Origin of the sequence: Streptomyces gobitricini, assembly GCF_039532985.1 — a bacterium.
Taxonomy (GTDB): Bacteria; Actinomycetota; Actinomycetes; order Streptomycetales; family Streptomycetaceae; genus Streptomyces; species Streptomyces gobitricini.
In genome coordinates this window covers 1-57,018 of record NZ_BAAASR010000006.1, presented here as the reverse complement: position 1 = coordinate 57,018, position 57,018 = coordinate 1, and the positions used below count along the sequence as shown (strand labels likewise).

Annotated in this window: 52 protein-coding genes and 1 tRNA gene (1 of these 53 only partly in view); 34 read left to right on the top strand and 19 right to left on the bottom strand. The window is 71.4% G+C overall.

Going from position 1 to position 57,018, the window contains the following annotated elements; all coding sequences use genetic code 11:
- The coding region annotated (locus ABD347_RS05905) for an outer membrane protein assembly factor BamB family protein (protein WP_344357267.1) crosses the window boundary (this coding region is incomplete at its 5' end): on the top strand, positions 1–1,170 show 1,170 of its 1,523 nt. 353 nt of the annotated region lie to the left of the window's left edge.
- Here the strand turns inward: ABD347_RS05905 and ABD347_RS05900 are convergent.
- From ABD347_RS05900 to afsR, 4 genes are all read right to left on the bottom strand, one after another.
- Positions 1,167–1,916 carry a hypothetical protein gene (locus ABD347_RS05900; protein WP_344357265.1) on the bottom strand — a complete coding sequence of 250 codons (750 nt, stop codon included), beginning with the start codon at positions 1,914–1,916 and terminating at the stop codon, positions 1,167–1,169. The two genes, ABD347_RS05905 and ABD347_RS05900, sit on opposite strands and share 4 nt — an antisense overlap.
- A 402-nt stretch (positions 1,917–2,318) precedes the next feature.
- Positions 2,319–2,507: a hypothetical protein gene (locus ABD347_RS05895; RefSeq protein ID WP_344357263.1), complete on the bottom strand. Its 189-nt coding sequence runs from the start codon at positions 2,505–2,507 to the stop codon at positions 2,319–2,321.
- A 92-nt stretch (positions 2,508–2,599) separates the two neighbouring features.
- Positions 2,600–2,821 carry a hypothetical protein gene (locus tag ABD347_RS05890; RefSeq protein WP_344357262.1) on the bottom strand — a complete coding sequence of 74 codons (222 nt, stop codon included), beginning with the start codon at positions 2,819–2,821 and terminating at the stop codon, positions 2,600–2,602.
- Between the two features lie 198 nt (positions 2,822–3,019).
- Positions 3,020–6,067, bottom strand: coding sequence for an SARP-family global regulator AfsR (gene afsR / locus ABD347_RS05885; protein WP_344357259.1), 3,048 nt, complete (start codon positions 6,065–6,067; stop codon positions 3,020–3,022).
- A 337-nt stretch (positions 6,068–6,404) separates the two neighbouring features.
- Between afsR and ABD347_RS05880 the strand changes: the two genes are divergently transcribed.
- From ABD347_RS05880 to ABD347_RS05860, 5 genes are all read left to right on the top strand, one after another.
- Entirely contained in the window at positions 6,405–6,998 is a 594-nt protein-coding gene (locus ABD347_RS05880; protein WP_344357256.1) for a pentapeptide repeat-containing protein, read from the top strand.
- 175 nt (positions 6,999–7,173) lie between these two features.
- Positions 7,174–7,587, top strand: a complete 414-nt coding sequence (locus ABD347_RS05875) for a PaaI family thioesterase (protein ID WP_344357254.1) — start codon at positions 7,174–7,176, stop codon at positions 7,585–7,587.
- Between the two features lie 666 nt (positions 7,588–8,253).
- The gene (locus ABD347_RS05870) at positions 8,254–9,807 is read left to right on the top strand and encodes an APC family permease (protein ID WP_344357253.1); all 1,554 of its coding nucleotides are present in this window, start codon (positions 8,254–8,256) and stop codon (positions 9,805–9,807) included.
- Between the two features lie 94 nt (positions 9,808–9,901).
- Positions 9,902–10,219, top strand: coding sequence for a cupin domain-containing protein (locus tag ABD347_RS05865; protein WP_344357881.1), 318 nt, complete (start codon positions 9,902–9,904; stop codon positions 10,217–10,219).
- A 486-nt stretch (positions 10,220–10,705) separates the two neighbouring features.
- Complete coding sequence (locus ABD347_RS05860) at positions 10,706–11,197, top strand: GNAT family N-acetyltransferase (protein ID WP_344357251.1); 492 nt, start codon at positions 10,706–10,708, stop codon at positions 11,195–11,197.
- Between the two features lie 85 nt (positions 11,198–11,282).
- Here ABD347_RS05860 and ABD347_RS05855 read toward each other — a convergent pair whose 3' ends face one another.
- The 3 genes from ABD347_RS05855 to ABD347_RS05845 form a co-directional block, all read right to left on the bottom strand.
- Positions 11,283–11,456 carry a hypothetical protein gene (locus ABD347_RS05855; RefSeq protein ID WP_425575584.1) on the bottom strand — a complete coding sequence of 58 codons (174 nt, stop codon included), beginning with the start codon at positions 11,454–11,456 and terminating at the stop codon, positions 11,283–11,285.
- A gap of 231 nt (positions 11,457–11,687) precedes the next feature.
- Positions 11,688–12,464, bottom strand: a complete 777-nt coding sequence (locus tag ABD347_RS05850; RefSeq protein WP_344357250.1) for a dienelactone hydrolase family protein — start codon at positions 12,462–12,464, stop codon at positions 11,688–11,690.
- 139 nt (positions 12,465–12,603) lie between these two features.
- Complete coding sequence (locus ABD347_RS05845; protein ID WP_344357248.1) at positions 12,604–13,473, bottom strand: alpha/beta fold hydrolase; 870 nt, start codon at positions 13,471–13,473, stop codon at positions 12,604–12,606.
- Positions 13,474–13,556: 83 nt separating this feature from the next.
- Between ABD347_RS05845 and ABD347_RS05840 the strand changes: the two genes are divergently transcribed.
- The 5 genes from ABD347_RS05840 to ABD347_RS05815 all read left to right on the top strand — a co-directional run bounded on the left by ABD347_RS05840 (position 13,557) and on the right by ABD347_RS05815 (position 22,984).
- Positions 13,557–14,189 (top strand): TetR/AcrR family transcriptional regulator, encoded by a 633-nt coding sequence (locus ABD347_RS05840; protein ID WP_344357246.1) that lies wholly within the window; start codon positions 13,557–13,559, stop codon positions 14,187–14,189.
- 472 nt (positions 14,190–14,661) lie between these two features.
- Positions 14,662–15,489 (top strand): LLM class F420-dependent oxidoreductase, encoded by an 828-nt coding sequence (locus ABD347_RS05830; protein ID WP_344357244.1) that lies wholly within the window; start codon positions 14,662–14,664, stop codon positions 15,487–15,489.
- A 26-nt stretch (positions 15,490–15,515) separates the two neighbouring features.
- Positions 15,516–18,098, top strand: coding sequence for a bifunctional FO biosynthesis protein CofGH (locus ABD347_RS05825; RefSeq protein ID WP_344357243.1), 2,583 nt, complete (start codon positions 15,516–15,518; stop codon positions 18,096–18,098).
- 4 nt (positions 18,099–18,102) lie between these two features.
- Entirely contained in the window at positions 18,103–21,720 is a 3,618-nt protein-coding gene (locus ABD347_RS05820) for a tetratricopeptide repeat protein (RefSeq protein WP_344357240.1), read from the top strand.
- Between the two features lie 142 nt (positions 21,721–21,862).
- Positions 21,863–22,984, top strand: a complete 1,122-nt coding sequence (locus ABD347_RS05815; protein ID WP_344357237.1) for an ADP-ribosylglycohydrolase family protein — start codon at positions 21,863–21,865, stop codon at positions 22,982–22,984.
- Here ABD347_RS05815 and ABD347_RS05810 read toward each other — a convergent pair.
- The 4 genes from ABD347_RS05810 to ABD347_RS05795 all read right to left on the bottom strand — a co-directional run bounded on the left by ABD347_RS05810 (position 22,969) and on the right by ABD347_RS05795 (position 27,833).
- Positions 22,969–24,528, bottom strand: coding sequence for a sodium:solute symporter family protein (locus ABD347_RS05810; RefSeq protein WP_344357235.1), 1,560 nt, complete (start codon positions 24,526–24,528; stop codon positions 22,969–22,971). The genes ABD347_RS05815 and ABD347_RS05810 overlap by 16 nt on opposite strands.
- Positions 24,529–25,474: 946 nt before the next feature.
- Positions 25,475–25,675 (bottom strand): DUF397 domain-containing protein, encoded by a 201-nt coding sequence (locus ABD347_RS05805; protein WP_064069186.1) that lies wholly within the window; start codon positions 25,673–25,675, stop codon positions 25,475–25,477.
- A 277-nt stretch (positions 25,676–25,952) separates the two neighbouring features.
- A complete protein-coding gene (locus tag ABD347_RS05800; RefSeq protein WP_344357230.1) occupies positions 25,953–26,819 on the bottom strand; it encodes a helix-turn-helix domain-containing protein in 867 nt (288 codons plus the stop codon).
- A 279-nt stretch (positions 26,820–27,098) separates the two neighbouring features.
- Entirely contained in the window at positions 27,099–27,833 is a 735-nt protein-coding gene (locus ABD347_RS05795) for a GOLPH3/VPS74 family protein (protein WP_344357228.1), read from the bottom strand.
- 180 nt (positions 27,834–28,013) lie between these two features.
- Here ABD347_RS05795 and ABD347_RS05790 point away from each other — a divergent pair, with 180 nt between their 5' ends.
- Both ABD347_RS05790 and ABD347_RS05785 read left to right on the top strand, forming a co-directional pair.
- Positions 28,014–30,389, top strand: coding sequence for a D-alanyl-D-alanine carboxypeptidase (locus tag ABD347_RS05790; RefSeq protein WP_344357226.1), 2,376 nt, complete (start codon positions 28,014–28,016; stop codon positions 30,387–30,389).
- A gap of 144 nt (positions 30,390–30,533) precedes the next feature.
- Entirely contained in the window at positions 30,534–32,618 is a 2,085-nt protein-coding gene (locus ABD347_RS05785; RefSeq protein ID WP_425575583.1) for an MFS transporter, read from the top strand.
- A gap of 336 nt (positions 32,619–32,954) precedes the next feature.
- Here the strand turns inward: ABD347_RS05785 and ABD347_RS05780 are convergent, their stop codons facing one another.
- From ABD347_RS05780 to ABD347_RS05765, 4 genes are all read right to left on the bottom strand, one after another.
- Positions 32,955–33,734: a hypothetical protein gene (locus ABD347_RS05780; protein ID WP_344357221.1), complete on the bottom strand. Its 780-nt coding sequence runs from the start codon at positions 33,732–33,734 to the stop codon at positions 32,955–32,957.
- A 243-nt stretch (positions 33,735–33,977) separates the two neighbouring features.
- Positions 33,978–34,379 (bottom strand): Uma2 family endonuclease, encoded by a 402-nt coding sequence (locus ABD347_RS05775; RefSeq protein ID WP_344357219.1) that lies wholly within the window; start codon positions 34,377–34,379, stop codon positions 33,978–33,980.
- Between the two features lie 120 nt (positions 34,380–34,499).
- The gene (locus ABD347_RS05770; protein WP_344357217.1) at positions 34,500–34,946 is read right to left on the bottom strand and encodes a hypothetical protein; all 447 of its coding nucleotides are present in this window, start codon (positions 34,944–34,946) and stop codon (positions 34,500–34,502) included.
- A complete protein-coding gene (locus tag ABD347_RS05765; protein WP_181662315.1) occupies positions 34,943–35,209 on the bottom strand; it encodes a ribbon-helix-helix domain-containing protein in 267 nt (88 codons plus the stop codon). The genes ABD347_RS05770 and ABD347_RS05765 overlap by 4 nt, the downstream gene beginning before the upstream one ends.
- 969 nt (positions 35,210–36,178) lie before the next feature.
- Here ABD347_RS05765 and ABD347_RS05760 point away from each other — a divergent pair.
- Positions 36,179–37,168 (top strand): HNH endonuclease signature motif containing protein, encoded by a 990-nt coding sequence (locus ABD347_RS05760; RefSeq protein WP_344357211.1) that lies wholly within the window; start codon positions 36,179–36,181, stop codon positions 37,166–37,168.
- A 347-nt stretch (positions 37,169–37,515) separates the two neighbouring features.
- On the opposite strand, the gene ABD347_RS05755 is transcribed toward ABD347_RS05760, so the two are convergent.
- Entirely contained in the window at positions 37,516–37,983 is a 468-nt protein-coding gene (locus ABD347_RS05755) for an NUDIX hydrolase (protein WP_344357208.1), read from the bottom strand.
- Positions 37,984–38,001: 18 nt separating this feature from the next.
- Here ABD347_RS05755 and ABD347_RS05750 point away from each other — a divergent pair, with 18 nt between their 5' ends.
- The 13 genes from ABD347_RS05750 to ABD347_RS05690 all read left to right on the top strand — a co-directional run bounded on the left by ABD347_RS05750 (position 38,002) and on the right by ABD347_RS05690 (position 45,794).
- Positions 38,002–38,781, top strand: a complete 780-nt coding sequence (locus tag ABD347_RS05750; protein WP_344357205.1) for a GntR family transcriptional regulator — start codon at positions 38,002–38,004, stop codon at positions 38,779–38,781.
- A gap of 138 nt (positions 38,782–38,919) precedes the next feature.
- Positions 38,920–39,252 (top strand): SCO3933 family regulatory protein, encoded by a 333-nt coding sequence (locus ABD347_RS05745; protein WP_344357203.1) that lies wholly within the window; start codon positions 38,920–38,922, stop codon positions 39,250–39,252.
- 3 nt (positions 39,253–39,255) lie between these two features.
- On the top strand, positions 39,256–40,602 hold the full coding sequence (locus ABD347_RS05740) for an FtsK/SpoIIIE domain-containing protein (protein ID WP_344357200.1): 1,347 nt from the start codon (positions 39,256–39,258) through the stop codon (positions 40,600–40,602).
- Positions 40,603–40,607: 5 nt separating this feature from the next.
- Positions 40,608–41,234 (top strand): DUF2637 domain-containing protein, encoded by a 627-nt coding sequence (locus ABD347_RS05735; RefSeq protein ID WP_344357197.1) that lies wholly within the window; start codon positions 40,608–40,610, stop codon positions 41,232–41,234.
- A gap of 14 nt (positions 41,235–41,248) precedes the next feature.
- Positions 41,249–41,437, top strand: a complete 189-nt coding sequence (locus ABD347_RS05730; RefSeq protein ID WP_344357194.1) for a mobile element transfer protein — start codon at positions 41,249–41,251, stop codon at positions 41,435–41,437.
- A 19-nt stretch (positions 41,438–41,456) separates the two neighbouring features.
- A complete protein-coding gene (locus ABD347_RS05725; RefSeq protein WP_344357192.1) occupies positions 41,457–41,612 on the top strand; it encodes a hypothetical protein in 156 nt (51 codons plus the stop codon).
- Positions 41,613–41,623: 11 nt separating this feature from the next.
- Complete coding sequence (locus tag ABD347_RS05720; protein ID WP_344357190.1) at positions 41,624–41,896, top strand: SpdD protein; 273 nt, start codon at positions 41,624–41,626, stop codon at positions 41,894–41,896.
- Between the two features lie 93 nt (positions 41,897–41,989).
- Positions 41,990–42,547, top strand: a complete 558-nt coding sequence (locus ABD347_RS05715) for a GGDEF domain-containing protein (protein ID WP_344357188.1) — start codon at positions 41,990–41,992, stop codon at positions 42,545–42,547.
- A gap of 107 nt (positions 42,548–42,654) precedes the next feature.
- On the top strand, positions 42,655–42,837 hold the full coding sequence (locus tag ABD347_RS05710; protein WP_344357185.1) for a hypothetical protein: 183 nt from the start codon (positions 42,655–42,657) through the stop codon (positions 42,835–42,837).
- Complete coding sequence (locus ABD347_RS05705) at positions 42,837–43,052, top strand: hypothetical protein (protein ID WP_344357183.1); 216 nt, start codon at positions 42,837–42,839, stop codon at positions 43,050–43,052. The genes ABD347_RS05710 and ABD347_RS05705 overlap by 1 nt, the downstream gene beginning before the upstream one ends.
- A gap of 23 nt (positions 43,053–43,075) precedes the next feature.
- A complete protein-coding gene (gene repSA / locus ABD347_RS05700; protein WP_344357878.1) occupies positions 43,076–44,458 on the top strand; it encodes a replication initiator protein RepSA in 1,383 nt (460 codons plus the stop codon).
- Positions 44,455–44,643, top strand: a complete 189-nt coding sequence (locus ABD347_RS05695) for a helix-turn-helix domain-containing protein (protein WP_156693621.1) — start codon at positions 44,455–44,457, stop codon at positions 44,641–44,643. The genes repSA and ABD347_RS05695 overlap by 4 nt, the downstream gene beginning before the upstream one ends.
- Positions 44,643–45,794, top strand: coding sequence for a tyrosine-type recombinase/integrase (locus tag ABD347_RS05690; protein WP_344357179.1), 1,152 nt, complete (start codon positions 44,643–44,645; stop codon positions 45,792–45,794). The genes ABD347_RS05695 and ABD347_RS05690 overlap by 1 nt, the downstream gene beginning before the upstream one ends.
- 76 nt (positions 45,795–45,870) lie before the next feature.
- On the opposite strand, the gene ABD347_RS05685 is transcribed toward ABD347_RS05690, so the two are convergent.
- A tRNA-Arg gene (locus tag ABD347_RS05685) sits at positions 45,871–45,946 on the bottom strand.
- A 1,420-nt stretch (positions 45,947–47,366) separates the two neighbouring features.
- On the opposite strand from ABD347_RS05685, the gene ABD347_RS05680 reads away from it, so the two are divergent.
- The gene (locus ABD347_RS05680) at positions 47,367–49,394 is read left to right on the top strand and encodes a HelD family protein (RefSeq protein WP_344357875.1); all 2,028 of its coding nucleotides are present in this window, start codon (positions 47,367–47,369) and stop codon (positions 49,392–49,394) included.
- Between the two features lie 551 nt (positions 49,395–49,945).
- On the opposite strand, the gene ABD347_RS05675 is transcribed toward ABD347_RS05680, so the two are convergent.
- Positions 49,946–50,866 (bottom strand): ScbA/BarX family gamma-butyrolactone biosynthesis protein, encoded by a 921-nt coding sequence (locus ABD347_RS05675; RefSeq protein WP_344357176.1) that lies wholly within the window; start codon positions 50,864–50,866, stop codon positions 49,946–49,948.
- A gap of 124 nt (positions 50,867–50,990) precedes the next feature.
- Between ABD347_RS05675 and ABD347_RS05670 the strand changes: the two genes are divergently transcribed.
- The 3 genes from ABD347_RS05670 (at position 50,991) to ABD347_RS05660 (ending at position 53,383) form a co-directional block, all read left to right on the top strand.
- Positions 50,991–51,629, top strand: a complete 639-nt coding sequence (locus tag ABD347_RS05670; RefSeq protein ID WP_344357173.1) for a ScbR family autoregulator-binding transcription factor — start codon at positions 50,991–50,993, stop codon at positions 51,627–51,629.
- Positions 51,626–52,540, top strand: coding sequence for an NAD(P)H-binding protein (locus ABD347_RS05665; protein WP_344357169.1), 915 nt, complete (start codon positions 51,626–51,628; stop codon positions 52,538–52,540). Before ABD347_RS05670 ends, ABD347_RS05665 begins: the two co-directional genes overlap by 4 nt.
- 69 nt (positions 52,541–52,609) lie before the next feature.
- The gene (locus tag ABD347_RS05660) at positions 52,610–53,383 is read left to right on the top strand and encodes an SDR family NAD(P)-dependent oxidoreductase (protein WP_344357166.1); all 774 of its coding nucleotides are present in this window, start codon (positions 52,610–52,612) and stop codon (positions 53,381–53,383) included.
- Between the two features lie 200 nt (positions 53,384–53,583).
- Here ABD347_RS05660 and ABD347_RS05655 read toward each other — a convergent pair whose 3' ends face one another.
- Entirely contained in the window at positions 53,584–54,168 is a 585-nt protein-coding gene (locus ABD347_RS05655; RefSeq protein WP_344357163.1) for a TetR family transcriptional regulator, read from the bottom strand.
- 241 nt (positions 54,169–54,409) lie between these two features.
- On the opposite strand from ABD347_RS05655, the gene ABD347_RS05650 reads away from it, so the two are divergent.
- From ABD347_RS05650 to ABD347_RS05640, 3 genes are all read left to right on the top strand, one after another.
- The gene (locus tag ABD347_RS05650) at positions 54,410–55,618 is read left to right on the top strand and encodes an IS701 family transposase (RefSeq protein ID WP_344357160.1); all 1,209 of its coding nucleotides are present in this window, start codon (positions 54,410–54,412) and stop codon (positions 55,616–55,618) included.
- On the top strand, positions 55,615–56,922 hold the full coding sequence (locus ABD347_RS05645) for a sensor histidine kinase (protein WP_344357157.1): 1,308 nt from the start codon (positions 55,615–55,617) through the stop codon (positions 56,920–56,922). Before ABD347_RS05650 ends, ABD347_RS05645 begins: the two co-directional genes overlap by 4 nt.
- A partial coding sequence (locus ABD347_RS05640; RefSeq protein WP_184742946.1) for a biotin carboxylase N-terminal domain-containing protein occupies positions 56,915–57,018 on the top strand: 104 nt, incomplete at its 3' end. The genes ABD347_RS05645 and ABD347_RS05640, both read left to right, overlap by 8 nt.

Below are 57,018 nucleotides of genomic sequence, written 5' to 3'. Positions count from 1 at the left end.
ACCGCCTCCCAGGAGCCCGAGGGCCCCGGGCACTGGCGGCCGTGGCGGTTCCGGATGTCCAACGACGTGTGGGGCACCCCGGCCGTCGCCGGCGACCTGCTGTACGTCACGTCCTTCGAGGTCCACGCGCTGGACGTCGGCACCGGGCGCCGCCAGTTCAAGACCCGGGACGTCGCCTGGTCCATGGTGGTGGCCGACGGGCGCATCCACGCCTCGGACGGGCCGTCCCTCTACGCCCTCGACGCGCTCGACGGCAGCGAGCGGTGGCGGCTGCGGACCGACGCCTGGGTGTACTGCCTCCGGGTCGACCGCGGCACCGTCGTCACCGGCACGCGCGGTGGCGGAGTGCAGGGCTGGGAGGCCGCCAACGGCGCCAGGCTGTGGGAGATCACGGGCGCCCAGACGGACTTCGAGACGCCCGAGGGCGGGCCGGTGATCCACGGCGACACCGTGTACGTGTGGCAGGACGCGCGGCTGCGCGCCCTCGACGCCCGTACGGGCACCGAGCGCTGGTCGTACCCGATCGGCGACGCCGCCTCCTGCGGCGGCGTTCCCGTGCGCGTCACGCCCGCCGAGGACGGTTACGTGTACGTGGCGGCCGGCACCCGGGTGCTGTCCGTCGACACCAGGTCCGGCCACGTCCGCTGGCACTTCGAGGCCCCGGCGGTCTTCCTCTCCCCACCCGCCTTCGCCCCCGGTCCGGCGGTCACCGGCGGCGGGGTCTACCTCGCCGACTACCTGGGCACGGTGTACGCGCTCGACGCCACGACCGGCAAGGACCGCTGGCGCATCGCCACCGAGTCCCGCCAGTCGACCGAACCGGTGCTCGTCGCGGACGGCAACGTCCACGTCGCCGGCGGCAGCGCGGTGTACACGCTCGACGCGGTGACCGGCACCCCGAAGTGGCGGTTCCCGGCCGGCGGGCCGATCATCGGCGCCCCGGTCGTGGCGGACGGCCGTCTGCACTTCGGCTCGGCCGACCACGTGCTGTACACGCTGGACGCGAGCGGCGGCCAGCTCCGCTGGAAGCTCACCACGGGCGGCGAGATCACCGGCTCGCTGGTCGCGCGCGCCGGGGTCGTCTACGCGTGCAGCAAGGACCGGTGCGTCTACGCGCTCGACGCGGTCAAGGGCACGGCGACGGGCCGGGGCGGCGCCGGCGGGCGCTAGTCGCGCCCGCGGCGCGGCCAGCGCGGCCGGTGGCCGGGTCCGTCCTGCCCGCGGCCCGGTTCGTCCGGCCCCGGGTCCGGCCCGCCCGGACGGTCGCCGTACCCCTCGTCGTGGCGGGGGTACTCGGCCGTCGGGGCGTCGCCCGCGTACGGCCGCTGTCCGTAGGCATGCCTGCCGGAGTCGTCGTACGGCTCACCGTGGGGCTCCCGGTACGGCTCCTCGTGGGGCTCCCGGTACGGCTCCTCGTGGCGCTCGGGTGCGCCCGTGCCGTGGCCGTGCCGGTGCCCGTGCAGCCGACCGTGCCCGCCCGCTTCGTGGGGTTCCCGCTCCACGTGCCTGCGGCCGGCCATCAGCGCGGCGGCCAGCAGCAGGAGTATGCCGCCGCCCGCCGCCAGGCCGGCGCCCTGGCCGAGGCCCGAGCCGTCGGACTCGACGCTCAGACCGCCGGCGGCCTGCCCCTGGCGGACCATCCACAGGATGGTGAAGCCCAGCACGATGAGCCCCGCGAGGGCGATCAGCCCCCGCGACCGCAGCATCAGGCCCACCAGCGTCACCAGCGCGGCGAAGGCGAACGGCAGGAGGAGCGAGGTCCAGAGATCGGCCTGCGAGCCGGTGATCCCGCCGAACAGGTCGGCGATGCGGTAATCACGGCCGTGACGGCCGTCGTACCAGGCACGGAAGGGGCTCCAGACGGCGGCCGTCGCTCCGACGAGAGCAAGGAGCGAGGCGATGACATTGCGGACCATCCTCAGCCTCCCTAAGAGGGTGCGGCTCTCGATCACGACGCTACGCCGCCCGGGGGAGGGGCGCCACACGGCGGGGCGGCGCCGGACCGCCGCCCCGGCTCGCTGAGGCGATGCCGTACAGCGGCACGGCACGGGCGACGGTGGCGAGTACGAGGAGCATCCCGCCGACCGCGCGACGAGGACCCCCTCTGACGGCCCCCGCCCGCCCTCACCGGACGCGCCGCCCCGCACCCCGGCACGGTCCCGGCCCGGCGAACGCCGAAGGGTGCCGAACGAGGTCGCTGCCCCGCCCCGCCCCACCCCACCGGACGCGGCGCCCCGTCCCGGCCTCGCCCCGGCACGGTCCCGGGGACGCCGAAAGGGTGCCGGACCGGCTCGGTCCGGCACCCTTTCAGCGGCTGCCTACTGGCGGGGGCCGATGGGCGCGTGGTTGTCGCTCAGCGTGGTGGGGCCGCCGGTGATGTACACGCTCTTCGTCGCGGTGGTGGGTCTGTCCCGGTCGCCGGCCGCCGCCGCGTGCGCGGACGTCACGACTCCGGTGACGGCGGCCACGACGAAGGCCATGGCCGGCAGGCGAGTGGTGCGGATCATGCCAACTCCTGTGCGGTTGCGTGACGCGCGTGCCGCGGCCGCGGCGGCTCCCCCTCCGCGCCGCCGCGGCCGCACCCCGTCGGACAGAGGACTCAGAGACCGGCAGGCGGGGCCGGCGTGTGGTTGTCGCCCATGGTGGTCACGAGGCCGTCCTTGGGCGGGACCGGAGTGTGGTTGTCGCCCAGGGTCACGAGGCCGTCCTTCGGCGGTGCCGGAGTGTGGTTGTCCCCCATCGTCACCATGCCGTCCTTGGGCGGGGCCGGCGTGTGGTTGTCCCCCATCGTGACGATCTCTTCGTTCCTCGTGTCGCTCATCGCAACTCCCCGTTGTCATGCGGTGCTGGGCTGCGCCCGTTCGGCCACTCCCCCGAGGATTTCCGAACGGGCGCATTGGGACCGCTCACCTTAGCGGTGAGTCCCAGGCGAACCGTCTGCCCCCCGACGCGACGGATCGTTGGATAAGAGAGTGCCGGGTGCGGATAAACGAACGCTGAACGTCCGCGTCGTGGCGGCTCAGGCGGCCGCGAGCGGCAGCAGCAGGCCCCGTACCCGCTCGGCCTCCGGGGCGTTCATCTGCTCGTAGAGAGCGAGCGCCTCGCACCAGCACGCCCGGGCTCGGTCCCGCTGGCCGAGGGCGTTGAGCGCCTGGCCCAGGGTGGTCAGCACATTGCCCCGCATGCGGTCCCCGCCGATGCAACCGTGCGCGAGAGCCTGCTCGGCGTGCTGCGCCGCGATGGCGGGACGACGGGCGGACAGGTGGGTCTCGGCGATACGGAAGTAGGTGGTCCCCTCCCAGAGTCGCTGGCGGTTCTTCCCGAAGCTGTACAGGGCCTCGTTGAACCGCTCCAGGGCCTCCGCGTGACGGCCGGCCCGGGCCAGCGCGACCCCCAGGGCGTAAAGGCCGTTGGCCAGCCGCAGTTCGCTGCCGATGTGCTCGTAGAGCTCGATGCCGTGGCGGGCGAGCGTGATGGCGCTGGCCGGGCGGCCGGTGATCAGATGAAGCCGGGAGAGGTTGCACAGGGCGCTCGCCTCCCCGGGCGGGTTCCCGTCCGCGCGCGAGCCCTCCCTCCCGCTGAGCAGGTGTTCCTCGGCCTCGGCGAACCGGCCCTGGTTGAGGGCGATGATCCCCCGGTCGTTGTCCGCCCAGTACACCGGCGCCACGTCGCCCACCTCGACGGCCAGCGCCCGTGCGGTGCGGGCCTCGTCGTCGGCCTCGTCGTAACGGCCCGCCACCAGGTGGACGTTGGTCAGGGTCGTACGGGCACGGGCCTCGGCGCGGGGGTCGCCGGCGGCGCGGGCCGCCTCGCGGGCGGCCACGGCAGCCGCTTCGTACTGCTTGGAGTTCGCGCCCGACTCCGCGAGGTCCTTCGCCGCCCACAGCAGGTCCACCGCGCGTCGCAGGCCCGCGCCGCCCGTGGCCTGCCGCGCACAGGCGAGGAGGCAGTTCGCCTCCGCGTAGAGCCAGTCGAGGGCCATGTGGCGATCGGTGAAGGTCAGACCGGCGTAGGTCGTCGGCTCCAGGTGGTCGACCAGACGGTCGCCGGGGCGCTCGATCGCGTAGACCCGGGCGGCCGTCGACAGGTAGAAGTCGAGGAGGCGGGAGAGGGCCAGGTCCCGCTCCGAGGGGGGCTGTTCGTCCCGGTCGGCGCACGCACGCGCGTAGAGGCGGACCAGGTCGTGGTAGCGGTAGCGGCCCGCGGCGGCCGACTCCAGGAGCGAGGTGTCGACCAGGGACTCCAGGAGGTCCTCCGCCTCGTGGAGGGGAAGGTCCAGCACGGCCGCCGCGGCCGCGAGGGAGATGTCGGGACCGTCGGCGAGGCCCAGGAGGCGGAACGCGCGGGCCTGGGCGGGCTCCAACTGGCCGTAGCCCAGCTCGAAGGTGGCCTTGACGGCGAGGTCGCCCGCCTGGAGCTCGTCCAGACGGCGGCGCTCGTCGGCGAGCTTGGCCGCGAGCACCGCGACCGTCCAGGTGCGCCGCGCCGCCAGGCGCGAGGCGGCGATACGGATCGCCAGGGGCAGGAAGCCGCACGCGGCGACCACGTCGAGCGCCGCCTCCCGTTCCGCCCGGACCCGCTCGGCGCCCACGATCTTGGTGAAGAGCTGGAGGGCCTCCTCCGGCGACATCACGTCCAGGTCCACCAGGTGCGCGCCCGCCAGGTCGACCATCCGGACCCGGCTGGTGACCAGGGCGGCGCACCCCTCCGTACCCGGCAGCAGCGGCCGCACCTGCGCGGCGTCCCGCGCGTTGTCCAGCAGGACCAGCACCCGCCGCCCGGCGAGCGCCGACCGGTACAGCGCGGCCCGCTCGTCGAGGGTGTCGGGGATGGCCGAGTCCTGGGTGCCCAGCGCCCGGAGGAAGGCGCCCAGCACCGTCTCGGGCTCCGCGGCGCGCGCGCCCGCGCCCTGGAGGTCCACGTACAGCTGCCCGTCCGGGAAGCGCGGGCGCGCCGCGTGGGCGACGTGCACGGCGAGCGTCGTCTTGCCGACCCCGCCGATGCCGGCGAGCGCCGACACGGCCATCACCGAGCCCTCGGCCGTGGCCAGCCGGTCGCTCAGCTCCCGTACGAACGCCGCCCGCCCGGTGAAGTCCGGCACCGTGGCGGGCAGCTGGGCCGGGCGCGAGACGGCGGGGGCGGGGGACGGCTCCTCCACCGGCCGGGCCAGCTCCGCGTCCGCCCGCAGGATGCGCTGCTGGAGCCGCGCCAGCTCGGGGCGCGGGTCGACGCCCAGCTCGTCGGCGAGGAGCCGGCGGGTGTCGGCGTACACGGCGAGTGCCTCCGCCTGCCGCCCGCTGCGGTACAGGGCCAGCATCAGCAGCTCCCGCAGCCGCTCGCGCAGCGGGTGCGCGGCGGTCAGCGCGGTCAGCTCCGACACCGCCTCGGCGTGGTGGCCGTACTCCAGGTCCAGGTCGAGCCGGGTCTCCTGCAGCTGGAGCCGCCACTCCTCCAGGCGGGCGCGCTGCGTCTCGGCGTAGGGGCCGGGGACGGACGCGAGGGGTTCGCCGTCCCAAAGGCCGAGCGACCGGTCGATCAACCCCCGGGCCCGGGCCCGGTCGCCGCCCACCCGCGCCTTCTCCGCCTCGGCGGCCAGCTCCTGCGCGACGTTCAGGTCGAGGGCGTCGGAGCGGCCCCGGATCGCGTACCCGCCCGACTCGCTGACCAGCACGCCCGGCGGGAGGACCTTGCGCAGCCGGGAGGCGTACGTCCGCACCGCGGCGAGGGCCTGCGAGGGCGGCTCCTCGCCCCAGATGGCGTCGATCAGTTCGGCGGCCGTCGCCGTGCGCCCGTCGCGCAGCAGCAGCGCGGCCAGCAGGGCCCGCTGCTGCGGGGATCCGGACGGCAGCGGTTCGCCACCGCGCCAGGCGCGTACCGGACCGAGCACGCCGAACCGCAGGTCGCCGCGCGGGCAGCCGTCGTACTCGCCGTGCCGTGCGTCGCGCGGGCCGTCGTGCTCGCCGTGCGGGCCGCCGCGCGGGTCGCCCGCGCCGGCGCCGCCGCCCGCCGCGGGACCCGGCTGTGGAGCGCGCTGCTCCGGCACTCGCGGCCCGTCTTCACGGTCCATAGCTCCCCCTGCCCGTACCGCTGGTCTCGCCCCCGACAGTCTGCCTTGTCGGTGGCGTTTGCGTCAGCAGTGGGTGACGCTCTGCACAAGGTCGTGACACGATCTCCCACCGGAGCGCCTGACAGCCCGTCAGGTGTGAGCCGCGGCGCTCGGCGGGGACACTGCCGTGTCCGTCGTCCTCGGGAGAGTCCTCGGGAGTCCGTCGCCCTCGGCCCGGCGGGCCCCTGCCTCCCGTGTTGGACGGTGAGGGCGTCCGGACCGATGGGAAGCCGCCTCCTCTCCACCCCCGCGCCGACGGCCCGGGCCGCTGTCAGTGGCGGCCGGTTCAATGGACCGCATGGTGAGCGAACGCGATCTCGTGGTCCGTGGTGAGGACTGGTACGGCCGGGAGCTGGGCTCCGGGACGACGTACACGGGCTGCACCTTCTACGACACGGACTGGACCGAGGTGGTGAACGAGGGGGCGGTCTTCGACGAGTGCGTCTTCTCGGGGGTGCGGTTCAACGCCTCGCGGCACACCGCCGCGGCGTTCACCAATTGCTCCTTCCGCAAGTGCGGCTTCTTCGACGCGCGCTTCGAGCAGTGCAAGCTCGTCGGCAGCCGCTTCGAGCAGTCGACGTTCGGGCTCCTGCAGGTCACCGGCGGCGACTGGTCGTTCGCCGGCTTCCGGGGCGCTGACCTGCGGAAGGCCGGCTTCGACGGCGTCCGGCTCCGCGAGGCCGACCTGACCGCCGCCCGCATGGAGGGCGCGAGCGTCGTGCGGTGCGACCTGTCCGGCGCGGCGCTCGGCGGCGCCACGCTGAAGGACGCGGACCTGCGGGGCAGCGACCTGTCCTCGCTGGACCCCCTGGCGGTGGAGGTGGCGGGCGCCCGGATCGACCTGGAGCAGGCGGCGGTCATCGCGACGGCGCTGGGGTTCGCGCTGGGCTGACGTCAGGGGCGGCGGGGGGTGGGGATGCGGGGTGGCGGTGGCCGGCGGGGGACGGCCGGTGGGGGACGGGGTCGCCGGTGGGGTCGGGCGGTGGCCGGTGGGGGACGGGGTCGCCGGGGCGCGGATGGCATGGCGGTGGGGTTTGGGTGCCGGGGCGCGGCGGCAGCATCCCGCCATGACTCTGACGCTCGCCGAAGCCGACAAGATCCTCGCCGACAACTTCGCGCCGTGGGTGCTGGAGCTCGGTCTGTCCGTCGTGGAGGCGGGTGAGGCGCACGCCGTTCTGCGGTTGCCGTGGGACGGGCGCCTGGCGCGGGAAGGGGGCGGGCTGTCGGGGCAGGCACTGATGGCGGCGGCCGACACCGCCACGGTGGTCGCGGTGTCCTCGGCGCGAGGGGCGTTCGTGCCCATGACCACCGTGCAGCAGTCCACCAGCTTCATGCGCGCGGTGACCGGCGCCGACGTGCTGGTGGACGCGCGGATCACCAAGCTGGGCAAGCGGATGGCGTTCGCGGAGATCACGATGACGGCGGAGGGGGCGGCGGAGCCCGCGGCCCGGGCCTCCACGGTGTACGCGCTGCTCGGCTGAGGCCCGCCCCCCTGGGTGGCGCGGCGGCCATCCCGCCGGACCCCGGGGGCGGGTGCGGTGACCGGCGGACGGCCCTGGGATCCGGTAGGGCGCGGCTGCCCGGGCGGGTGCGGGTCCGGTGCGGACTGGCGCGGGCCGGGGCCGGCGCGGGTGCGGGTGCGGGTGGTGGGGGCGGGGCCTCCGGGCTCGACTTCGCGAGGCCGGCGGCCTCGGGCCCCGTGTGTACGGGAGTCCTCCCGCCGGCCTCGCCCCCCGTGGGGACGGCCCCGCACGGCCCGTCGGGCCGGACGCGGGTGCGGGCCGGTGCCGGTCGCGATCGGGTCCGGACGGATCGCGGGGGCCGTCGTGGGCGCGCCGTCCGAGGCTTCGAGGGGGTCGGTGCGGGCCCGGGACACCGGGGCGCGACGCCGCACGCGTACAACGAGCCGCCGTCGTTCGTGCTGCCCGGCCGAAAACAGTGCGGGAAAATTTAGAAACGGGCAATTCGGACACCGCTGCGGTTCCCGCATATCGGACGGTGCGGTTTTCACCTACCAATCGGTCGGCGCAGGTTGGAGGCGATCTTATTTTCATTGCCAGGAGGCACATCCGTCCGTGCAATGCAAGGCAAAGATCGCGGACTTCCTTCTTCCGGATGTGGAAACCGCAGCACCTAACGTCCTTCACATGACTCAGGTGGAAGCGCGGCCCCAGGCCGGAGACACGGTAATGAGCGGCTCCCAAGGGGGCGTACGCAAGAAGGGGCTCGGCGACAACTCGGTCGGGCTCATGGGCGGTGCCGTCATCGGCGTGTCCACCGTCGCCCCCGTCTACTGCCTGACGGCCACACTCGGCCCCACGGTCAGTGAGGTCGGGCTGCAGATGCCCGCCATCTTCCTCGCCGGCTTCCTGCCGATGCTCCTGGTGGCCTTCGCCTACCGCGAGCTGAACCGCGCGGTGCCGGACTGTGGAACGTCCTTCACCTGGTCGGTGAAGGCCTTCGGGCCGCGTGTCGGATGGATGTGCGGCTGGGGCCTGCTCGTGGCCACCATCGTGGTGCTCTCCAACCTCGCGGGTGTCGCGACCTCCTACTTCTACCTGCTCCTCGGTGAGGTCACGGGCAGCGGTTCGATCGCGGCCCTCGACGGCAACAAGGCCGTGCACATCGCCACCACCCTCGCCTTCATCGCGATCGCCACGGCCATCAGCTACCGGGGCATCACCGCCACCAAGTGGGTCCAGTACGCCCTGGTCGGCCTTCAGCTCTCCGTCCTGGTGATCTTCGCCTTCATGGCGATCACCAAGGCCCCGGAGGCCGCCGGGTCGCTCGACTTCTCCTGGTCCTGGATGAACCCCTTCGGCGTGGAGTCCTTCGCCGCCTTCACCGCCGGCCTCTCCCTGTCGATCTTCATCTACTGGGGCTGGGACGCCTGTCTGTCCATCAACGAGGAGAGCACCGGCAGCGCCCGGACGCCCGGCCGCGCCGCCATGCTCGCCATGGTCGTGATCGTCGCCTCGTACCTGATGATCGCCATCGCCTCCCAGATGTACGCGGGCATCGGCGATACGGGCACCGGCCTGGGCAACCCCGACACCGCGGACAACGTGTTCGCCGTGCTCGCCGAACCGATCATGGGCTCCGGCCTCGGCGTCCTGCTCTTCCTCGCCGTCGTCGCCTCCGCGGCCGCGAGCCTGCAGACCACCTTCATCCCGGTGGCGCGCACCGCCCTCGCCATGAGCACGTACAAGGCCATGCCGTCGTCCTTCGCCAAGATCCACCCGCGCTTCAGGACCCCCGGCCGCGCCACGGTCGTCGCGGGCGTCGCCACCGGCCTCTTCTACGCCGTGATGTCGCTGGTCAGCGAGAACGTCCTCATCGACACCATCTACGCGCTCGGCCTGATGATCTGCTTCTACTACGCGATCACCGCCTTCGCCTGCGTCTGGTTCTTCCGCCGCGAGCTGCGCCGCTCGGCGCGTGACCTGGCGGTCAAGGGCATCTTCCCCGGCCTCGGCGGTCTGATGCTCACCGCCGTCTTCGGGCAGACGCTGTACGACATCCGGGACCCGGCCTACGGCAGCGGTTCGTCGGTGTTCGGCATCGGCTCGGTCTTCGTGATCGGTGTGGGCCTGCTGCTGCTCGGCGTGGTGATCATGATGGTGATGCAGCGCCGCAGCCCGGAGTTCTTCCGCGGTGAGGTCCTCACCCAGGAGACCCCGGCCCTCGTCGTCGCGGACTGACACACACCTGAGCCGGAAGGGCGGGCACCGTGGGACGGCACGGTGTCCGCCCTTCCGTATGCGTACGATCCGGCAGCGGGGCAAGGTGGACGGTATGTACGACCTCAACGCCATCGCAGAGGAACACCTCGTCAACGCCCACGCCGACGAGCACGGCCGCAGCGCCAACCTGATCCTGCGCGACCCGCCACTGCGGCAGAGCGTCATCGCGCTCACCGCCGGCACCTCGCTCGACGAGCACAACACCCCGCCCGCCGCGTCCCTTCAGGTGCTGCGGGGCGTGGTGAGGGTGACGGCCCAGTCCGGAGACGTGGAGCTGACCATGGGCTCCCTGTACCTGCTGCCGCCCGAACGGCACGGGGTGACGGCGGTGACGGACGCGGCGGTCCTGCTCACCGCCGTCAACGACTGAGGGACGTCACCCGCGCGGGCCTGCCCACGGTGTCGCGTCCGCGTGCCACCGGGTGGACGCCGACGCCGACGCCGCCGTGCCCGGGACCCCCGGCCCGGCGGGCCCGCCGGTCACTCCTCCCCGAGGAACACCGGGTTCGTGAACGCCGCGAGCGCGCCCGGCAGCCCCGGCGCCAGGGTGACGCCACGTTTTTCCGAGGAGCGCGGGACGGGGCGGGCAGTGGAAGTGCCGGCTGACTGCGGGTGGCTCTCGAGTGTCATCGCTCTCCAGTGCGACGGAATCGGCACCCGGACAGCGAGCAGGTGCCCCCCAGCCTCGCTGCGCCGTGAAGCAGACGCAGGAGCGCCCCGAACCGTCCGATCCAGGATGTTTCCGTGTGCTGCTGAGTACTCCAGCCGTGGATCGTTATGTGCCCCGGTCGCGGGATTGTCCGCCGCTGGCGGAAACTCGGATGATCCGAACGCACCATCCGGTTAGGGTCGGCCGGTGCCCAAACTGAAGCGGCTGCATGCCGGCCATGCCCCGGCGGTCCTCGCCTTCGAGCTGGCGAACCGCGCCTACTTCGCTGCCTCGGTCCCCGACCGCGGCGATGACTTCTTCGACAAGTTCACCGACCGGTACGGTGCCCTGCTGGCCGAGCAGGAGGCCGGCATCTGCGCCTTCTACGTGCTCGTTGCCGAGGACGGCTCGGTTCTGGGCCGGTTCAACCTGTACGACATCGAAAACGGCACTGCTGAGCTCGGTTACCGGGTCGCGCAGCACGTCGCCGGCCGCGGCGTGGCGACCACGACCATCCGGGAGCTGTGCCGGCTGGCGGTGGCGCGGCACGGGCTGCGCACCCTGCGGGCGGGTACCTCCCGTGAGAACGTCGCGTCCCAGAGGGTGCTGATCAAGGCCGGGTTTGCCCTGGTCGGCCCGGCCGACCTCGGTGGTAGGTCAGGCCCCTGGTACCAGCGCGACTTGGTACTGCAGCAGTAGAGCGTGATCGTGCTGGTGGGCCGGCTGCGGGAAGGCCGCGGCCACCGCTGATCGTGGGTGTGTGAAGACAAACGATCGTGCCGCTTCAGGCCTCCGGGTCGATGCCCGACGGCAGCGCCTCCACGACGAAGAACAGGAAGCAGGGCTTGGTCGAAAGGTCGCGGAAGCCGTCGGGGAACAGATCACGGGCGGCTGGGGCAGGCTGCGGCTCGCGGATGACGGACAGACGGAATCCCGCGCTGGTGAAAGCGTCGATCATCGCGTGCAGCGGCTTGCGCCATACGTGCTCTGGAGGGAGGGCCGGTTGGACTTCGGGGCGGTGCAGTCCCGCGCCGCCTCCCCCAACCGGGCGCGAGTCCTGGCGGTGGAGCTCCCCAGCGACCTACGCGGACTGGGACGTCCTGTACCACCCGCCTGGAGGAGCGGTAGTCCCGGGACTTCGCCGCGAGGCTCCGCGCTTCGGCCCTCAAGCCTGCGACCCGCTCCCGTTCTACGGTGCGCCGAGAACACGCTTGGTGGTCTGGCGGCGGTGTTCCTGGGGGTCCCCTGTTACGGGCAGGCACTCGGCGAGCAGGTCGACGACGTCGCGCCAGGCTCGCTGCGCGTGCCGTGGGTGGTAGCCGACGCCGGGGACCACGGGGTGGCCGACCGGCGGGTGGTGGAAGGCGTGCAAGGCGCCGCCGTAGACCGCGAGGCGCCAGTCGACACCCGCGGCCTGCATCTCAGCGGTGAACGCGTTCCGTTGCGCGGGCGGCATGATCGGGTCTTCCGACCCGACCCCGGCCCACACCGGGCAGCGAATGCGTGCCGCCTCGCCCGGTCGGCCCGTGGTCAGTGCGTTGACTGTGCCGATCGCGCGCAGGCTGACGCCGCCGCGCCCGAGTTCCAGCGCGATGGCGCCCCCGGTGCCGTAGCCGACGGCGGCGATCCGGTCGGGGTCGGTCCGCGGTTCGGTGCGCAACACGTCGAGTGCCGCACGGCCGATGCCCCGCATCCGGTCGGGATCAGCGAGCAGGGGCATGCAACGGGCCAGCATCTCCTCGGGGTCGCCCAAATAGCGCCCGCCGTGAAGGTCGAAGGCCAGTGCTACATATCCCAGCTCGGCGAGAGCATCGGCCCGGCGGCGCTCGACGTCACTGAGCCCCATGCCCTCCGGTCCGAGCAGTACCGCGGGCCGGCGGTCGACACCGGCCGGGAGCGCGAGGTGCCCGGTCATCGTCAAACCGTCGGCCGGATACTCGACCGTACGCGTCGTAATCGTCGTCATGAACTGGACCGTAGTGATCGTCGAGCCCGGTCCGGCCGGGTGTTCTGCCGGTGGCAGAACAGCGCGGGTTTCCTTCTGAAGTACGGCGAGGCTCGCGGAACGAGACTGTAGTAGTTGGAGAAGCTGGTGGAGCCGGTGTTCAGGCCGGGTCGGCATCCGCCGGCGCCGCCCGGTCTGTCGGTGTGGAGCGGATGAACTCTCCGATCAAGGCGGAGATCAGCTCGGGCTGGTCGCGCATGACCCAAGTGAGGCTGTCAGGGACGGCCTCCAGCCGGGCGTCGGGCAGCATCGCCGTCAGCCGCTCTGCGTGCTCGAACGGGAAGAGCCGGTCCTCGGGTGCGAAGGCGATCAGGGCGGGCTTGTCGAAGGAGGTGAGCCTCCTCGCGGCGTCGAGGAGGGCAGCGGGGACGAAATCTCGCGTGACCTTGACGCAGTCGTGCCGGACACCGGGGTCGCCGAAGAACGCCTCGACCCACTCGTCGATGAGGTCGTCGGGCAGCGCGCGCTTGGTCAACCAGCCGTACGCGCAGGGCAAGCGGCGCGCGGCGCGCAGCCGCAGTGACTGGAAGGCCAGGGTGAGCAGTCCCGGAACGCGGGATGCCGGCACGAGCGGTCTGAACCAGGCCGGCGGGCAGTTGTCGAAGCACTCGCCGTCGGTGAGTACCAGACGGCCAATCCGCTCGGGATGGTTGGCCGCGACGATCTGGGCAAGCCCGGCGCCCATGTCGTTGCCGACCAGCGTCACTTCGCGCAGGTCGAGACCGGCGAGCAGGTTGGCGACCAGGTGGGCGATCCCTGGCAGGCTGAGGTCAGTGTCAGGGTTCAGAGGGGTCCGGTGGGCGCCGAGCGGCAGGTCGGGTCTGATGCACCGGAATCGTGGTGTCAGCCGGTCGACGACCGGGTCCCACAGTCGGCCGTCCATGAGGTAGCCGTGCAAGAAGAGGACCGGTTCCCCCTCTCCGGTGTCGCGGTAGTGGATGGTTCCCTGTGCGAGCGCGACCTCCGGCATTCATGCACTCCTCGCGCTAGAATTAAATACATACTGCATGTACGCAGATTACGTGCAGGCTGTATGGACATCAAGGGGGCAGGATGGAATCCACCAGCAGTAAGCACGCGCAGCGTTCCCAGGCCACCCGGGCGGCGCTCGTGACGGCCGCCCGGCAGCTTTTCGCCGAGCGCGGGTATGCAGGCGTCGGAACCGAGGAGATTGTCCGGGCCGCAGGCGTGACCCGCGGAGCGCTCTACCACCAGTTCCGCGACAAGGCCGACCTGTTCGACGCCGCGGTGCAGGCGGTCGAGGCCGAAGTCACCCAGCGGATCGCCACCCAGGTCCTGGCGACTGCGGCCGATCCGGTCCAGGCCCTCCAGGCTGGGGCGCGCGCCTTCCTCGACATCTTTGCCGAGCCGGAGTTGGAGCGCATCCTGCTGCTGGATGCCCCAGGGGTTTTGGGCTGGCAACGCTGGCGTGAGATCGGTGCGGACCACGGCCTCGGGGTGATCACGGCGACCTTGGAGGCGGCGATCGCGGCCGGGGCTCTGGCTTCCCAGCCCGTACGCCCGTTGGCCCACCTCCTTCTGGGCGCGCTCGACGAGGCTGCCCTCATGGTCGCCCACGCCGAGGACCCCGAGGCCACGCGCGCGGAGATGGCTGCAGCCCTGGAACGTCTGCTGGAGGGGTTGCTCGCCCCGCGTGGGACTGAAACGTCCGACTCTGCCCCGTAGTCGGTGGTAGCTGTACGGAAGCCCGGACCAGGCTGAGGCGTGCTTGGAGGTCAATCCCTCGGGGGTGTGGTGTTTTCGGCGCTGTTCGCGCCGGTCGTCGAGGGTGTGGCGGACGAAGGTGATCTGGTCCGGGTAGTGGCAACCGTCCGGCCATGGAAACCGTGCACCCGCCTGGTCGGCGTCCCACAGACCGGACACGGCACCGGATCCCCCCGGGTACACGCGTACGCGTACGACACCCGGATCCCCCGCAGCCCGCGCGGCACTTCCACCGGCAGGTACACGTAGTCGGGCGAACCGGTCGGCAGGGTGCCGCGCAGCACCCGCTCGGTGTCCCCGGCGGCGAACCTCGCACCGCCGCCCACGGCCAGGCCGCCCGCCGCGCCCGTCACGAACCGCGACCGGTGAACTTCCCGCCAACCCGGAGCTACGGTCTCGGAATTCCGCGCCGCGCGCCATACGTTGGGCCGTCATGCGCATCGCGACGACGATTTTCCTCACCGACCAGACCATCACCCCGGTACGGCTCGCACGTGAACTGGAGCAGCGCGGCTTCGCCGGCCTCTACCTGCCGGAGCACACCCACATCCCCGTCGAACGCACCAGCCCCTACCCGGCGGGTGGCGACCTGCCGCCCGAGTACGGCCGCACCCTGGACCCCTTCGTCGCGCTCGGCCAGGCGGCGGCCGTCACGGAGCGGCTGGGCCTGGGCACCGGCATCACGCTCGTCGCCCAGCACGACCCGATCGACCTGGCCAAGCAGGTCGCCACCCTCGACCACCTCTCCGGCGGCCGCTTCACCCTGGGCGTCGGTTACGGCTGGAACCGCGAGGAGGCCGCCGACCACGGTGTGCCCTGGACCGCCCGCCGCGAGCGGACCCGTGACCGGATGGCCCTGATGCGCGCCCTGTGGGCCGCCGAGCCCAGGGCGTACGAGGGCGAGACCGCCTCCGTGCGCGCGTCCTTCGCCTACCCCAAGCCGGCCGGCGGCGCCCCCCGCACGCTGATCGGCGGCGCCGCGGGCCCCAAGCTGTTCGCCCACATCGCCGAGTACGCCGACGGCTGGCTGCCCATCGGCGGCCGGGGCCTGACCGAGACGCTCCCGGTGCTGCGCGAGACCTGGGAGAAGGCGGGCCGCGACCCGGACGCCCTCCAGGTCGTCCCGTACGCCGTCCACCCCTCGGCGGGGAAGCTCGCGCACTTCGCCGACCTGGGCGTCACCGAGACGGTCGTCCAACTCCCGCCGTCCGGCGAGACCGACGTGCTGCGTACGCTCGACGAGTACGCCCGGTACGTGTAGGGACCCCGTACTCGTATGCTCGGGCCATGACCGACGACCAGCCCGGACGCCCCACCGCCAACGCCATGCGACGTGCCCTGAAGCGGGCCAGAGACGGTGTGGCGCTGGACGTCACCGAGGCCGCCGTCCTGCTTCAGGCGCGGGGCGCGGACCTGGAGGACCTGGCCGCGTCGGCCGGGCGGGTGCGGGACGCCGGCCTGGCGGCCGCCGGGCGGCCCGGGGTCATCACGTACTCGAAGAGCGTGTTCATCCCGCTCACCCGGCTGTGCCGGGACACGTGTCACTACTGCACGTTCGTGACCGTGCCCGGCAAGCTGCGGCGCGCCGGGCACGGGATGTTCATGTCGCCCGACGAGGTGCTGGACATCGCGCGCCGGGGCGCCGCGCTGGGCTGCAAGGAAGCCCTGATCACCCTGGGCGACAAGCCCGAGGACCGCTGGCCCGAGGCGCGGGAGTGGCTGGACGCCCACGGCTACGACGACACCCTCGCGTACGTACGCGCCATGGCGATCCGCGTCCTGGAGGAGACCGGGCTGCTGCCCCACCTCAACCCGGGCGTGATGTCGTGGACCGACTTCCAGCGGCTCAAGCCCGTGGCGCCGTCCATGGGGATGATGCTGGAGACGACGGCGACCCGCCTGTGGTCCGAACCGGGCGGCCCGCACCACGGTTCGCCCGACAAGGAGCCGGCGGTGCGGCTGAGGGTGCTGGAGGACGCCGGCCGTTCGTCGGTGCCCTTCACCAGCGGGCTGCTCATCGGGATCGGCGAGACGTACGAGGAGCGGGCGGAGTCGCTGTTCGCGCTGCGCCGCGTGGCGCGGGCGTACCACGGCATCCAGGAGCTGATCATCCAGAACTTCCGCGCCAAGCCGGACACGGCGATGCGCGGCATGCCGGACGCCGGCGTGGACGACCTCGTCGCCACGGTCGCCGTCGCCCGGCACGTCATGGGCCCCTCCGCCTGCCTCCAGGCCCCGCCGAACCTGGTCGACGAGGAGTACGGGCGGCTCATCGGCGCGGGCATCGACGACTGGGGCGGGGTGTCGCCGGTCACCATCGACCACGTCAACCCCGAGCGCCCCTGGCCGGCGATCGAGGCGCTGGCGGAGAGGTCGGCGGCCGCCGGGTTCGAGCTGCGTGAACGTCTCTGTGTGTACCCGGAGTTCGTGACGCGCGGCGAGCCCTGGCTCGACCCGCGTCTGCTGCCGCACGTCCGCGCGCTCGCCGACCCGGCCACGGGGCTCGCGAACCCCGGCGCGGAGGTGCGCGGCCTGCCCTGGCAGGAGCCCGACGAGGGCTTCACCGCCACCGGCCGCACCGACCTGCACCGCACCATCGACACCACCGGCCGCACCGCCGACCGGCGCGACGACTTCGACGAGGTGTACGGCGACTGGGAGGCGCTGCGGGAGGCCGCCGCGCCCGGCATGGTGCCGCAGCGCATCGACACCGACGTACGCGAGGCCCTCACGGTCGCCGCCGGCGACCCGACGAGGCTCACCGACGACCAGGCCCTCGCCCTGCTGCACGCCGACGGCCCGGCGCTGGACGCGCTGTGCCGGATCGCCGACGACATCCGCCGTGACGCGGTCGGTGACGACGTCACCTACATCGTCACCCGCAACATCAACTTCACCAACGTCTGCTACACCGGCTGCCGGTTCTGCGCCTTCGCCCAGCGCCGTACGGACGCCGACGCCTACACCCTCTCCCTCGACCAGGTCGCCGACCGCGCCCAGCAGGCGTGGGAGGTCGGCGCGGTCGAGGTGTGCATGCAGGGCGGCATCCACCCGGACCTGCCGGGCACGGCGTACTTCGACATCGCCCGCGCCGTGAAGACCCGCGTCCCCGGCATGCACGTCCACGCCTTCTCGCCGATGGAGGTCGTCAACGGCGCCACGCGCACGGGCCTGTCGATCCGCGAGTGGCTGACGGCCGCCAAGGAGGCCGGCCTCGACTCCATCCCGGGCACCGCCGCCGAGATCCTCGACGACGAGGTGCGCTGGGTCCTGACGAAGGGCAAGCTGCCGACGGCGACCTGGATCGAGGTGATCACCACCGCGCACGAGCTCGGCATCCGGTCGAGTTCGACGATGATGTACGGGCACGTCGACCAGCCCCGCCACTGGCTCGGGCACTTCCGCACCCTCTCCCGTGTCCAGCGGGAGACCGGTGGGTTCACCGAGTTCGTCACCCTGCCCTTCATCCACACCAACGCCCCCGTCTACCTCGCCGGCATCGCCCGCCCCGGCCCCACCGCCCGTGACAACCGCGCCGTCACCGCCATGGCCCGCGTCCTGCTCCACCCGCACATCCCCAACATCCAGACCAGCTGGGTGAAGCTCGGCACCGACGGTGCCGCCGAAATGCTCCGCTCCGGCGCCAACGACCTGGGCGGCACCCTCATGGAGGAGACCATCTCCCGTATGGCGGGCTCCTCCTACGGCTCCTACAAGTCGGTCCGGGACCTCGTCGCCGTCGCCGAGGCCGCCGGCCGTCCGGCCCGCCCCCGTACCACCCTGTACGGCGAGGTCCCGGAGGAGCGGCGGCGGGCGGCGGCGGCGTCCGACGGTCACCTCCCGGAACTGCTGCCGGTGCTGACAGACTGATCCCATGAGGACCGGGGCGGGGGCGGCGCGGCCGTCGATGCAAGAACTGCTGCAACGGCGCAAACGCGCCGGCTTCGTCGGACGTCGTGACGAACTCGCCCGGTACCGCGAGAACTTCGACGTTCCGGTGGAGGACGACCGGCACCGGTTCGTCTTCCACGTCAGGGGCATCGCGGGCGTCGGCAAGACCACGCTGGTACGCGAGTGGCAGGACACCGCCCGCGGGCGCGGTGCCCTCACCGCGTACATCGACGAGAGCGTCAACAGTGTCCCCGAGGTGCTGGCGGAGATCAGCGCGTGCTTCGCCCAGCAGGGACACCCGCTCAAGGCCCTGGAACGGCAGCTGGCCACCTATCGGCAGCGGCGGCACGAGGCGGAAGCGGCGTCCGCCTCCGTGACCGACCCGGAACGGCAGGAGGCGGCCGCGCCGAGCGCGAGCGGCATGGCCATCGCCCAGGCCGGGCTGATCGGCGCCGGCATGCTGCCCGTCGTCGGGGCCTTCGCCGGGGCGGCCGACCCCACCCGGATCGCCCAGGGAACCGACCGGCTGCGAGCCGTGCTCAGCGCGCGCTTCCGCAACCAGGACGACGTCCAGCTCGTACTCGACCCGCTCCAGGCCCTCACACCCGTTCTGGTGAGCGAGCTGGACCGGGTGGCGGCCGAGGTGCCGTGGGTGGCGTTCTTCTTCGACACCTACGAACGCACGGCGCCGTTCCTCGACGTCTGGCTGCGCGACCTGATCACCACCGAGGACCGGTACGGAGCACTCCCCTCCAACGTGGTCCTGACGCTCGCCGGGCAGACCCGGCTCGACCCGGCCTGCTGGGCGGACTACGCCGAGTTCGTCGGGGACATCCCGCTCGAACCGTTCACCGAACCGGAGAGCCGGCAACTGCTCGCCGCCAAGGGGGTCGTGGACGAGACGGTCGTGCGGGACGTGCTGCGGCTCGCCGGCGGCCTGCCGGTCCTCGTGTCGACCCTCGCGGAGACACCCGGAGAGGTGGACGTCCCGAGCGCCACTGCCGTGGACCGCTTCCTCAAATGGGAGACCGACCCCGTCCGCCGGGCCGCCGCCCTGTCCTGCGCCCTGCCCCGCCGCCTCGACGAGGACGTGTTCACGGCGACCACCGAAGCGGACACCGACCTGTTCGACTGGCTGCGCTCCCTGCCCTTCGTCTCCGAGAGGGACGGCCGCGCCCGCTACCACGACGTCGTACGCGGCCCGATGCTCCGCCTCCAGCGTTCACGGTCACCGCGCCGTTGGAGCGCCGAACACGCCCGCCTCGCGGGGGTCTTCGCCGACTGGGCGGAGGCGGCCGCCGCCGGCGTACCGGCCGACGAGCTGTGGAGCCGGGAGGCGTGGCGCGCACCGCGCCTGGAGGAGCTCTACCACCGGCTGTGCGCCCAGCCCGTCACGGCGCTGCCGGGTGTGTTGCGGACCGGCGTGGCCGCGTGCGAGGAGGAGGACCCGGCGACGGCCCGCCGCTGGGCCCGGGTCCTCGCCGACGCGGGCGAGGACGCCGACGCACCGGAACTGCGCGCCTGGGGGTGGGACGCGTCGGCCGCCCTGGACGGCGAGGAGCGGCCCGTAGAGCTGTTGGGCCTGCTGCTGGCACGGGCCGGGTTCGGCCGGGAGGACCAGGTGGCGGCCCTGGTCGTCCGGGGCATGCACCACCGGCGGGCGAACGACCACGAGAGGGCGGTCGCCGACTACGAGCGGGCGCTGGCCCTGGACCCGGACTGCGTGCGGGCGCACTACGGGCTGGCGATGGTGCTCCGGGCGGAGCGCGACTACGCCGGTGCGCTCACCCGCCTGGACCGTGCGGACGAACTCGCCCCCGACACGGCGTGGATCCTGGAGGCGCGCGGGGACGTCCACCGGCTGCTGGGGCAGCACCAAAGGGCCGTGGCGGACTGCGACCGGGCGTTGCACCTCCGGCCCGACAACAGCGTCGCGCTGGCCACCCGAGGACAGGCCAAGCACCTCATGGAGCACGACCGGGAAGCCCTGGCGGATCTGGACCGCGCCATCGAGCTCGACCCCGGGTACTGGTGGGCGCTGGTGAGGCGCTCGGAGGTGCGCTGGCACCTGGGGGACGAGGAGGGGGCGCTGAACGACCTGGACCGGGCCGAAGAGGCCGAACCCGGCCGGGCGTGGGTCATCGGTGAACGTGCCCGCCTCCACTGGCGGTGCGGCCGTCACGAGCAGGCGCTCGCGGACTTCGACCGGGCCCTGGAGCTGGACCCCGGGTACGCGTGGGCGCTGGCCAGCCGGTCCGTCGTCTGGGAGTCCCTGGGGCGGTACGACGAGGCGATGGCGGATCTCGACCGGGCCATCGAGCTGAACCCCGCCTACACGTGGGCCCTGACCCAGCGGGCGGGCCTCCACCGCGCCCTCGGGGACGCGGACGCCGAACGTGCGGACCTGGACCGGGCCGTCCACAGCGGGGACAGTCCCGCGTGGGGGTACGCCATGCGCGGTGCCGGGCACCGCCTGGCGCGGCGCTATGAGGAGGCCGTCGCCGACTTCGACCGGGCGGTCGCGCTCGCTCCCGGCTACGGGTGGGCCATCGCCTCGCGCGGGGTGACGTACCTGGCCATGGAGCGGCTGCCCGAGGCGTTGGCGGACCTGGAGCGGGCCGCGCTTCTCCTGCCGGACACGCCCTGGGTGCTGACCGAACGCGAGACCGTCTACCGGGAGCTGCGCGTGGCCGGCAGGGACGCCTCGCCGGTCGACGAGATCGCCGCGAGCGTGCCCGGCGACGTGGGGTCCTGGATCCGGCGGGCTTCGGCCCGGGCGGTCTGCGGCCGGTTCGACGACGCGTTGGCGGACTACGACCGCGCGCTGGCCCTGGACCCGGGACACGGCTGGGCGCGGGCGAGCAGGGCGTGGCTCCGCGGGCGGCTCGGTGACACACGGGGGCAGTTCACCGATCTGGACGAGGTGGTCGCCTCGAAGAGGAACCTCGCCTGGGCACTGAGCAGACGGGTGCTGGCGTACCAGTCGGCCGGACTGCTGGAGCGCGCCCTCGCGGACCTGGACCGGTTCGCCGCACTCGGCCACGACCCGTCCTGGGCCCGTGGCCGCCGGGCGGCCGTTCTGCTGACCCTGCACCGCGCGGAGGAGGCCCTGGCGGTACTGGACGAACTGCCGCCCGGCGACCGCGACGACGGCACCCTGGGACTCGTCTCGGAGGCCCTGAGGATGCTCGGCCGTTTCGACGAGGCACACGCGGCGGCGGTGCGGCTGCGGGAGAGGGAACCTGTCGAGGGCCTGTTCCATCTGGCGATGGCCGAGAGCCGGATCCGGGGGACGGAGTCCGCGACGGCGCACTGGCAGGACCTCGGACGGCAGTGTGCGGCCGTCGCCCCGCGCGAGCCCTGGGCGCACGAGGTCGGGCAGTCGTGCGTCCTGTCCGCCGCGCTCGGTGAATGGGCCGAGGCGCGACGGCACCTGGACCGGATGCTCTCGTCGCGCCCCGACTGGGAGGACCTCACCGACCTGGGAGGGCGTCTGTCGGAGCTCGCCGCCTGCCCCGGCGCCGACCGGGACGCCCTGGCCCGGCTGCTGGACCCGGTGTGGGCGGCGCGGGCCGCGCTGACGTCCGACGACGGGACATGAGCCCCGAAGGCGCGGCTGACGCCCAGATCCGTACCTGTGGGGCGTCCCACCCATAACACTCCGCGCCCCGGACCCCCCGGATCCCTTCGATTACAGTGCTGCGCGCCGGACGTACGGCGACGGGCGACGGGAGGGACGCGAGGTGAGTGCAGCAGCGGCGGCTGTCTGGGGCCGGGCCGAGCAGCAGGACTTCCGCGCCCGGGTACGGGGCTGCCTGCTGGGCGCCGCGATCGGGGATGCCCTCGGAGCGGGCGTCTCGGGGCTGTCCGTCGAGGCGATCCGCGCGGCACACGGGCCCGACGGGCTCGCCGACCTGACGCCCGCGTACGGGCGGCGCGGTGCCGTGACGTCCGCGACCCAGTTGTCGCTGTTCACCGTGGACGGTCTGATACGCGCCCAGGTGCGCCGCGACACCGGCGCCTGGCACCCGCCCACCGACGTGCACCGCGCCCATCTGCGGTGGGCCGCCACCCAGCGCGACTGGGGTCCCGACGAGCGCCGCAAGGACAACGGCTGGCTGGCTTGCGAGGAGTGGCTGTACGCCCGCCGTGACCCGGCGCGCGCCACCCTCACCGGGCTGGGCGACGAGATCCTCGGCACCGTCGACAAGCCGAAGAACCCGACGGCCCGGGACGCCGGCGCCCTGGTGCGGTCCGCCCCGTACGGGCTGCTCGTCGGCTGGGAGCCGCAGCTGGTGTGCCAGCTCGCCGTGGAGTGCGCCGTGCAGACCCATGGCCACCCCGCCGCCTATTTGGCGGCCGGTGCCTTCGCCGTCGTCGTCCACGGCCTGGCCCGCGGCGAGTCCGTCGACGGCTCCGTGCAGCGGGCCCTCGCGCAGTTGGCGGCCCGCCCCGGGCACGAGCCGGTCAGCGCGGCGCTGAAGCACGCCCTGGGCGCCGTACGGCAGGGCATCCCCAGCCCCGCCAGGATCGCCTCGCTCGGCGACACCGACGGCGAGCACGCCGAGGACGCGCTGGCCATCGCCGTCTACTGCGCGCTCGTCGGGGAGGACGTACGGCACGGGCTGCGCCTCGCGGTCAACCACGACGGCCCGTCGGAGACCACCGGCACCCTCACCGGCGCGCTGCTCGGCGCCCAGCACGGCGAGACGGCCCTCCCGCCGGCCTGGCTGGCCGAGCTGGAAGGGCGGCCCACGATCCTGGAGCTGGCGGACGACTTCGCGATGGAGATGACGCAGGGCCCCGCCCTGCACGGCCCGGCCACCTCCGCGCCGGGCTGGCTGGCCCGCTACCCGAGAGGCTGACGCTCGGGCGTCTCGGGTGCCTCGGGTGTCTCGGGTGCCTTGGGAACAGCGCCCGCCGGACTGCCGTCGTCCGAGTGGAGCTTGTCCAGCACCGCGTCCCGCTCCGGGGTGTCCTCCGGCTTGATGAAGCCGATCACGACGTACAGGATCAGCGACGTCGCCAGCGGCGAGACGATCTGGATCTGGAGCTCGATGCCGCCGAGCCCGTAGTTCGTCAGCCAGAACGCGAACAGGCCCGCCGCCCACGACACCAGCGCCGCCGTCGGCCCGGACCTGCGGAACGCCCGCAGCAGACCGAGCATGAACGGGATCGCGATGGGCCCCATCAGGCCGGCCACCCACTTGATCACGACGGTGATGATGTCCTGGAAGGTGGGGGAGTTGACCTGGGTGGCGACCGCCATCGACAGGGCGAGGAAGGCGACGGTGGACCAGCGGGCGGCCAGCAGCCCGGCCCGGTGCGACCAGCCGCGTGCCGCCCTGCTCATGGCGGGGGCGATGTCACGGGTGAAGACGGCGGCGATGGCGTTGGCGTCGGAGGAGCACATGGCCATGGTGTGGGAGAAGAACCCGACGATGACCAGGCCCAGGAGGCCGTGCGGCAGCAGTTGTTCGGTCATCAGCGCGTAGGAGTCGGAGGCGTCCGGCTTCTCCGGCTTCACCAGCAGCGGCGCGCACCACATCGGGAAGAACAGCACCAGCGGCCAGACGAACCACAGCACCGCCGACAGCCGCCCGGAGCGGGTGGCCTCGCGGGCGGTGGGAGTGGCCATGTAGCGCTGCGCCTGGTTCCACATGCCGCCGCTGTACTCGAAGGTCTTGATGAAGAGGTACGCGAGGAGGAAGGTCACCGTGTACGGGCCGGCGGTCGGCTCGGTGTGCCCCTGCATCTCGGGCCGGTCCCACACGGTCCACAGCGCGCTGAAGCCGCCCAGCTCGGCCATGACGGCGATGAGCATGGCGATGCCGGCGAAGAACTGGATGATGAACTGGCCGAGTTCCGTGAGGGCGTCGGCCCACAGCCCGCCGACCGTGCAGTAGATGCCGGTGATGACACCGGTGATGAGGATGCCCTGGTTGAGCGAGATGCCGGTGAAGACGGACAGGAGGGTGGCGATGGCCGCCCACTTCGCGCCCACGTCGACGATCTTCAGCAGGACGCCGGACCAGGCGAGGGCCTGCTGGGTGGGCAGGTCGTAGCGGTTCTTCAGGTACTCCAGCGGTGAGGCCACATGGAGGCGGGACCGCATCCGGTTGAGCCGGGGAGCGAAGAGGTGGGCGCCGATGGCGATCCCGATGGCGATGGGGAAGGACCAGGTGACGTACGAGGTGACGCCGTAGGTGTAGGCGATGCCCGCGTAGCCGGTGAACATCACCGCGCTGTAGCCGGACATGTGGTGCGAGATGCCCGACAGCCACCACGGCATCTTGCCGCCGGCGGTGAAGAAGTCGCTGACGTTGTCGACGCGTTTGTGCGACCAGACGCCGATCGCGACCATCACACCGAAGTAGCCGATGAGCACGGCCCAGTCGAGACTGTTCATGTGCCCCCTCCAGGGGTCCGCCTTGTGAACGTCGAAGCGCGTCGTCAGTACGTCCGGTCAGCGGGGCCCCCGTGCGGGAGCGGGGACTTCGGGGATTGAACCGTCAGTCCGGGCGGCCGGTCAAGGGTCGTCCGGGTCACGTAGGTGAACGCAAGTCAGGAAGTGGAACAGTTTTACCCTTTCTTGACCCGCGTGGCCGTTGTCGTGTCCGTGACGGGGGCCACAGGATGATCGGGCGCTTCGTCAGGTCCGTACGCCACATGACACAGCGACCGCACGGGACGCGGGTCCCGTGCGGTCGGCGAAGGAAGGGAGGGGGCTCGCCTCACCGGCTCGCCCGCGTCGACCGGCGACGGCCGGCCCGCTCGTCATGGCCACGCGCCCGGCCGGAGGGCATCACGGCAGGGGTGAGGAACGCCGCCGCCTCGGCCGCGTCCGCGTCCGTCGCCGCCTCCGGCGAGCACCCACCGCTCGGCCGGCCGCGCCCGGCACCCGGCTCCCGCCAGGCGACGCACGCCCGGACCGGAGCCCCGGCACCCAGCCGGACGGCACGGCACGGCCCCGGACCCGGTACGGCCGGCCCGGGACCCGGTGCGGCCGGCCCGGGTCGGGCGACCCGGCGCCACCACGTGCTGGACCACTCCCAGGCGGGCCTTGTCCTCCGGGGCCGACGCCGGAGGCGCGGGAGGACGGGCCGGACCGCTGGCGTGGCTGCGCTCCCGGCATCCGCCTCGGCGCCTCACCGGCTCCCCGGCCGCCGCGTTGGCCGCCATCTTCCTCGACCGGCCGGCGCTCGTGCCGGGCGGCAGACGTTTCGTACCGTTCAGCTCGGCCGTGCCGGGAACCGGCCGGTGCGCCGGTCAACTGCTTCCGCGCATGGCCGAGCCCCCTCGGCCGGGACGGCGGACCAGTCGAGAGGGCTCATCGGTGACGCATGCCGACAGGGTCAGAGGGCCCCCGTGCCCACTTCGCGCACGAACGCGTTCCACGACTCGGGGACGAAGGTGATCGACGGACCGGCGGGGACCTTCGAGTCCCGAACCGCGATCGCCGCGACGACGGGGGACTTGACCTCGACGCACGCGCCGTTCCCGCCGGAATACGAGGACTTGGTCCAGGTGTCCGTGGCGCCCTGAATGATTGCCATCTTCCGCTCCGGTTCTCGACAGTGACAGCAGTGACTCGCACCGACCTGACCTGCAGGCTGGCGTGATCGACGCTACTCGTCGGAATCTGCGCGCGGGACGGACGTTCACTCGACTGGATGGCATATTCCATGGAGGTCTTCCGCTGGAAGCCGACCAGGGTGTACCGTTCCGGCTTCTTCCCCGGCAGGCGGGGCAAACCCCCGCCATTCCGAACGGAAGAGGCATACCCGGGATATCGCCACGGACTTCGCAATGTGGCGTCAGGGTGTCACGGCGTCACCGCGTCACGTCCGTGTAGTCCTTGATGACCTCGCCGATGAAATGCCGCGTCTGTTCCACATTCAGCGCCTGGGCCCGCAGATGCTCGTACATCACGCTGTACCGCTGCACGTCGTTCGCCTTCTCCAGGTACAGGTCACTGGTGACCCCCTCGATGTAGACGACCGAGGAGTCGGAGGCGTCCGGGAACTCCAGGATCGCGTAATGGCCGCTGATGCCGGGGTGCGCCCCCATGTCGAACGGCAGCACCTGCACGGTGACGTGCGGCAGGTGGGACTGCTCGACCAGATGCTCCAGTTGCTCGATCATCAGTTGCCGGTCGCCGACCACCCGGCGCAGCGCCGACTCGTCGATCACCGCCCACAGGCGCAGCGGTGTCTCCGCGTCCCGGATGCGCTCCTGGCGCCGCGCGCGGACGTTGACCCGCTTCTCGATGTCGGCCGCCGACGACTCCGGCAGGGCGCCGGTGATCAGCGCCTCGGCGTACTGCCGGGTCTGCAGCAGCCCGGGCACGACCTGGGGCTCGTACACCCGCAGCGAGGCCGCGTCCGTCTCCAGACCGATGTAGACGCTGTAGGGGATGTCGCCGAACGCGTGCCACCAGCCCTGCTGGCGCGAGTCCTTCGCCATCTGCATCAGCGAATCGACGATACGGTGGTCCTCGACCTCGTACACCCCGCACAAGTCACGGACGTCGCGCTGGCTGATGGAGCGGCGGCCGTTCTCAAGGCGGCTGATCTTCGACTGCGAGACGAGCAGGCGCTCCGCCACCTCCTCCGCCGTCATGCCCTTGAGCTCACGGAGCCGGCGCAGCTCCTGGCCCAATCTGCGTCGCCTGACGGTGGGGTTGACGTTGGACGCCACGGGAAACTGCACCTCCGGCTGCTTGGCTGCGGTAGCGGGCGTAGCTCTGCGTATCTACTGCTCAGCAGACTGCCACCAATAGGCTTTGCGCGCTGGAAAATGGCCACACGCGCCCCTCGCCGTACGCACGTACGGACGCGAGCGCGCGGGGCGGCGTGATGACCGCCCCGCGCGCGCTGACGCGGCTCCGAACCGGGCCGTGGGGTGTGCGCCTGGTGCTCGTTTCAGCCTTGCCTGTGGGGCTCTTGAGCCCCTGGTGTCACTCGTGCCACTCGCCGCTCAGTGCGCGACGACGCGGGCCATCGACCCGCTGCGTGCCTGCGGCTGCATCGGTACGGCCGTGGCCGGACGGCCACCACCTCCCGCGCCGGGGCCGCGGCGCGGCTGTGCGCCCACGCCGTTCTGGACGTCCATCACGGCGTGCGCCACGAGGCCGCCCATCGGGTCGTGCCTGATCAGATCCCGGAGCCGGGAGCGTGAGGAACGCCCCTCGTTGCCGGGATAGAGGTGCTTGCCGAGTCCGACCGCGTGGGCCAGCGCGGCGAGCGCCGCGGTCCGCGGGTCCGGCGGTACACCGGTGCGGATCGCACTGTCCAGCCGGGCTCTGATCTCCCGACTGATCGCCGTCTCCGTCGCCTGGTAGCGCGTCGTCGGCAGCACCCCGCACATCTGGCCCTCGACGGCATGCACCATGCCGCACCGCTCCAGATGCGAGAGATACGTCTGGCGGAGCCCCAGTCGGGGCCCGCCGATCCAGTGGACGGCCCGCACCGGACTGCCACGCCTGCGCAGCAGCTCGAGCGCGGAGTCCAGTGTCGGATCTCCGGTCGGCCGTGGCATCACCACGGCGATACGATCCCCGTCAGGGGCTATCCGTCCTGCCAGAGCCAGCTCCACTAGCTGTGCTCCGGCCAGGCCGAGGTCGAGCGACTGCGGCTGCGCTGTGGTACCCGTGGCCGGGTCCAGAGCGAGCAACAGCAGCTCCTCCGGAAGTGTTCTGCGGCTCCTGCCCATCCATGCCTCCCCGCGTGGATGAATGACAGGGTGACCCCTCTCACATTGGTCTGTCGAGAGCGCCTGGGTGCTTCGGACGGGAACCGGTAGGTATGTCGTTCTCGTCTTGCACGTGAGCCAAGCGCTCACACAGGGACACTGGTACATGGTTCGGGCAGTGCGTTGATCGAAGGAGGCACGGTGGCGGGCGAGTCCCCCGACAAGTCGGAGCAGCAGAAGTCGCCGGGGGAGACGGCTTCGGACGAACGTGATCCGAGGCTTGCCGTACGTGGTGACGCCGCGTCCCCGGCCGGGGACGCGGAGCGCTCGGTCGACCAGCCGACAGCGGTGTTCAAGGCGGTTCCTGAGACGGTTCCGGAGGGTTCGGCGGTTTCGGAGGGTTCGGAGGTTCCGGGCGACCGTGACGGTGACGCGCGGCTGAGGGACGCCGTCGCGGCGTGGGTCACCAAGGCGGACGAGCCGGGCGGAAACGACCCCGCCGCGTCCGGAGTGGCGGCCCCCGGGCCCGTCGGCGCGGCCGCCGCCGAGCCTGCCGGGCCTGCCGGGCCTGCCGGGCCCGTCGGCGCCGAGGAGGCCGCGGACCGCCCATCGGGTGCGGATGACGCGGACAGTGCGGGCGGCGCGGACGACGCGGACGACGCGCCCGTGCGTTCGGCGGAGGTGTCCTCCGAGGCTGCCGAGCGCGCCGCCGGGGCCGCCGACGAGGTTGTCGGACCGTCGGCCGAGGCCGCCGAGCCGTCCACCGAGGCCGCCGGGCGCGCCGAGCCCGCCGATGAGCCCGTCGAGCCGTCCCGCAGGGGTGGCGCCTCCGCGGGGGCCGCTGAGCCGAGCCCACGGGCCGGGGCGGGGTCCTCCGCCGGTGACGGGAAGCCGCGCGAGCCCGCCGACGAGGCCGCCGAGCCGTCCGCCAAGGACGAGCCGTCCGGCGAGGGCGAGGCCACCGCCAAGGGCAGCGGGCCGGCCACGCCGGCCGAGGAGCCCGCGCGGGAGGGTGGGCGCGAGCCCGTCGACCAGCCGACCGCCGTGTTCCGGGCCGTCCAGCGCAAGCCCGTGGACCAGCCGACGACCGCGCTGAAGGCCATCACGCCCACGGCGCAGGCGGCAGACGCGGCCGAGGCCGCGGAGTCCCCCGCCGAGCGGACGAGCAAGTTCGTACCGCTGCGCCCGGACGACGCGCGCCCGGCCGCGAAGAAGCGCGAGACGCCGGCCGCCGCCACGGCCGCTACGGCCGCCGCGCTGACCGAGCCCGAGCGGACCAGACAGCAGCCCCTGCCACCCCGGCCGCCGCTGGACATGCTCGCCGAGCTGACGAACACGCCGCCCCCGCCGGAGACCCCGGTCCGCACGGCGGTCCGGCGCGTCAAGATCTGGACGCCGCTGGCCCTCCTGCTGGTGATCATCTTTGCGATCGTGCAGTTCGTGCGGCCGCTGCCCGCGCCCACGCTGGAGATGACCGCCAAGTCGTCCTACGCCTTCGACGGAGGTGAGCCGTCCCTGCCGTGGCCGAACGAGGGCCAGGGCTACATGTCGGCGACCGGCCTCGGCACCGTCGACTCCTTCGGCGAGCAGAAGCCCGTGCCGATCGGCTCCGTCGCGAAGGCCATGACGGCCTACGTGATCCTCAAGGAGCACCCCCTGAAGAAGGGGTCCAAGGGCGAGATGATCGAGATCGACGCCCTCGCGGAGAAGGAGGGTGGTTACGACGCGCAGAACGAGTCCACCCTCAACACGGTGAAGGCCGGCGACAAGATCACCGAGTACGACGCGCTCGCCGCCATCATGATCCCCTCCGCCAACAACATCGCCCGGCTGCTCGCGCGCTGGGACGCCGGTTCCGAGGCGGCGTTCGTCAAGAAGATGAACGACACCGCCAAGGAACTGGGGATGAAGAACACCACGTACACCGATCCCTCCGGCCTGAACCACACCACCGTCAGCTCCGCCGAGGACCAGGTGAAGCTGGGCGAGAAGCTGGTGGAGATCCCCGCGCTGCTGGAGATCACCGCCATGCCCTGGTGGACGGACCCGTCGGGCAAGAAGTGGCGCAACTACAACGACCTCGTCCCGTACGACGGGGCGCTGGGCATCAAGACCGGCAGCACCACCAGGGCGGGTGGCAACCTGCTCTTCGCCGCGCACAAGAAGGTCGGGGAGACCGACCAGCTGATCGTCGGTGCCGTCCTCGCCCAGTACAAGACGCCGATCCTCGGCAGTGCGATCGCCGCCAGCAAGGAGGCGATGCTCGCCACGCAGGACCTGCTGGCGAGCCGGACGGTCGTCAAGAAGGGTGATGTCGTCGGCCACGTCGACGACGGCCTCGGCGGTACGACGCCGGTGGTCGTGACCAAGGACGTGAAGGTCGTCGGCTGGTCGGGCCTGACGGTCAAGCTGGAACTGGGCAACGGCGGCCGCGCGCTGCCCCACTCGGCGCCCGCCGGTACGCAGGTCGGCGTCCTGACCGTGGGCGAGGGCGCCAGCCAGGTCCGGGTGCCGGTGGCGCTGCGGAGCGCCCTGGCCGAACCGGGGCTCGGTGACAAGCTCACCCGTCTCGGCTGAACCGTCCCTGGGCGCCCCGGATTTCCGGGGCGCCCCCGTGTTAGCGTCCGGACACGTCCGGGCAACGGATGTCGCCGGAACGACGTCTTCGCGTACAGCACGTGGCAAGGGCGTGGGGGAAGACGCAGAGAGCAGAGAGCCGCAGTGACCACCACTGAGCCGACCAGCGCTGAGCCGGCCCGCGCGGAGAGCGCCTCGACTTCGCGCGCGCGAATAAGGCCACCGGCTGGGTTGTCCAAGATGCCGGAGGCGCTTGAGGCGCTTGAGGTGCCGGAGGCCCTTGAGGTGTCCGGGGCTTCCGCGGCCCCTGAGGTCTCCGCGGCGCCCGGGCGCGCCGATGGCCCGACAAGCGCGGGGGCGCCCGTGGCCCCGGCACGCCGCGAGCCCTCCGGGGCCCCGGCCGCACCCCGTGCTCCCGGCACGCACCGGACGGCACCCGCCTCCGTCTCCGCCTCCGCCTCGTGCGCCACCTCGTCCGCCACGACCGGACCCACGCCCGTGTCCGTGTCGGCGCCCCGGACCGCGCCCCGCCCGGGGCTTCTCCGGCACCCGGTGACGGTCGCGGCAGGGCTCGCCGCGCTCACCCACATCGTCTGGTTCTTCTTCTTCGCCAACAGCGGTGGCGACCTCGCCGCGCAGGACGCGTGGGCCGAGTTCGTCGGGCGGCACCCGGACTCCGCGTACAACCTCGCCTGGTACGGCGGGATGCACCCGGTCTCGTACAGCGTCGTGTCCCCGTACCTGATGTCGCTGCTCGGCGTGCGGACCACGATGATGATCGCCGGGACGGCGTCCGCCGCGCTGACCGCGATGATCCTGGTGCGCGTCCGGGCGGTGCGCAATCCGCTGGCGTGCTCGCTCGCCGGGGTCTTCGCGTTCCTGTGCAACGCGCTGTCCGGCCGCGTCACGTTCGGTCTCGGCATGATGTTCGCGCTGGGCGCGGTGGCCGCCGTGTTCTGCTGGCCGCACCGGTGGCGCAGGAAGCGGTGGGCCAAGGCCGTCGTCGCGGCGCCGCTCGCCGGGCTGGCCACCGCCGCGAGTCCGGTCGCCGGACTGTTCCTGGGCGTCGCGGCGGCGGCGCTGTTCCTCAACAAGCGGCGCCCCGGCGCGTACGCGCTCGGTCTCGCGCCGGTCGTCGTCGTGGCGCTGTCGTCGTGGCTGTTCCCCTTCTCCGGTACGCAGCCGATGTCGTTCGGGTCGACGATGCTGCCGTTCGCCTTCGGGGTCCTCGTCCTCGTCCTCGTACCGGAGGACTGGCGCACCATCCGGACCGGCGCGGCCGTGTACGCGCTCGGCACGCTGCTCACCTGGCTGGTCGACTCGCAGATCGGGTCGAACGTCTCACGGCTGCCGATGCTGTTCGCGGGCGTCGTCCTGCTGGCCGCCCTGCCGTACACGGCCCGCCGCACCCGTAAGTGGTACGCACTCGTCCTCGCCTTCGCCGTCCTGAATGTGTGGATCGGCTTCAAGAGCGCCGACGACATCGTCCGTACCGCGCCGGACGCGTCGTGGGCGCGGGAGGCCGCGCCGCTGATCAACCAACTGCAGCAGCTGGGGGCGGAGAAGGCCCGGGTGGAGGTGGTACCGGCGCGCAGCCACCGGGAGGCGTCGGCGCTGACCCCGTACATCAACCTCGCCCGCGGCTGGAACCGCCAGGCGGACATGGAGCGCAACCCGGTCTTCTACGACGACACGCTCAACTCCGCCACCTACCGCGACTGGCTGCACCGGTGGGCCGTCCACTACGTGGTGCTGCCGAAGGGCGATCCGGACACCGGTGCCGAACAGGAGGCGGAGCTCGTCAGGGACGGCCAGCCGTACCTCCGCCCGGTGTGGTCCGACGCCAACTGGCGGCTGTTCGCGGTGGAGGACCCCACGCCGCTGGCCGAACCGCCGGCGACGGTGGTCCGGGCGGGCGCCGGTGAGGTGACCATCCGCGTGGGGACGGCGGGGCGGGTGCTGATCCGCGTCCCGTACTCGCCCTGGCTGGCCCTCCTCGACGAGGAGGGCAAGAAGGTGGAGCCGCCGGAGGAGACCGAGGCGTCGCTCCAGCGCGAGAAGGGGCCCAAGTCCTTCGTCAACTTGCACGGTTGCCTGTTGAAGGCGGAGGAGGACCGGGAGGGCGACGAGTGGACGGAACTGCTCGCGCCGAAGCCGGGGGTGTACCGGCTGGCCGCGCCGTACAAGATCTTCCCGCGCGGTACGCCGTGCCCGGAGGAATTGCGCTGACCGACCGACCCTCATGGTTACCGCGAGTCGTGCCGCACAGTGGTCCGCCGTGGCGAGTACGCGTGCGGTGCCGGCAGCCGGCAGCCGGTTCCGTCGTGGTCGCGGGCTGCCTGATCACTCCGGTGCTCCTGCCGGACGGCAACGGCCCCCCGGACACCGGCCCCGTCGGTCGGCTGCCGGCTGCCGGCTGCCGGAGCGGAGCCTGCCGTCCCGCATCGCCCCGCCGCGTCCGCCCGCGTAACGGACCGGTCCCGACCGCACTCGCTCGGGACCCGGCCCGCGTACCGCACCCTGGTTCGCGTGCCGGACCCGGCCCGCGTACCGCACCCGGACGGATCAGCCGAGCTTGGCGGCCTGCGCCTCGATGACGACGGTCGGCTGCTGGAACGCCTGGCCCCGAGTGACCGCGGCGATGTTGAACGACGAGAACCCGGCGAGCGTGGTGCCCTGACGGAAGACGGCGACCTTCGTGCTGCCCATGGTGCCGTCCTGCTTCGTCAGGACCGTCCAGGCGACGGCGTCCTCACCCACGGAGAGCTTCTCCTCGATGACCTTGGTGACCTGCTGCTTCTCCCCGTCGATCGTCATGGGGAAGCCGTCGGCGCACTTCTTGCCGGTCTCCCGCAGCGTGGCGAGGGCCTGGCCGGCGCCCTCGGCGTCGTAGGACCACAGCGAGGTCATCGTCTTGGTGATGTCGAGCGAGTCGATCGTCGCCTCCTCGACCTCCTTCTCCGTCATGCCCGCGAGCTCTGCCATGGAGGGCAGGCCCTTCTTGGCCGCCGCGGATTCGCGGACGACGAGCCGCTGGACGCTCGCCGCCGGCTTGCCCACCGGCAGGGCCGACAGCACCTGGGCGACGGGCTCGCACTCGGCCTTGGCGACGGAGAGGGCGCCGGGCTCGGAGACGTCGTCCTTCCCAGGCTCCTTGATCTCGTGGTCCTTCACGTCGCCTTGCGCGACCACCAGTTTCTGCAACTCGGCAGCGGTGAGCGCCTTGGCCGCCGGCTTCCCGGAGTCCGCGCCACCGCCACCCTTCGCCGCCTTGTCCTCGCCTTCCTGCGCTCCGCCACCGCAGCCGGTGACCAGGAGGGTCAAGGCAACCGCCGAAGCGGTCATGACGGTACGACGAATGCCAACGGCTCTCACTGCGCAACTCCCTGTGCGGAACCCCGCGCGCGGGCGCGGCGCGGGTGTACGCATGGGGAGACCGGCGGAGGGGGCCGATGGTTGTACCGGGAACCCAAGTGATTGATCACGGCGTGGACACGCCCCCACCGGACCGGAGCCGCGCCCTCCCCTGGCTCGGGCCGTCCGCTCACGCGTCGCTCACGCGCTGTCGGCTGCTGAGCAGCCCGTCGGTCAGATCTGACCGAGGTCGATCTCTACCGGGAAGGGGGCCGCTGCCTTGAGGGCGCCGGTGAACACGTCTCCGTCTCGGTAGATCTTCGTCGCGGGGTCGAGAACGTAGGTGTACAGGAGGGGAACGCCTGTCGCGGCCTGCTCGATCCGCCAGTAGAAGGCGATACCTGCCTTGGCGTACTGGTCGACCTTCACGATCCGGTCGGTGGTCTCCGAGCCTGGCGACACCACCTCCGCGACCAGCAGCACGTGCTCAGGGCGGTTGGAGGTGATGCCGAGCCCGCCCCCGGTCACGGTCCACGTCGAAAACCCGGCCGTTTCCAGCGCGGCGTCGGCCCGGGCCGCCACGTCCGGGTCCGCCTCGACGGTCGTGACGTTGTCTTCGCCGAGGCAGTGGCACATCAGCGCGGATTCGCCGCGGACGAACTCCTCGAGGCTGTACGCGACGAGCAGGGGCTGACGGGGTATGCCCAGGTCGAGCGTCAGGACGTACGCCGGGAGTGAGGTGCGGGCGGCGTTTCGTCAGACCTTCTCGACGCGCACGGAGTGTCCCGCGAGTAGTTGAGCCATGTCATCGGTGTCGGACGTGAAGACGGTTGCCTCAGCTCCCTGCACGGCTTCCCGCCCTGCCACAGCCGCCAGGATGGCGTCGATGGCGTACTTGTGACCATGGAGACCGGCCGCCTTCAGCATGTCGCGCGCCATGGCGATCACCTGGTCGTCCGTGTGCACGACGCGGATCCGGGACAGCGTCCAGTTCCACAGCGCCTGCTTCGACGTTTCGCGAGGGTCCCATGCTTCCAAGGTCGTGAGCGCCGACGTGACGATCGGGATGTCGAGCCGCGGAGCCGTTTTGATCAGCGCGGCCATCTCCCGATCGCCGTGAACCGCCTTGGAGAGGGCCTCGGAGTCGAACACGAAGACGCGGTGTCGCGGCCGGTGCAGTTTCGCTCGGGCGGTGCGGTTCACGCGGCCTCGTCTGAATGCGAGTGCTGCTCGTCGTGCCAGCCGTCAATCGCGGCGATACGGTCCAGCGCTGCTTGCTGCTCGTCGTCCGTCACGGCGCCGTGCTCTTCTTCGAGGCGCTCAGCCAGCTCGCGCAGTCGGTCCATGGCGTCCTGATGGGCGGCGGCGGCCGCAATGTAACTGGACACCCCGCGCGCATCGACACGTTCCTTGATCGATTCCACCAGCTCTTCCGGCACAGTGATAGTGATCTTCCGAGTCGCCATACTTTGAGTATGTCATGTCTTGTGTGTTGATGGGTGGGTGCCTCGGGTGCCGCCATCCTCGGCAGCCGCTTCACGCTTTGCCAGGGAAGGTCGGAGTCAGGGAGTGAGGGGCGCAGAGGCCTTGCGGTGCGCGTGGGGCTTGGCGATCCGCCCGCTCACGCAAACGGCCCCGGACGAGGGGTCCGAGGCCGAGTAGGAGCCCTCCCCAGGAGAGAGACCCCACAGGTCAGGGCGGTACTGCGTTGTGCCCCCGGCAGGATTCGAACCTGCGACACCCGCTTTAGGAGTTCGATTCGCGCTTGGTCCGGCCGTGGCGTCGTGCGGCGGCGCCAGTCGTGTCAGGCCATGCAAGGGTGTCGACGTCCCGTGCTGTTGATGTCACCTATGGATGTCAGGCTGGGCTAGCGCTTCTTGCGTACCTTGCGCTTCTTCTCCTTGGCTTCCTTTTCCTTGCGCTGGGCTACGCCATACGCCGACCACGGGCCCTGGTGCAGTGCGCAGCGAGAGGTGTTTGAAACCACTGGCTTCTGACAACGACCGCCAGTCTTGGTCCGTGCGCCGCACTTTGCCATGCTGTCTCCCCCACTCAGCCTGATCTTCCAATCCACACAGCTCTAGAGCACCGTGGCGGACTTGCTGGGGGCTGGGAAGGCGCAAAGAGGTTCGATCTGGAGCGCGCGGGCGCGCATACCGGCGAGCATGAGCTTGGGAATCACCGCGCTGCTGTGCCTGAGTGGTGGCCCGACCAGCGGCAACGGGTGCCAAGCAGCGACCATCAGCTCTTCCCAGTGCCCGCAGTTGACCCTGGCTTACCAGGCTGACGGGCACGGATCGGGCACGGCAGGTGACGTGCCTTCTTGTCCTGCGTGGCCTAGCACGTCAAGGCCAGCTTTGGCTACTTGGACTGCTCGATGTCAGTGCCGTCTGCCATGCTTCCGGTGCGGTTTCAAGAGGTGCCTAGGGGGCTCCGTGGCGAAAAAGATGCGACAGCAGGCGCGGAAGAGGAAGGCGCAGAAGGGCGTTGCGATTTACCATGACATGAAGATCTACGAAAATTTCGAGCGAAGCGCTCGCCGCATCTTTGAGTGCTTAAAGGCGGCCGAGAGGAATTCGCCTGGCGCTCCGCGTTTTCTCTTTATCGACGTCCAGGGCCACAGGAATGAGGCTGGAGGGTACGATCACGACGCGTTTGAATTAATCAATGAATTCGCGCTCGGGTTCCTGGGGGATTATCTAACGGAGATTAGCACCCCTCTCTACCGCGCACGGAATCCGGGCAAGCAGCGCAACGATATACCGGACATCTTACGGATCGGCCATCCGGATGATGGTAGTAAGTACGGCTACGACGCTGGTTCGCTGGGAGTGCAGCCCCGCGAGACGGAGCCTGCGAGCCGGAAGACGGCGCCAACTGTTCGGGCCATTGCTGACTATCTGGGCTTGGAGGAGGCTGCCTGCCTGGTGTGTTGGCGTAAAACCGTGGAGCGCGCACATGTCGTCCCGACTGCCTTGGGAGGCTCTATGGATGTCAGGAACTTCGCGCTGCTGTGCCCGGATCATCACGCCGAGGCTCCCGATGTGGCTGATGCGGAGAGCTTCTGGGCGTGGATCGACTATGCAGAGCTTCGGGATAGCCCGGACAAATGGGTGGACGCGCCAGACGAAGTTAAAGCACTCCTGCGGAGACATAATGTTCGGATTGGAAAGGGATCCCGTGAGCCCCTATCTTTCTTCTCTGCTGTGAAGGAGGAGCTGAAGGCGCTTTATGGTTGGACAGATGGCGACTTCGGGGCGGTAGCTTGGCCGGACCTCATGGATGAGTTTCATCGTGTCTTGGATGCGGCGACAGGGCGACACTTCTCTATTGACAAAAAGGTTTCCACTTACGCGTGGGCCTACGACATCGCCCTGAGGAGGGTCAAAGGAGAGGCTGACCGCGTCATCCGTGACGCTCCATGACGTAGGTCGGCGGAGCGGGTTTGGCCGGTGGCCTGCCCGGTTTGGGGCCGAGCATGATCAGGGGGCCGTACGCTGGTTGGCAACTCGGGCAGGCTTTGGACCTGCCCGTAATGAGCACGAGTGGCCCCCTGGTCTTGCTCGGCGCGGGACCCGGACCGGGGAGGTGGCTAAAGCCGTGGAGCCGACCGCCCCAGCCGCAGCGGGTTTCTCCCACCATCAACCCGAGCTGCTAGGCGTGCGGCCGGCGGCCGGGCCGGAGCGGGGCGGAGACAGGAGCGTCGGCCCGGGCGACGGGCCGCGCGCGCCGCGCTGTGCGCGGCGGGTGCCTTGATGAAGTAGGGAAAGTTCTACCGCGCTGGAAGCAGGTGGCGTCCGTCGTGGCTCCGGACGTGCGGGCCTTCCCCGTCCAGGGCGTCCAGCAGCCGGACTGCGTAGACCTCGGACATCCGCTCGGTGATCTCTGCGGGCGTGAGCCAGTCGACTGCCAGCGACTCTGCCGATGTGCGTTCCGTGCCCCCGGAGGGCTTGCAGCGGAACACCAGGGCGACGATGCCCCGCGCCGTGTTCTTGTAGACGCCGGTCAGCTCGTCGACCTCGACGCGGATGCCGGTCTCTTCCCAGACCTCGCGGGCTACACCTTCCTCCGGCGACTCCGCCAGTTCCAGCACTCCGCCTGGCAGCTCCCAAGTCCCGTTGTCGGCCCGCCTGATCGCCAGGAGTCGTCCGTCCTCCCGCACCACCGCTCCCGCCACGGACACGGAGTGCAGCGGCGTTGACTTGTGTTGCTGGGAACCCGTACTCATGTACAGGAGCATAGGAGGAAGAGAAGGACTATGGGAACTTCGGTAGGAGGTGGCAAGGCCGTACCCCGATACCTACAGATCGCTGACGAGATCGTTCAGCAGATCCGGGCAGGCGTCCTGAAGCCTGGTGACATGGTGCCGAGTGAGTCCGAGCTGGTGGACCGCTACGGCGTCTCCGGCGGAACGATTCGCAAGGCCATGGTGGAGGTCCGAGCCAGTGGGCTCGTCGAGACCCGCCACGGTAAGGGCTCGATCGTGAAGGATCGGCCGCCCGTACGACTCCGGTCTTCGGACCGGTTCCGGGCGTCGCATCGACGGGGCGGCAAGGCCGCGTACCTCGCCGAGTCCGAGCAGTCCGGGGCGACCGCCAAGGTGAGCGTCCTCTATATCGGCCCCATGGAGGCGCCGGAAGACGTCGCCGAACGGCTCGGCATCGAGGCCGGCACCCAGGTGCTCGCGCGACGGCGCCTGTACTTCCGCAACGGCACCCCAGTGGAGACGGCCTCCTCGTACCTGCCGTGGGACGTGGTCAAGGACATTCCCGAGCTGTTCGCCGAGAATCCCGGCCCTGGTGGCATCTACGCCCGGCTTGAGGACCACGGCCACACCTTCGCTGAGTTCGTCGAGACCCTTCAGGCGCGGTCGGCTGCCAAGGCTGAGGCGTCGGAACTGGCCCTGAGCCCCGGGGCGCCGGTGGTGCACCTGGTCCGGAACGCGGTCACGGAAGAGGGGCGGGTGGTCGAGGTGTGTGACACGCTCATGGCCGCTGACCAGTTCGTTTTCCAGTACCGGATCCCCGCCACCGACTGACGCTCGCTCAACTCTCTTCAGCCCGCCGTGATTTCCTCTTCGCGGCGGGTTGACTCATGTACAGGAGTGCTGCACTCTTCTTCATGTCACTCATGTACATGAGTGACGGAGTCCAGCACTTCTAGAGGAGTGATCTCTGTGCGTCAGATCCCCGTGGACATGACCGGCACGACCGTGATGGTCGCCCAGCCGCCCCAGCTCAAGATGCGCGACAAGAAAAACGGCGTCGTCGCCGTCGACCCCGAGACCAACGGCTCCCTGATGACGGTCGACGTGCTGTTCGTCGCCAACGGCAACGCTGAGGTGATCACGGTGACCGTCCCGGAAGCGGACATCTCTGGTGAGCTGACCACCGGCACCCCGGTGGCCCTGACCGGCCTGGTCGCCCGGCCCTGGGAGAACGAGTTCAACGGCCAGAAGCGTCACGGCATTTCGTTCCGCGCCGCCGCCGTCACCTCGCTGGCGGGCTGATCGATGACCGGCGGACAGATCACCGCGCTGATCGGCTTAGCGCTCGTCGCGGCCGCGCTGCTCGTACTCCGCTGTCAGCGTCCGGCCTGGTACTGGGTCGGCTTCGCCGCCCCCGCGAAGCTCATCCGCATCGCGGTCACCTACCGCTCCGCGATGGAGGCGTGCGGCCTGACCGAGCCTCCGTCCCGCATACGGCTGGCCATCGCGGCGGCGACGAACCGGACCGCAACCCGCATGGTTCCTCGTCTCACGCGCTTCCGGATCACCGCGAACGGCATGGTGCTGCGGATCAGGCTTCGGCCAGGCCAGGAGGTACGGGACTTCCAGACCGCCACCGAGCGACTGCGCCACTCCTGGCGGGCCCACGGCGTCCACATCAAGGCGCTCAAGCCGGGATGGCTGGAAGTCCGGATCATCGGCTACGACGTGCTGCGACGGGTCGTCATGCCCCCTACCGCGATACCCGACCTGCTCTCGGTGCCGGTCGCACTGCGTGCTGACGGTGGCGTCCAGGTGCGGGACTTCCGCACCATCGCTCACGAGTTGGTGATCGGTGCTACCGAGTCGGGCAAGTCCGTGTACCTGCGCGGGCTTCTCAAGGCACTGGCTCCACAGCCGGTCGCCCTGGTCGGCATCGACTGCAAGTGGGGTGTCGAACTGGCGCCGTTCGCCCGTCGCCTGTCGGCTCTCGCCTGCACTCCCGAGGAAGCCGCGGAACTGCTCGACGCCCTGGTCGTCGAGATGACCAACCGCTACGAGCTGATCCGCTCGGCGCAACGGCTGGCACGGGACACGCCGCTGGAGTCGTTCACCTCCGACGTCTGGGGGCTCGATGAGGACATGCGGCCGGTGCCTGTCGTGGTGTTCATCGACGAGGTGGCTGAGCTGTTCCTGACGGCCACGGCCGCCGACGAGAAGCGGCGCGACCACATGGTGTCCCAACTCGTACGACTCGCTCAGCTCGGCCGGGCCGCCGGCATCTATCTGGAGGTCTGCGGCCAGCGCTTCGGCGCGGAACTCGGCAAGGGAGCCACCGCACTGCGAGCCCAGCTCAGCGGCCGGGTCTCGCACCGGGTCAACGAGGAAACCACGGCCAAGATGGCACTCGGCGACATCGGCCCGCTCGCGATGAACGCGGCAACCGCGATACGCCCCGACAAGCCCGGTACCGCAGTGGTCGGCGTCTCCTCCGGGAGCTGGTCGCTGATCCGCAGCCCGTTCACGAGCCTCGATGACGCCGTGGCGGCCTGCAACGAGCACGCGGATATGACGCCGTACCTCCCGTCGCTCGACGCGTTCCACCCGGACACCACCCTGTCCGCGCTGGCGCTCGTCACCGACAAGGCGTGATCCGGATGCGCTCGTCCCTGCGGCTCGACGCCGTACTCGTCCAAGCCGTCATCGCCGGTGCCCTGTCCTTCTCCCACCTTCACGACCTGGCGGCCGCCGCCGGGCAGGACGGCTGGAAGGCATGGGCCTACCCGATCTCCGTGGACCTGCTGCTCGTCGCCGCCTGGCGCCAGCTCCGGGCACTGCGCGGCACCGAATCGCCGAGGCGGTCGGCCTGGACCTGGTTCGCGGTCGCGCTCGCCGCCTCCCTCGGGGCGAACGTCGCCACGGCCGGACTGCTCGACCTCAATGACGTACCGGACTGGCTCCGCATCCTCGTCGCCGGGTGGCCGGCCCTCGCCTTCCTCGGCGGCACCCTCCTGGTCCACACCCCGGCCCCCGAGCATCACGAGCCAATGCCGGTGGAGGTGGAAGAGCACGAGCCGGTACGCGAAGAGGTCCCCGAACCGGAACCCGCTCCCGCGCTGCCGCCTGCCGTTCCGAACGTCCCGCCCGCCCTGATCGCCCACGCTCACAAGCTCGCCGACGCCCACCAGGCGTCGACCGGCCAGCCCATCGACGCCGACACCCTGCGCGCCCGCCTCGGCGTCCCCGCCCCGATGGCCGACGCCATCGCCGCCCAGCTCACCTGAGAGGAGGTGACCCCATGGCCCGCAACCGCTTCTGGGACGTCGACCGCATCGGCCCCGTCCAGATCGGCACCCACCACGACCGCCACGGCCGCGAAGCGCACGCCGCCGCCTGCACCGCGCCCGGCTGCGACTGGTCGGCCGACTACCTCAGCCGCGCCGCCGCCGAACTCGCCGCCCGTACGCACCGCTGCAACCCCCGCTGACATCAAGGGAGATCACGCCATGGACGTCCCGCTCTGGCTCGGCCTCATCGTCGTCGGGTGGCTCGGCATCAAGCTGGTCCGCCCGCCCCTGTGGCTGGTCGCCGTCCTGATCCTGGGCGGCTACCTCCTCGCCGACAGCTTCCTGTCCCCGGCCATCGACCCGCTCGCCAAGTAAGGAGAACTGCCGTGTTCAAGCCCAAGTACCCGCCCTCGGACACGCACAACGCGATCACGCCCAGCACCAGTCCGGCCCCCGTCGCACCGACGCACCAGGCCCCGTCCGGCCTCGTCCAGAAGGCCGCCGCCAACCCCACGGCCGCTGTCGTCGGCGTCGTCGCGGTCGGAGCCGTGCTCGTCTCCACGCTCCTGGCCGTGGCCATCACCGGTATCGCGCTCTCGATCAGCGGCGTGGTCCTCCTGCTCCTGGTCCGCCTACTCCGCCAGGAACTCAACCGCTGACCGGCCTCCGGGCGGTGCCACAAGCCGCCAAGCATCGCCACCGCCCCGGACGGCCCACCCAAACGCCCCTTCCAACCGCAACAAGGGAGAACCGTGGACACGCAAGCGCTCGCCTTATCCCTGCCCCTGCTCGGCTGGGCCGCCCACTCCGGGTACCTCACCCACCGGCTGGCCACCGCCCGCCGCGACCCGCTCACCGGCCTTCGCACCCGCGCCGGGTGGATCGCTCGCGCCGAACGCCTCATCCGCCGGCACCCCGACGCCCTGGTCCTGCTCCTGGACGTCGACGACTTCAAGACTCTCAACGACACCTACGGCCACGCCGCCGGGGACGCCGCACTCACCGCCACCGCCTGGCGCCTCGCCGCCTGGTGCGGACGCCACGGCATCGCGGGCCGCCTCGGCGGAGACGAGTTCGTCGCCGTCATCCGCTCTGCCGACGCCGACGACATCGACCAGCTCGTCGACCTGCTGCACGAACCGCTGACCCACGCCGGTAAGCGCATCCCGTTGTACGTCTCCGTCGGCGCCTGCCGCGTCCCAGACCTGCCGGTCCGCAGCCTCTCCGACGCCCTCTCCGCCGCCGACGCCCACATGTACGAGATCAAGGGCAAGCCCGGCCGCCGAGGCGCCCGCACCCTCGCGCGCTGAGCACGACCACGTTCTGACCGGCCTCCGGGCGGCGCACAAGCCGCCAAGCATCGCCGCCGCCCGGACGGTCCGGCCCCTTCCAACCGCAATCGAAAGGAAGCTCCATCATGTCCCAGCACAGCCCTGCCCGGACCCGGGTCTGCCCCGACTGCGACGGCTTCCCCGTCGTCGCCATCGACACCGGCACCCGCCTCCCCGACGGAACCCGCTCCACCCTCCACGTCACCTGCCGTCGCTGCCAGGGCACCGGCACCACCTTCGGCCTGCGCCGGCAGGAGGTGAACGTCTGATGCCCCGCCGCTGGAGCCTCGGCCTCGACCGCCTCCACTACGAGGGCATCGACGGCGAGTACGAGCACCTGAAGAAGACCGCGCAGGCCCACAGGAAGCACGACGCCCCCAGGGGCCAGAAGTGGCCCAGCCGCAACCGTCCCGGCGACGACGTGCCGGGCCCGTCCAGCAGCGACGCCAGCACACCGCAGACCCGACGCCGTTGGGGTCGGTGATCGCTTTGACCCACACCGCCACCATGGCGGGCCTGGACCCGGTCACCTTCAGCGATCTGCTGCGGGTGGCCGGGTCACCGGGCTTCGACCGCTGGCAGGACCAGGTCCGCCGCACCGGGGGCTGCGCCAACCCGATCCACCTGACCGGCTGGACCGTCACCAAGGACAAGGCCACCGGCGAGATCCTGCACCGCTACTCAACCGAGGACGAGCCTGGCGGGCGGCTCCGTCTGGCCTGCGGCAACCGCCGCGCCTCCCGCTGCCCAGCCTGCGCCTGGATGTACGCCGCCGACACCTACCACCTGATCCGCGCCGGACTCGCGGGCGACCAGGACAAGAACGTCCCCACCACCGTCCGCGACCACCCCCGCGTCTTCGCCACCCTCACCGCCCCCAGCTTCGGCCCCGTCCACAACCGCCCCGACACCGGCCGCTGCCGCTGCGGCACCGCCCACGCACCCGACGACGACACCCTCGGCACCCCGCTCAACCCGGACACCTACGACTACGCGTGCTCGGTGTTGTTCAACAACAACGCGGGACACCTCTGGCAACGCTTCACCAACCGCCTGCGCCGAGAGATCGCCGCCCGCGCCGGACTCACCCAACGGGAGCTGAAGGAGGCTGCCCGCGTCTCCTACGGCAAGGTCGCCGAATTTCAGAAGCGCGGTGCCGTGCACTTCCACGCCGTCATCCGCCTCGACGGCCCGGACGGCCCCGAGGACCCGCCGCCCGCCTGGGCCACCGTGCAGCTGCTCACCGACGCCATCCGCGCAGCCATCGCCCACCCGTACACGACCATCACCGTCCCGGCCGCCGCCGACCAACCCGCCCGCACCCTTCGCTGGGGCACCCAGCTCGACATCCGGCCCGTCCGCGCCTTCGAGGCCGGCACCGACATCACCGAACAAGCCGTCGCCTCCTACGTCGCCAAGTACGCCACCAAAGCCGCTGAAACGACCGGCACCCTGGACCGCCGCATCGGCGAACTCTCTGAACTCGACCGCCACCAGGTCCCCGAGCACGCACAGCGCCTCATCCGGGCCTGCAAGGAGCTCGACCCCGTCTATCCCGACCGGCGCCTGTGGGCCTGGGCGCACATGCTCGGCTTCCGCGGCCACTTCTCCACCAAGTCCCGCCGCTACTCCACCACCCTCGGCGCACTCCGCCAGATCCGCGCCGACTACCGCGCCGCCCAACAGCGGGAAGCCCTCGGTCTGCCCGACCCCGAGCACGACCAGGACGCCACCGTCCTCGTCCTCGCCGACTGGCAGTACGCCGGACACGGCCACAGCCCCGGCGAATCTGTCCTCGCGGCCTCCATCGCCCGAGACCTCCAGCTCAACCGCGAAACCGCCCGCGAAGCCCTGCATCACCAACTGGCCCTGGAAGGAGCCGCCTCATGACGACCGCAACCGCCGAGCTGCTGACCGTGCCGGAGGTCATGGCGCGGCTCAAGCTGGGACGCTCCAAGGTCTACGACCTGATCCGTTCACGTCGCCTGACCTCAATCAAGATCGACGGCTGCCGCCGCGTTCCCGCTGACGCGGTCCGGGACTTCATCCTCGGCCAGATCGAGGAGGCAGCCTGATGGCCGCCCAGCGCAAGCGCAACCCGAACGGCGCGGGCACCATCACCAAGCGCAAGGACGGCCGCTATCAGGCCGCCGTCTACGTCCTCCAGCCGGACGGCACCCGCGCCCGGAAGTTCGCGTACGGCAAGACCTGGGCCGAGTGCGACACCAAGCGCCGTGCGCTCCTCGACAAGGTCGACCAGGGGGTGCCCGTGCCGACCCGTTCGGCCAGGCTCTCGGAGTGGCTGCCGTACTGGCTGGACAACGTCATCAAGCCGCGCCGCAAGCTCAGCACGTACGACAAGTACGAGGCACACGTCCGGCTGTATCTCGTGCCCATGATCGGCTCGAAGCGGCTCGAATCCCTGAGTGCCGCCGACGTTCGCCGCTTCCTCGTCCAACTGGAGAACAAGACCACCGCCGCCACCGCCAAGGAATCGCACAGGGTCCTCCGCACTGCCCTGACGGCTGCCTGCCGCGAGGAGCTGGTTACCCGCAACGTGGCAAGCCTCGTCGAACCGCCCCGGGCCAAGTCCCGGGAACTGAGCCCTTGGTCCCTCGACGAGACGCTGGAATTCCTTGCCGCTGCACGCAAGGATCCGCTGTACGCAGCCTTCGTCCTCGCCATTGCCATGGGCCTGCGCCGAGGAGAGATCGTCGGCCTACGCTGGCAGGACGTCGACCTGGACAAGCGCGTGCTGTACGTACGCCAGCAGACTCAGCGGCGGCGCGGCGTCCTGTATGACGACGACCCCAAGGGCCGCCGTCGCCGTGCCCTGCCGCTCCCGGCGATGTGCATCGCGCCGCTCCGCTGGCACCGGATGCGTCAGGCCGCCGCCAAGCTGCGTGCGGGGGAGCCCTGGGATGAGGGCGGATACGTCTTGGCCACTCGCAACGGTCGTCCGGTCGAGCCTCGCAACGTGTACCGATCCTTCACCCGGGTGGCCAAGGCGGCCGGCCTCCGTGTCATCCGGCTGCACGACGCCCGGCACGGCTGTGCGACGCTCCTCACCGCGGCTGGGGTGGCTCCCCGCGTCGTGATGGAAATCCTCGGGCACAGCCAGATCAGCATCACCATGGACGTCTACACGCACGTCGTACAGGACACGCAGCGCGAGGCCATCAGCCACATGGACCGGCTGCTCAAGAGGCGGCCCGGCCGTGAGTGACCGCCGCCGTTGATGTCAACCGTGGATGTCAGAGGCCCCCCACCTACGAAAAATAGTAGGTGGGGGGCCTCTGATCTGGTGCCCCCGGCAGGATTCGAACCTGCGACACCCGCTTTAGGAGAGCGGTGCTCTATCCCCTGAGCTACGGAGGCGGGGGCTTGTGAGGCCTTGGAGAAAACCCAGCGAGTGGGTCTTCAGCCGGGATGTACAAGCCCGCTGGTCAGTGGGGGTGCGCTGGTGCTCGCCACGGTTTCCCGGGCGGACATCTGGCGCGACCTGGCCGCTGACGGGAACAGCGTAGCGGATCGAGCTTCGGAGGCGTCGACCCCGGCCCCAACTGGCAACACCGCGGACCGATCGAGCACATCGAGACGATCACTTCTCGATCATCGAGGAGAGGATGCAGGGACCGCCGCGCACCTGCGGGCGCTGGCTCGATCCACTCAGCGGTCATTGATGTCCGAACCATCGGATCAGGAACGAGGACACCTGACAGCACTGGGCGAGCACGGCCCCCGCGCGGCGCGCTCGGGCTTGCCCGCCTGCACCGGGCATTCGACGACGTTCACGCGGTCCGGCGCTACTTGGGGCACAACCCCCGTGCCGACGGTCAGGTGATTCCCCACGCCTGTGGTCACGACTTGTGAACCGGTCGGGTCCCATGTGCTGCCGTGTCCGGTTTGAGGGTCCTGGCCTATCGGAGCCGTCGAGGTTCTTCGACGGCTCCGAGTGTTCTTTCGGCCGAGTACGGCTTCCCGCGGCGTCTGGTGTGTCGGACATCCCGAGGGCCGGGGTGGACAGGTGGCCGGCGTCGATCGGCGAGCGATTGCCTTGGCCGGCGTGGGCACCGAGCCGGGGGCGCGGGACGCGGTGCGACGGCTCGCTGAAGGCAGGAAATCCGCTCGGTTGCCACCACTGTCGGAGGGGAAATCCTCCAAGTCGGAACTCCGCCAGAGGCACAAAAATATTCGGTCTGCAAATTCGGCGGAGACACGAAATCGCTCAGTCTGCAAATCCGCTGGAGACATAGAGTTCGCCCGGTTGCAACAGTGTTGGCGAGAAACTCTTGGCTTGACACTGTTATGGGACCTGTTTATGGTCGCGTCGTTCAAGTTTCCGCCGATCGATATTTGAAGGGGGGCATGGCCGCGCCTCCGACGTTGCCGAAGTCCAGGCAGCGGTTTAGTCATGCCGTTCTCATGGTGTGGGTTCGCTGATGATTTGGCTGGACCACACTTTTCTCGGGATTACCCTTTGAGGCCCTTGCCGGCCCGGCCGAGCTGCAATGGGCTACAGGCGCCTACACCCTTGATGCTCACCGCCGACGCAATGGGGGGCAGCTTCGGCCACCGGAATGTCGGGGCCTCGATCCGGGCGGCGTACGCGGGTGATGGCGGGCCAGTTGGTTGCAGTCCGGCCGGCCGGCTGCCTGCCTGCCGTCCGTGGGCCGGGCGGTGCGCTTGGCAGCAGCGGAAAACTTCACCACGTAAGTCCGGCTCGAATCGAAGGAGCCCCTTGTTGTCGGAAATGAACGATCCCGCCGTGCGTGCGGTTGAATCGGAGCAGGCTTATGTGTCCTCCTTGTATGAGCTGCTCACCGAGCGGCTTTCCGAGGCACGAGCAGATCGAGCGAATGTGTTGCAGGCCCCGGCGGACAGCGCCGGTGAGGCATACGAGAGGGAAAACGCCGCCGAGCGTCTGGCCAAGGAAATCGGCCGGCTGGAGGGCGCCGCCAAGGGGCTGGTCTTCGGGCGCATCGACTGGATGGACGGCACGGCCCTGCGCATCGGGCGGATCGGACTGCACACGGAGGAGGATGACCTGCCTCTGCTCGTGGACTGGCGCGCGAACGCGGCGCGGCCCTTCTACGAGGCGACACCGGTCCGCCCGATGGGCCTGCGGCGGCGCCGACACCTGCGCCTCGAAGGGCGGACGGTCGTCTCGGTGAGCGACGAACTGCTGGACGGGACCGACCCGACCGACGAGGACGTCGTGGGGGACGGCCCGTTGACCGAGGCTCTGTCGGCACGGCGTACGGGCAGGATGCACGCGGCCGTGGCGACGCTGCAGTCCGAGCAGGACGAGATCGTCCGCTCCGCCCACCGCGGGGTGACCGTGGTGCAGGGCGGGCCCGGCACCGGCAAGACGGTGGTCGCCCTGCACCGGGCGGCCTATGTCCTGTACGCGTTCCCACGCGCCACGGAGGAGGGTGTCCTGGTGGTGGGCCCGAACGCCCGCTTCCTCGACTACATCTCCCAGGTCCTTCCCTCGCTCGGGGAGAACGACGTCGTTCTGGCGACCTGCCAGGAACTGGCCGGAGTGTCCGCGGACACGGTGGGCCCGTTGGACACGGCGCGTCTCAAGGGAAGGTCCGACCTCGCCGACGCCCTGGCCGGCCTGCTGCGCGTCCACCAAGCCCCCGCCGGTGACTTCACCGTGCGGGTCGGACAGGAACTGGTCCACCTTTCCGGCGAGCAGGTCGCCACGGCACGCGATGCCGCCTTGGCAGCCGTACCGGGGCACAACCCCGCGCGCCAGGTGTTCAAGGAGCTCATGGCCGACGCCGTCACCGGCGCGATGCAACAAGACATGGGTGACCTTCTGGAGGAGATCGACGCCGATACCGAAAGGATGACGGGCCTGAACCTCGACCGGTTCACGGGAGTCGCCCAGCGCCGTGCCGAAGGTGCGGCCGCCCCGGGGCCGGTCCACGAGCTGGACCTGGACGCCATCCGAGCCGATCTGCTCGACGACGCCGGCGTCGACCGAGCTGTCGAGGTGTTGTGGCCGCGGCTGGTACCCAGTGACCTCGTGAAGGCGCTTCTGACGGACGCCGACGCTCTCGCCGAGCACCTGCCCCGCCTGACCGCGCAGGAGCGTTCCCTTCTGCTGCGCGGTCCGGACGATCCGTGGACCGATGCCGATGTGCCGTTGCTGGACGAGGCGGCGAACCTGGTCGACGGCCTCCCTGAGCGGACGTACGGGCACGTCGTCGTCGACGAGGCGCAGGAACTGACCGCCATGCAGTGGCGGATGATCGTCCACCGCTGCCCGGCAAGGGCGATGACGCTGGTGGGTGACTTCGCCCAGGCAGGACCGGTCGTGACGGCACGCGACTGGAAGGAAGCACTGAGCCCTCACGTCGGACCGCGGTTCACACTGCACACCTTGACCATCAGTTACCGCACCACGCAGGAGATCCTGGAGAGCGTCCGGGACCTGCTCACGCGGATCGCTCCGGACCAGAAGCCCACACGGTCACTGCGAAGCGGTGAGAGCCCTCGCGCGGTGACGACACCTCGGGGCGGGTTGGTCCCCGTCGTCGTCCAGGAGCTGCGTGCCCAGAGCACCGCGCACCCGGGCGAGCTTCTGGGGGTGATCTGCGCGGATACCAGGGTGAGCGAGCTGACGGCCCAGGGCGCCGCTCGCCACGCACGCGTTGTGCCGGCGTCCGAAGCCCGCGGCCTGGAATTCGACGGGGTCGTCGTCATGGACCCCGAGGAGATCATCACGGCCCGCCCCGGTGGGGAAAGGGACTTGTACGTGGCCCTGACCCGGGCCACCAAACGCCTCTGCACCATCACCGTCAGGCCCGCCTGACAACGCGGTCGCTGTCAGGTCGTGTGCACGGCCTGGACGGGCGGGTGGGATCCACCCAGTTGGTCAAGGAGAGGCGGCCGCAGCGTAGCCGGCTCGTAGGGCACCCTGGCGGTGCGCCATGAACTCCGACGCTCCTGTCGGTGCTTCACCGCCGGTTCGACCTGGGCCACGGGGTAACCACCACCCAGTCCCTCCCCGGCTCTCGAACGCCGATGCGCGGGGAGGGACCGGTGGCCTGACTGTCGGTCCGGACTTGTGTACGCGACCACCGTTCACCGTCGTTCAGGCGGAGCGTCGAGTGTGCGACGAAGCGTTCAAGCCCACAAGAAGGTGGCCCGCTTCAGGGCACTGCGCCACCACTTCGATGAGTGTGCGTTCCGGAGCAATCTCCTGGCCGCGCGCTGCTGACCTGCGGCGACGGAGTTTTCGACAAGCCCCACAAAGGCGACGGAGGCGTGTGGTGCCGTGACGGGCGCCGGCGTCCGTGCAGCGGGTGGGGGTGGTGCGGGGGAGGGGAGGGGAGGCAGGTCGGCGTTGTCTCCCCCGGGTGGTCAGTCCGTCGTGTCGAGGGTGACGAGGGCCTTGAAGCGCTCGTCCTCCTCCTGGCGCATCACCACGAGGACTCTGGCGCGGCCGCCGGCGTCGTGGGGGACCGCGTGGGCTTCCACGAGGCACGGGGTGTCGAGTTCGACGTAGCGGTGGAACACCACGTCCATGGCCGCCGATATCACGGTGCGCGGCCGGGAGACGGCCTGGGCGGCCTGGCGGGCGGCTTCCATGAGGAGCATGCCCGGGGCGTGGTCGACGGGGTGGTCGAAGAAGAGCGGGTGGTGGACGTCCACGCGCAGCTGCCAGCGGCGCGGTACGGGTGTGGGGGAGAGGACGACGTCGTGGAAGGTGTTCGCGCCCACTTCCTGCGGCGGGGCCGGGGGCGCGAGGGGGAGGGCCTCCTCCATCATCGTGCGGGCGTCTGCGCGTCCCAGGCGCAGTCGCTGGTAGACGGCCGGGGCCTGGATGGTGAAGCGGGTGTGCGCGGTGCCGAGGTGGATGCCGGCGCGCCGGACGATGATGATCAGTTCGAGGGCGGCGGCTCTGGGGCCGCGGCGCACCACGTTCTTGCAGGTGACCTCAAGGTCCAGTGCGGTCGGGTGGTCCGGGTCCGCGACGAGCGCCGGGACGCTGGTGCTGTAGCGGAAGTCCTCCCACAGCAGGTGGTGCCCCATGGGCACCCCGAAGGCGTGGTGGCACAGCAGCGGGAACGTCTGCCGGACGGTCTCCACGAGCAGCATGGGATCGTCGTGGCGGTCACGTACCGGGAAGAGCGCGTGGGCGTGGGACCAGTCGGCCGTGACGTCGAAGGTGTCGTCCGCCGTCTGTTCGTAGCGTGACAGGAAGACCTGGTCGGGGTTGTCCTTGTGGACGAGGTCCTGCGGGACCGAGGTGAGTGCTTGGTGGCTGGCGGTCGTGGACAACGCGAATTCCCCCCTGGGATGCGCATGGCAACGAAACGGTGTCCTGCATAGGGCTGGCGCGCCGGGCAATAGCCAGTAATATAGAGGGCGTTCTTTTTTATGTCGAGAGAGTGAGGGTGAACGCATGGGGCAGCCGAAGCAGGAACGGGCGGTTCAGACCCGTCTGGCGCTCATGCGAGCCGCCGCCGAGGTCTTCGACGAGCACGGTTACGCGGGCGCCGGCATCAACAAGATCCTCAAGCGGGCGGGGCTGACCGCGGGCGCGCTCTACTTCCACTTCGGGTCGAAGGAGGGACTCGCCGAGGCCGTCATGAACGCCCAGCAGGACACCATCGAGCCGCTGCTGGAGTCCCGGGGGCTTCAGCGACTGGTCGACATCACCCTGGTGTGGGCCCACCAGCTCGGCGCGGACCCGCTGCTGCGGGCGGGCGTGGAACTGTCCCTCGGCCACGAGGGCTTCGCGGACGGCGCGCCGTTCGAGAGCTGGCGCGAGCTGATGGCCGGGTATCTGCGCGAGGCGCGGGAGCTGGGGGAGCTGCGCGAGGGCGTGGACCCCGAGGCCGTCGCCCGGTTCGTGGTGGGCGCCTGCACCGGCGTACAGCTGTACTCGCGGCAGGTCGACAGCCGCGCGAGCCTTCCGCGGCGCGTGGAGGAGATGTGGGACTGCCTCCTCCCCGGTATCGCCGCCCCCGGCACCGCCCAGGACTTCGACTACGGCGTCGCCCGCGGTGAGCGGCTCAGCCGGATGCGGGAGGGCGCGTGATACGGGACGCGCGCCCCCGGCCGGTCGTCGCCGTCACCGGCGCCACCGGGACCGTCGGACGGCTCGTCGCGCACGGGCTCGCGGCCGACGGGAGCGCGGAGGTACGGCTCCTGGTGCGCGACCCGGACAAGGCCGCGCGGGCAGGGCTGCCGGGTCGGGCCGTCGCCGCGGACTTCGGGGAAGCGGCGCCGCTGCGGGAGGCGTTGCGGGGCGCGGAGGCCGTGTTCGTCGTGACCGGCGACCCCTTGCGCCCCGATCACGACGAGAACGTCATCGCCGCCGCCCGCGCCGCCGGTGTGCGCCGCGTCGTCAAGCTCTCCGCCCTCGCCGTGCTCGACCCCGGCGCCCAGGACCCGCTCACCCGCTGGCAGCGCGACAACGAGGAGCGGCTGCGCGCCTCCGGGCTCGACTGGACGCTGCTGCGGCCGAGGGCCTTCATGTCGAACGCCCTCGGCTGGGCCGCCTCCGTACGGGAGGAGGGTGTCGTCAGGGGGCTGTACGGGTCGGGGCGCAACGCCTGCGTCGACCCGCGCGACGTCGCCGACGCGGCGGTACGGGCGCTCCTCGACCCGGCGTGCGCCGGGCGGAGCTACGCCCTGACCGGGCCCGAGCCGCTGTCGCCCCGGGACCAGACCGACACGCTGGGTGAAGTGCTCGGGCGGCCACTGGAGTTCGTCGAACTGACGGAGGACGAGGCGGTGGAGCGGTGGCGCTCCCGGTGGCCCGAGCACCTGGTGCGGGCCCTCCTGGAGGGCGCCCGGCGCCAGCGGGACGGGGCGAAGGCGACGGTGGCCGAGGGCGTACGCGAAGCCACCGGGCGGCCCCCACGCGGCTTCGCCGACTGGGTGCGGGCGCACGCGCACGTCTTCGGTGCCGTCGCGGCGGCGCCGCCCGCCGGTGACACCGTGTGACGGTGGAGGTGTGCGGCAGTGACGGGAATCATGTTTTCACCGTCGCCCGACTGGAGTTGAATGCTTCGCATGATCACTGACCGGGGGATGCTGAGCGGCCGTACTGTCCTGATCACCGGGGCCTCCAGTGGGATCGGGGCCGCCGCCGCGCGGCTGTTCGCGGAGGAGGGCGCCGCGCTCGTACTCATGGCGCGAAGGGCGGACGTCCTCGCCGAGGTGGCGGCGCCGCTCACCGCGGCGGGCGCCCGCGTGACCGTCGCGGCCGGCGACGTGACCCGGCCGGCGGACGTGGAGCGCGCGGTCGCCACGGCGGTCGACACCTTCGGCTCGCTGGACGCGGCGTTCAACAACGCGGGCTGGGGGACCGGCGGGACGGTGCTGCACGAGCTGGACGAGGACATGTACGACCGCGTGATGGACCTCAACGTACGCGGCGTCTGGAACTGCCTGCGCCACCAGATACCCGCGATGCTCAAGGGCGGGTCCGGCGGGGCCATCGTCAACACCTCCAGCACCGCCGGGATCGTGGCCACCGGAGCCGTGGCCCCCTACGTCGCGGCCAAGCACGCGGTACTGGGGCTGACCAAGGCCGCCGCCATGGAGTACGGCGAGTCCGGCATCCGGGTCAACGCCCTGGTCGTCGGCAGTACCCGCACCGAGCTGATGGACGAACTCCTCCAGGACGTACCGGAGCTGGAGGCCAGCTTCACCGCGCGCGCCATCCAGAAGCGGATGGCCGACCCGCGGGAGGTGGCCCAGGCGGCGGCCTGGCTGTGCAGCGACCGCTCGTCCTTCCTCACCGGCGCCTCGATGCCCGTCGACGGCGGCTGGAGCGCCATCTAGTCGGGCACGTTTGTGGATCGGCTCCGGATGGCCGGTTACGTCTGTGGGTGGGCCGGTGGGCCGGTGGGCCGGTGGGCCGGTCGGCCGGTCGGCCGGTCGGCCGGTCGGCCGGTCGGCCGGTTGGTCGGTTACGTCTGCGAGTGGGCCGGTGGGCCGGTCGTGTCTGTGGGTGGGCCGGTCGGCCGGGTGCGGGCACGGGGTCAGCGTGCGGAGTGGCTGGGGGCCGGCGTCGTGACGCCCTCCATCACCACGCCCCAGAGATGCGCGAGTTCGGCCGCGCCGTCGGTGCGGGGGCGGGTGAGCAGCGCGGCGGCCGCGCCGTGGACCAGGTGGGTCGCCAGGCGGAGCAGGATCTCGGTGCGGACGGTGGGTGCCAGCAGGCCCTGCCGCTCGGCCTCCCCCAGGAGCAGCCGCACCTGGGGGACCCACGCGTCGTCCCACACCGGCAGGGTGTGGGTCAGTGACTGGGCGGCCCGCACGCGGGTGTCGCGGGCCAGCAGGTCGACGAGCCCGCAGGTGACCGCGACGACGGCGGCCAGTGGGTCGGGCGCGCCGCGCCGGTGCCGCTCCACCGCGTGGCGGGTGACCGTCATGCCGGCCTCCTTCACCGCCGCCGCCAAGTCGTTCTTCTTGGCGAAGTGGAAGGTGAGCGCGCCCATGGAGATTCCCGCGCTCCGGCAGATGTCCTGCAGTGAGGTGCCCGTGTAGCCGTCCCGGGCGAACGCGTCAGCCGCTGCCCGGACCAGCCGTTCACGGGTCAGCAGGGCCCGCTCCTGCTTGACCACGACGTCACCTTCTCTTCTTTCCTGGGCTTCTCGTACTTCTACGCCTCTTCGCACGCTACTGGGCTTCTGCTCCAAGGGAGTTGACCCCAAGCCGCATCCGCGACGTCCTTGGCAAGTCTGCCCGGCCCGGCGAGATGCCGAAGTCGTACCTGGCCGAACATGCCCCCTTCAAAAACATAGAGAGAGTTCGTTATTGTTCTGCTCGTTCGCCGATACGGCCTGCCGACGAGGGGGAGCTGACATGACCGACCGCCTGGACACGGCCGCGCGGGAGCCCATGGCGCACAGGGCGGCCCAGGAACTGACCCACCGCCTCTTCCATGGCCTGCCCCGCGCCGACCAGCGCCGGTGGGCCGGTGCGTACCTGACGGGACTGCTGGCCACACCGGGCAAGAAGTCGGTGCGGAACATGGGCTGGGCGGTGTGCGCCTCGTACACCGCCTCGCAGTCCCTGCACCAGGCGGTCAACGAGAGCACCTGGTCATGGACCGACGTCCGGGCGGAGCTGACGGCCTGGTGCCGCGAGCGCACGGAGGTACGCGGCTGGGCGCTGGGCCGGGTCACACTCCCCAAGCGCGGCCGCTACTCCGCCGGGGTGCACCGCCGCTTCGACACCGCCGCCGGGCGCACCCTCAACTGCCAGCTCGGCGTCGGGCTCTTCCTGCTCACCGGGCACGGCGCGGCCGTACCCGTGGACTGGCGACTGCACCTGCCCGACGAGTGGCTCGGCGACGCATCGCTGCGGCGCCGCGCGCGGATCCCCGACACGGTACGGGCGGGCTCACCCGGCCGCATGATGGTGGAGCTCGCCGCGACGGCAGGCCGTTCCGGCGGCCCCGGCAGTTTCGGCGGTCCCGGCGGTTCCGGCGCCCCCGTGGTGGCCGACGCGGAGACCGTCCAGGAGGCCGCCGAGCTGATCGAGGGGTTCACCGCGCTCGGGGTCGACTGGGCCGTCTCCGTGCCCGCCGCGACACCGGTCCTGGCCGGGCTGTCGCCCGCCGCCCGCCGCCCGGGGCACCGGCCGGCCGGCGCCGTCGCGGTGACCGCCGGGGCGCTCGCCCGGCAACTGCGCGGCTCCGCGCGGGCGCTCGGCGCCGGGGAGCCGGACGGGCCGCACCTGCTCCCCGCCCTCGTGCACACGCCCGAAGCGGCGCGGCCCTTGCGGCTGGTCGCCGCGTGGGCACCGGGCGCGCGGGCCCCGCGACGCCTCTGGCTCACCTCCCTGCACGGGCAGCGGCTCACCGAGGCCGCCGGGCTCTTCCGGCCCCAGGCGGTGGACCCCGCCGCCCTGGCGGGCCTCGACGACTGTGGGCTCAGGGACTTCGAGGGCCGCTCCTACCCGGGCTGGCACCGCCACATGACCCTGGTGTCGGCGGCGTACGGCCACCGGGTGCTCGGCCCCGCCGACGCCCGGCGGCCCGTGGAGCGGGCGGAGGTGCGGGCCGCGTGAGCGGGACGCTGATCACCACGACCCTGGTGGAGCGGGCGGGCGGCTCCGGGCGCCCCGAAGGTACCGGGAGCGCCGGGAACACCGGGAGTGCCGGGAACACCAGGAGTGCCGGGAACACCAGGAGTGCCGGTAGTGCCGGGAGCAGGGGGCCCTTCGACCGCTTCGCCGCCGCCCTTTCGGAGGGCCTCAGCCGGGCGGCCGTGACCGCCCCTCCCGTGCGGGGCGTCCCTCCGGTGCGGGGCGTCCCTCCCGTGCGGGGCGTCCCTCCGGTGCGCGGCGCCGTCGGCGTACCGCACCGTGAACGGGTCACGCCCGCGCCCGGAGCGGTGCTCGGCGGGTACGAGGCCGAGGAGACCCTGCGCCGGTTCCGGGACGCGCTGGAGGACCACCTCGGCACCCGCTCCGACGACCACCCCGGCGGTACCGACGGGGAACGTGACGCCCTCATGGGCCTCGCCCACCGCGCCGTACGGCGCCTCGCCGGGGACCCGGGGACGGCGCCCGGCCCGCCGCCCACCCCCCGTCTCCCGCCCGACCGGCTGCTGGCCGCCTCGCTGTCGCTCGCCGAGTGCGCCGTCCGCAGCGGCGGCAGCGCCGACGCCGTACTGCCCGCCATCCGCGAGGTCTTCACCGCCGCCGCCCTGGAAACGGCCGAGACCCGGGACCTCTGGCAGGAACGGCGCGCCCTCGCCCGGGAGGTCCACGACCGGGTCAGCGGCCCGCTGACCGCCGCGCTGCGCGAGCTGGACGGGGACGCGGCCGCCCGCACCCCGGCGGCCGACGCCGTGCGCGGCGTACTGACACGGGCAGCACACGGCGCGTACGAGATCGTCGCCGGGCTGCACCGGAGCACCCCCGTGCCCGCTCTGCGCCAAGCCGTCGACGACGTACGCGCGGTGGCCGAGGCGCGAGGGGTGCGGGTGGAGTGGTCGATGACCGGAGACGAGGCGAGCCTCCCGGAGCTGTTCCGCCGCGAGCTCGCCCTCGTCCTGCGCGAGGCCCTGCTCAACGCCGTCGCCCACGCGTCGGCGCACCGGGTCGCCGTGACCACCCGGATCACCCGCCGGTGGGCCCACACGCACATACAGGACGACGGTGCGGGTTTCGACGTGGCCCACACCCTCGGCTCCCGGCCCGCCCACGGGCTGCGGACGATGTCCGAGCGCATGGAGTCGGTCGGCGGCCGGCTCGCCATCAGGAGCGCGGCCGGGAGCGGAACGCGCGTCGACATCCACCTGCCGCGTTACCGGCCGGTGCCACGAACCATCGATCAGGTTGCTGAGAAGCGGAGTTGCCATGCGTAAGGTGCTCATCGCCAACCGCGGGGAGATAGCTGTCCGTGTCGCCCGTGCTTGCCGGGATGCCGGGATCGGGAGTGTGGCGGTCTACGCCGATCCGGA

Bases quoted from the DNA above. Each gene is read 5' to 3' on its own strand.
- ABD347_RS05660 (WP_344357166.1), top strand. From the start codon at position 52,610: ATGATCACTGACCGGGGGATGCTGAGCGGCCGTACTGTCCTGATCACC.
- ABD347_RS05725 (WP_344357192.1), top strand. From the start codon at position 41,457: ATGGACGTCCCGCTCTGGCTCGGCCTCATCGTCGTCGGGTGGCTCGGC.
- ABD347_RS05690 (WP_344357179.1), top strand. From the start codon at position 44,643: ATGGCCGCCCAGCGCAAGCGCAACCCGAACGGCGCGGGCACCATCACC.
- ABD347_RS05765 (WP_181662315.1), bottom strand. From the start codon at position 35,209: ATGGCGACTCGGAAGATCACTATCACTGTGCCGGAAGAGCTGGTGGAA.
- ABD347_RS05890 (WP_344357262.1), bottom strand. From the start codon at position 2,821: ATGAGCGACACGAGGAACGAAGAGATCGTCACGATGGGGGACAACCAC.
- repSA (WP_344357878.1), top strand. From the start codon at position 43,076: ATGGCGGGCCTGGACCCGGTCACCTTCAGCGATCTGCTGCGGGTGGCC.
- ABD347_RS05750 (WP_344357205.1), top strand. From the start codon at position 38,002: ATGGGAACTTCGGTAGGAGGTGGCAAGGCCGTACCCCGATACCTACAG.
- ABD347_RS05740 (WP_344357200.1), top strand. From the start codon at position 39,256: ATGACCGGCGGACAGATCACCGCGCTGATCGGCTTAGCGCTCGTCGCG.
- ABD347_RS05900 (WP_344357265.1), bottom strand. From the start codon at position 1,916: ATGGTCCGCAATGTCATCGCCTCGCTCCTTGCTCTCGTCGGAGCGACG.
- ABD347_RS05830 (WP_344357244.1), top strand. From the start codon at position 14,662: ATGCGCATCGCGACGACGATTTTCCTCACCGACCAGACCATCACCCCG.
- ABD347_RS05855 (WP_425575584.1), bottom strand. From the start codon at position 11,456: ATGATCGACGCTTTCACCAGCGCGGGATTCCGTCTGTCCGTCATCCGC.
- afsR (WP_344357259.1), bottom strand. From the start codon at position 6,067: ATGGACCGTGAAGACGGGCCGCGAGTGCCGGAGCAGCGCGCTCCACAG.
- ABD347_RS05865 (WP_344357881.1), top strand. From the start codon at position 9,902: ATGTACGACCTCAACGCCATCGCAGAGGAACACCTCGTCAACGCCCAC.
- ABD347_RS05650 (WP_344357160.1), top strand. From the start codon at position 54,410: ATGACCGACCGCCTGGACACGGCCGCGCGGGAGCCCATGGCGCACAGG.
- ABD347_RS05870 (WP_344357253.1), top strand. From the start codon at position 8,254: ATGACTCAGGTGGAAGCGCGGCCCCAGGCCGGAGACACGGTAATGAGC.
- ABD347_RS05820 (WP_344357240.1), top strand. From the start codon at position 18,103: ATGAGGACCGGGGCGGGGGCGGCGCGGCCGTCGATGCAAGAACTGCTG.
- ABD347_RS05710 (WP_344357185.1), top strand. From the start codon at position 42,655: ATGTCCCAGCACAGCCCTGCCCGGACCCGGGTCTGCCCCGACTGCGAC.
- ABD347_RS05670 (WP_344357173.1), top strand. From the start codon at position 50,991: ATGGGGCAGCCGAAGCAGGAACGGGCGGTTCAGACCCGTCTGGCGCTC.
- ABD347_RS05735 (WP_344357197.1), top strand. From the start codon at position 40,608: ATGCGCTCGTCCCTGCGGCTCGACGCCGTACTCGTCCAAGCCGTCATC.
- ABD347_RS05780 (WP_344357221.1), bottom strand. From the start codon at position 33,734: ATGACCGCTTCGGCGGTTGCCTTGACCCTCCTGGTCACCGGCTGCGGT.
- ABD347_RS05695 (WP_156693621.1), top strand. From the start codon at position 44,455: ATGACGACCGCAACCGCCGAGCTGCTGACCGTGCCGGAGGTCATGGCG.
- ABD347_RS05850 (WP_344357250.1), bottom strand. From the start codon at position 12,464: ATGACGACGATTACGACGCGTACGGTCGAGTATCCGGCCGACGGTTTG.
- ABD347_RS05875 (WP_344357254.1), top strand. From the start codon at position 7,174: ATGACTCTGACGCTCGCCGAAGCCGACAAGATCCTCGCCGACAACTTC.
- ABD347_RS05795 (WP_344357228.1), bottom strand. From the start codon at position 27,833: ATGGGCAGGAGCCGCAGAACACTTCCGGAGGAGCTGCTGTTGCTCGCT.
- ABD347_RS05805 (WP_064069186.1), bottom strand. From the start codon at position 25,675: ATGGCAATCATTCAGGGCGCCACGGACACCTGGACCAAGTCCTCGTAT.
- ABD347_RS05810 (WP_344357235.1), bottom strand. From the start codon at position 24,528: ATGAACAGTCTCGACTGGGCCGTGCTCATCGGCTACTTCGGTGTGATG.
- ABD347_RS05840 (WP_344357246.1), top strand. From the start codon at position 13,557: ATGGAATCCACCAGCAGTAAGCACGCGCAGCGTTCCCAGGCCACCCGG.
- ABD347_RS05895 (WP_344357263.1), bottom strand. From the start codon at position 2,507: ATGATCCGCACCACTCGCCTGCCGGCCATGGCCTTCGTCGTGGCCGCC.
- ABD347_RS05825 (WP_344357243.1), top strand. From the start codon at position 15,516: ATGACCGACGACCAGCCCGGACGCCCCACCGCCAACGCCATGCGACGT.
- ABD347_RS05880 (WP_344357256.1), top strand. From the start codon at position 6,405: ATGGTGAGCGAACGCGATCTCGTGGTCCGTGGTGAGGACTGGTACGGC.
- ABD347_RS05705 (WP_344357183.1), top strand. From the start codon at position 42,837: ATGCCCCGCCGCTGGAGCCTCGGCCTCGACCGCCTCCACTACGAGGGC.
- ABD347_RS05845 (WP_344357248.1), bottom strand. From the start codon at position 13,473: ATGCCGGAGGTCGCGCTCGCACAGGGAACCATCCACTACCGCGACACC.
- ABD347_RS05730 (WP_344357194.1), top strand. From the start codon at position 41,249: ATGGCCCGCAACCGCTTCTGGGACGTCGACCGCATCGGCCCCGTCCAG.
- ABD347_RS05775 (WP_344357219.1), bottom strand. From the start codon at position 34,379: ATGTGCCACTGCCTCGGCGAAGACAACGTCACGACCGTCGAGGCGGAC.
- ABD347_RS05755 (WP_344357208.1), bottom strand. From the start codon at position 37,983: ATGCTCCTGTACATGAGTACGGGTTCCCAGCAACACAAGTCAACGCCG.